Here is a 56245-nt window from a genome sequence, read left to right as displayed (position 1 = left end):
GGGCCGGCCGACACCGACGACCCCGCGCCGTTCGTCGGGGAGGCCGAGGGGCGGGTGGCGGTGGCGGTGCCGCTCGATGACGGGGTGCGGTCTGCCTGCTACGAGCCGCTGACGCGCTATGTACTCAATCGGGCGTGTCTGTCACCGTAGGAGCCCGGCAGGGGCTCCTCTTCCCCACTCGCATCACCCGCCCCTACATTGGGGAGTGAGCGCACAGAGACGAGGAGTCACCGGAGGGGAAGCCGGTGCCCGTCATGTGCGGAAGGTTCAGGTGTGACATGGCTGCTGCTGACCGGCCTCTCAACGAGGTCCAGTTTCTGACCGTGGCGGAAGTCGCCTCGGTGATGCGCGTGTCCAAGATGACCGTGTACCGCCTGGTGCACAGCGGTCATCTGCCCGCCATCCGGGTCGGAAGGTCCTTCCGCGTCCCGGAACAGGCGGTTCACGAGTACCTTCGCGACTCCTACGTGGGGGTGGAGACGGCCTGACGGCGCGGTCCGCGGGACCTCGATTACAGGCTCGGGCTCGGGACGGGTAGGCTAAGCCGACGTAGGTCGTGTGGGCCCATGCAGCCCCGCACCAATGACCCCCGGTGAACACGGGGGTTGTCCGAGAAGTGAGCGAGGGTAGTCGTGGGCTCTGTTATCAAGAAGCGGCGTAAGCGGATGGCCAAGAAGAAGCACCGCAAGCTGCTGAAGCGGACGCGTGTGCAGCGTCGCAACAAGAAGTAAGCGCCTAGCGGCGTGTTTTACGAGGCCCTTCCGCCTGTTGGCGGGAGGGCCTCGGTCTTTTGCGGACCGGGCCGCCGGCCCCGGGTCCCGGCCGGCCGGGAGGCTGCCGTTGGGCGGCCCGGTGCCATCCTGGGGCGGCGCCGAGCCGTTACCGTGAGGTGGCAGGGGTTGGCAGGGGCACAGCCGAGTGGGGAAGGCAGGCGCTGACTTGGGCAGGGTCGTGCTCGTCACGGGGGTCGCGCGTCCGCTGAGCGGGCGCTTCGTGCGGCGGGTTCAGCGGGAGGAGGGGGTCGACAAGGTCGTCGCCGTCGACTCGGTGGCGCCCGCGCACCAACTGGGGGACGCCGAGTTCGTGCGGGCCGACATCGGCAGGCCGGGTATCGCGCGGCTGCTCGCCGAGCACCGCGTCGACACCGTCGTCCACCTCGACGTCTCCGGGACGCCGCTCGGCAGCGGGGGGCGGACCTCCGTCAAGGAGGCCAACGTCATCGGGACGCTCCAACTGCTCGGGGCCTGCCAGAAGGCGCCGAGCGTGCGGCGGCTCGTCGTGAAGTCCTCCACCAACGTCTACGGTTCGGCCTCCCGCGACCCGGCCGTCTTCACCGAGACCACCCCCGCCAAGGCGCTGCCCAGCGGCGGCTTCGCCAAGGACGCCGTCGAGGTGGAGGGGTACGTACGCGGGTTCGCGCGGCGGCGGCCGGACGTGGCCGTCTGCGTGCTGCGGTTCGCCAACATCCTCGGGCCCGGCGCCGGCACCCCGCTCGCCGAGTACTTCTCGCTGCCGGTGCTGCCGACCGTCCTCGGTTACGACCCGCGCCTTCAGTTCGTCCACGAGGAGGACTGCCTGGAGGTGCTGCGCGTCGCCGCCGGGGAACCCGCCCGCGGGACGCTCAACAGCGGCACCTTCAACATCGCCGGGGACGGCGTGGTCCTGCTCTCCCAGTGCGCCCGGCGGCTCGGCAGCCCCACCGTGCCCGTGCTGCTGCCAGCGGTCACCTGGGTCGGGGTGGCGCTGCGGGCGGTCGGCGTGACCGACTTCTCCCGCGAGCAGATCCGGCTGCTCACCCACGGCCGGGTCGTCTCCACCGTCCAGATGCGGGAGACCCTCGGCTTCCACCCCGCCTGGACCACCGCGCAGACCTTCGCCGACTTCGCCCGTGCCCGGGGCCAAGGACCCCTCCCGCCGCAGGCCGTGGCCCACGCCGTGGACAAGGTCGCCGAGGCCGTCCGCGCACCCGGCACCGCGCACCCCGTACCGAGCGCTGACTAAGGAGCAGAGCACCATGGCGGACGCCAAGGTCATCCCCTTCGACGACGACCGGCCCCGCCGTCGCCGCCCCCTCACCCCGGCCCCCGTACGGCCGCTGCCGGAGCAGCCGCGGCCCGAGCCGGCCGGGGTGCCGCAGTCCGGGCCCGCCGGGGGCGAGGGCGGCTGGGAGCGGCGGATCGCGGGCGGCCTCGCCTTCCTGCGGCGCCGGCTCACCGGCGAGTACGAGGTCGACGAGTTCGGGTACGACGAGGAACTCACCGACCAGGTCCTGATGTCGCTGCTGCGCCCGGTGTACGAGAAGTACTTCCGGGTCGAGGTGAAGGGCATCGAGAACATCCCCGCCGAGGGCGGCGCCCTGATCGTCGCCAACCACTCCGGGACGCTGCCCCTGGACGGGCTGATGCTCCAGGTCGCCGTGCACGACCTGCACCCCGCCGAACGCCGCCTGCGGCTGCTCGCCGCCGACCTCGTCTTCCGGCTGCCGGTCGTCAACGAGGTGGCCCGCAAGGCCGGTCACACCCTCGCCTGCGCCGAGGACGCCGAACGGCTGCTGGGGGCGGGCGAGATCGTCGGGGTGATGCCGGAGGGGTTCAAGGGGATCGGCAAGCCGTTCGGCGAGCGGTACAAGCTCCAGCGGTTCGGGCGGGGCGGCTTCGTCTCGACGGCGCTGCGCGCGGGCGTGCCCATCGTGCCCTGCTCCATCGTGGGCGCCGAGGAGATCTACCCGATGGTCGGCAACGCACGCACCCTCGCCCGGGTGCTGGGGCTGCCGTACTTCCCGCTGACGCCGACCTTCCCGTGGCTCGGGCCGCTCGGCGCGCTGCCGCTGCCGACCAAGTGGACCATCCAGTTCGGCGAGCCGATCCCCACCGACGGGTACCCGCCGGAGGCGGCCGAGGACCCCATGCTCATGTTCAACCTCACCGACCAGGTGCGGGAACAGATCCAGCACACGCTCTACAAGCTGCTGGTGCGGCGGCGGTCGGTCTTCTTCTGAGTCCAGGTTCGCCCGCCGCCCTCAGGAGCGGTCCGGGCACCCGGGCTCGGCGGGAAGTTCGCAAGAGGGCGTCCGCGAGCCGGGCCGCGCCCGGGGCCAGCCCGGACGCCGCCGGCCTGCTCGCCGCCGAGGTGGAGCGAGGCGAGGGTGGCCGGGCCAGGGGCAGGGCGGCCGGGGTGACCTCGGCCGAGACGTCGTCGCCGGTACGCGGCAGCCACACCCCGTCGACGTGACCGGCCGGGTCGGCCACCCGCAGCGTCAGCGCAGTCCGGGCGGTTAGGCGGGCGGTCAGCGCGGCGGGCGGGTCGAGCAGGCGCAGCCAGAGTCGGTCGGCCGGGTGCGGGTGCGGGTGCGGGGTAGGGGCAAGGGGCTCGGGGACGTCGGTGGTGAGCGGGGCCCGTCGGTCGTCCGGGGAGACCAAGGGCGGGGCTGTTCCCCGCCTCGTGGGGTCCGGGAGCACGCCGAAGGGCCCCACCGCGGTGGGGCCCTTCGGGCGCACGGAGCCCGGTCGGTCAGTCCCGGTCGCCGGCGTCGATACCCAGGCCGGGGAGGAGGCCGGGGAGGAGGGGCGGGAGGGTGACGTCCGGGTCGGCACCGGGCTCGCGCTGCTCCTGCGAGGGGGCGGGGGTGTCCTGACCGCTCCGGGGCGGGTCGAGCAGGCCGCCCGTCGAGCCGCCGAGGAGGCCCTCGCCCTGCTCGTCGCCGGCCGACGGCTTCGGGCTGCCCTTCTCTCCGGTGCCGCCCTGGCCGCCGCCCTCGCGCTCCGCCGAGCCGGACGGGTCCGGCTCGCCGGGGTCCGCCGAGCCGGACCCGGCGGGCGGGGCCGAGCCGGGAGCGGGGGAGCCGCCCGGCCGGTCGTCCTGGGCGGGAGCGCCGGGCAGCAGCGAGCGCAGCGGCTCGACCGCTGCCTCCATGGCGTCGAAGACCTCGCTCACCTGGTCGCTCACGTCGAACAGGGTCGGCGGGAGCTGGTCGCGCAGCGAGGTCCAGGTGGCCCGGTGCGAACGGGAGAACGAGGAGAGCTGCTGGATCGGCTGGAGCGAACCGCCCTCCTGGTACGCGTCGCTGAGCAGCCGGTGGCCCTGGCCGGCGTCGTGGTGCACGGCGCTCAGGGCCCGGCGGATCTCGGCGAGCGATTCGTGGTCCAGGGAGCCCGAGCGGCCGCGCTCCATCAGTCGGCGGACCTCACTCAGCCGGGTCGAGGCGTGGTCGAGGTAGATCACGCCTCGGTCGGCCGCGTCACCGGCCATGCCGAGCTTGATGTCCTCCATGCCGCGCTTCAGCCCGTAGAGGGAGTCACCGGGGAGGGCGTCGGAGCTGGCCGCGGCCACGCCGCCGAAGGCTCCCGCGGCGACGCCCACCGTGAGCCCGCCCGCGGCGAGGCCCTTGGTGAGGCGGGAACGGGGGCGGAGTTTCCGCAGGGGGCTGGCCCGGTGCGCGCGGCGGCCGGAACGCTGCTCGGGCACCGAAGGGTCCGGGGCGGAGCCGGCCATCGCCTCCATCGCGGCGACCAGCTGCGCGCGCTGGACGGTTCTCACCTCGGGGTCCAGTTGGGGTCTGGGCACTTCGCCGAGCTCGGCTGCCAGTGAGAGCATCCTGCTCTCCTCGACGCGCTCCGTGGGAGCCGCGCCGGGCTGCTCCCCGGACGCCGCCGGTGGCCGGGCCTCGGCCGCCTGGCCCGGGGGCGTCTGCTCCTCCAGGGCCTGGGCGAAGGCGTTCGCCCGCCGGTGTGCCGATACATTCGCGATCACGGGCGGCACCTCCTCTCGTCATGACGGTCGACTTCCCGCGCGATCCGGGAGTTCCGCACCGCGGCGCCGTCCACCCGATCGAGTGAGGGCGGGGCTGCTGAAGCGCATCCGGGGGAAGTCTGCAATCCCCCCAACGACTGGCCCGGCCCGGTGGTTACGGAACTGCCGCGATCGGTCCGCGGAACCCAGCGAACAGCCACGCACGGCCAGTTGACGGGCACGGTGCGTGGCGGTCGGCGGACGGCGAACCTGGGCGCGGGACGGGCGGGACGGTGGTGCGGGAACGGTCAGCGGGCGTCGTCCGGGAGCAGGCGGGCCAGGGTGCGGACCGCCCGGTACTGGAGGGTTTTGATCGCGCCCTCGTTCTTCCCCATGACGCGTGCGGTCTCGGCGACCGACAGGCCCTGGAGGAATCGGAGCGTGACGCATTCCTGCTGCTGGGGGTTGAGGCGTCGGACGGCGTCGAGGAGGGCGGCGTTGGAGAGGGACTCCAGGACGGAGTCCTCCGGACTGCGTTCGACCTCGTTGGCGTCGAGCATCTCGCCGGTGGTGACTTCGAGGCGGAAGCGGCTCGACTTGAAGTGGTCGGCGACCAGGTTGCGGGCGATGGTGACCAGCCAGGCGCCGAAGTCGCGGCCCTGCCAGGTGAAGGTGCCGATCCTGCGCAGGGCGCGCAGGAAGGTCTCGCTGGTCAGGTCCTCGGCGGTGGCCTTCCCGCCCACCCGGTAGTAGATGTAGCGGTAGACGGTGTCGCTGTACTGGTCGTACAGCTTGCCGAACGCCTCGGCCTCCCCGTCCTGGGCGCGTTCGACCAGCTCCATCATGCGGGCGCTGTCGCTGTCGGCCGCGGGACGGCGGGCCGTGGTGGTGCCTCCGCCGCGGCGGGCGGAGCCGGTGCGGCCCCGTCTGCCGACGGCGGCGCCGCTTTCGGCGAGGGCGTAGGCGGAACCGGCGGACCCGGGCGAGGGGAGCGCGGGGGCGGCGAGGGCGGGGACGGCGTAAACGGTGGGGACGAAGCTGCGCAGGCGGTCTACGACCGTCGCGCGCAGCGTAGCCAGGCCCGAGGCGTCAACCCCGACGTGTGGGTACACGGGACTCCCAGAGGCAGAGCTTCCATCACGTACGGTGCGTCGCCGTTCACTCGATGTGGCGGTGTGAGGCACCGGAATTGCGTCTGAGGAGAATAACGCTTCGTATAGGCGGCGCTACACCGAGTTGCTCAAATCACCGATTGCGACGGTTCCGTGGCCCTTATCGGTCTGTTCGCTTGGCACAGAGTGATCGCCAGCTGATCGGAAGAGTCCGTATTTCGGCCGTGCGAGGGACGTGTTGTGGTCGTCTCGGGTGAATGTGCGTGCCGTGGGGCGCGGCGGGGTAAGAACGCCGTCTTGTCGGGTAGTCGGTCCGGCCGGGGCGTGCGGTGGCGCGAAGGGCGCGCGGACGGGGCGTGTACGCCGAAGGGCCGCCCCCGAAGTTCCGGAAGGGCGGCCCTGTGCGCGCCTCGGTCAGGAGCGGCGGCGGTGGATGGCGACGGCGGCGGCGGTGCCGCCGGCCAGCGCGCCGACCCCTGCGGCGGCCGGGATGCCGATCTTGGCGGCCTTGCGCCCGGTCCGGTAGTCCCGCAGCCGCCAGTCGTGCTCGCGGGCGTGCTTGCGGAGCTTGGCGTCGGGGTTGATGGCGTAGGGGTGGCCGACCAGCGAGAGCATCGGGATGTCGTTGTGCGAGTCGCTGTACGCGGCACAGCGGTCGAGGTCCAGGTCCTCGGCGGCGGCCAGTGCCCGGACCGCCTCGGCCTTGGCCGGGCCGTGCAGCGGCTCGCCGACCAGGCGTCCGGTGTAGACCCCGCCGACCGACTCGGCGACGGTGCCCAGCGCCCCGGTCAGGCCGAGCCTGCGGGCGATGATGGTCGCGGTCTCCACCGGCGCCGCCGTCACCAGCCAGACCCGCTGGCCCGCGTCGAGGTGGGCCTGGGCCAGGGCGCGGGTGCCGGACCAGATGCGGCCGGCGAGGTACTCGTCGTAGATCTCCTCGCCGATCGACATGAGTTCGGCGACCCGGTGGCCCTTGACGATGGAGAGGGCGGACTCGCGGGCGTCCTGCATGTGCGCCGGGTCCTCGGTGCCCGCGATCCGGAAGTACGCCTGCTGCCAGGCGAAGCGGGTCAGCTCGCGGCGCTCGAAGAACTTCCGCTTGTACAGGCCGCGGCCGAAGTGGAAGAGGGCGGCGCCCTGCATCACCGTGTTGTCCAGGTCGAAGAAGGCGGCGGCGCGTTCGTCCCCGGCGACCGGGAACTCCGGCTCGGCCGGCTTCTCCCCGGCGGGGGCGGTGACTTCGGTGGCCCCGGCCTCCAGTGCCGCCTCCGGCGCCCGGGAGGTCTTGCGGGCCGCCTCGGCGCTCGCCTCACCCGCCAGCACGCTGCGCGCGGTGGCTTGGCGTCTGCGGGGGGTCAGCCATTCCCAGGAGAGGCGCATCCTCAGCGGGTTCCGGCCGGACTTGCCGTCGGGCGTGGGAAGGGGCATGTCGAGAGCATAGTCAGTCCCGGGTGCGCGCCCGGACCCCGGAGGGTGCCCGGTCGTGAACGCCTTCCGGCCGGGCGCGTGGCGGCCCCCCCGGCGCGCGGGGCGCGGAGGGGGGCGGGCCACAATGGGCGGCATGAGTCCGGTGTTCCGTCGTGCGAAGAAGGCTCCCGCCGAGCGGGTCGTCACCCTGGTGGGCAAGCCCGGGTGTCATCTCTGCGATGACGCCCGCGAGGTGGTGGCGGCGGTCTGCGCCGAGGTGGGCGCGGCGTGGGAGGAGAAGGACATCCTCCAGGACCAGGCGCTCCACGACGCCTACGAGGAGCAGATCCCCGTGGTCCTCGTCGACGGGGAGCAGCACGACTTCTGGCGCGTCAGCCCGGACCGGCTGCGGAAGGCGCTGAGCTGACCGCGTGCCCGGCCGCGCAGGCGGGGTGTTTCGGCCGGGCGGCGGTGCGGCGGGCGGGCGGTGGTCGGGGGGTGAACGGCTGGGTTTCCGCGTAGGCGCAGGTCCGGAGCGGTTTTTCAGTGACGTGCGGTGCGGGTCGGACGGTTCCCGTACCGGCTGGTAAGTGTGCGTGACACCGGTCACTTTGGGTGGACAAATAGGACACCATCTTTGTGCACGCGTTCACAAAGGCATAGCCTGCACGGGACGGGGCGGTCTGCGCAGGCGCGACCGCCCACAGCCTCGCTCTACCCGCAGGAGCACCGTGGCAACTGGCCGAACTCACCGACCGGCGACCCGCAGCCGAGGAATCCCCGAGGCCACGGTCGCCAGGCTTCCGCTCTACCTGCGAGCCCTCACCGCGCTGTCGGAGCGCTCCGTCCCCACGGTCTCCTCCGAGGAGCTGGCGACGGCGGCGGGCGTCAACTCGGCGAAGCTGCGCAAGGACTTCTCGTACCTCGGCTCCTACGGGACGCGTGGGGTCGGCTACGACGTCGAGTACCTCGTGTACCAGATCTCCCGCGAACTCGGGCTGACCCAGGACTGGCCCGTCGTCATCGTCGGCGTCGGCAACCTCGGCGCGGCCCTCGCCAACTACGGCGGCTTCGCCTCGCGCGGCTTCCGGGTCGCCGCCCTGCTCGACCAGGACCCGGGGCTGACCGGCCGCATCGTCGCCGGCGTGCCCGTCTCGCACACCGACGACCTGGAGCGGATCGTCACCGAGAACGGTGTCTCCATCGGCGTCATCACCATCCCCGCCGGCGGCGCCCAGCAGGTCTGCGACCGGCTCGTGGCCGCCGGGGTCACCTCCATCCTGAACTTCGCGCCGACCGTCCTCTCCGTGCCCGAGGGCGTCGACGTGCGCAAGGTCGACCTCTCGATCGAGCTCCAGATCCTCGCCTTCCACGAGCAGCGCAAGGCCGGCGAGGACACCACCGTGCCCGCCGCCGACCTGCCCGCGGAGCCGCGGACCAGCCCGCGCAAGGGACCCGACGGGGACGTTCCCGCCGTGATGCCGGCATGAGTCTTCTCGTCGTGGGGCTGAGCCACCGCAGCGCGCCGGTGAGCATCCTGGAACGCGCCGCGCTCAGCGCCGACGCACAGGCCAAGCTCCTCCAGGACGTGCTCGCGGTCGAGCCCGTCGTCGAGGCGTCCGTCCTCGCCACCTGCAACCGCATCGAGCTCTACGCCGACGTGGACAAGTTCCACGCCGGCGTCGCCGAGGTCTCCACCCTGCTCGCCCGGCGCAGCGGGGTCGGCCTGGACGAACTCACGCCGTACCTCTACGTGCACTACGAGGACCGCGCCGTCCACCACCTGTTCTCGGTGGCCTGCGGACTGGACTCGATGGTGGTCGGCGAGGGGCAGATCCTCGGGCAGATCAAGGACGCCCTCGCCACCGCGCAGCGGCTGCACACCGCCGGACGGCTGCTGAACGACCTGTTCCAGCAGTCCCTGCGGGTCGGCAAGCGCGCGCACAGCGAGACCGGCATCGACCGCGCCGGCCAGTCCCTGGTCACCTTCGGCCTGGAGCAGTTGGCCGGGGGTGAGCAGGTCGCCGACTGGGCCGCCAAGAAGCGCGCCCTGATCATCGGCGCCGGCTCGATGTCCTCGCTGGCCGCCGCCACCCTGGCTCGCGCCGGGGTCCAGGAGGTCGTGGTCGCCAACCGCACCCTGGAGCGCGCCGAGCGGCTCGCCGAGATCCTCGCCCAGCCCGGCGGGGCCGGCGGCGCCGAGGGCTTCACCGCCCGCGCCGTGCCGATGGCCTCGGTCAGCGGTGAGCTGGCCCGCGCCGACATCGCCGTCTCCTGCACCGGCGCGACCGGCCTGGTCCTCACCGCCGACGCGGTCGCCGCCGCCGTCGCCTCCCGTACCGAGGGCGACCCGCTGAACCTGCTCGACCTGGCCATGCCGCGCGATGTGGACGCCGCCGTGCACCGCGTGCCCGGCGCCCGCCTGGTCGACATCGAATCGCTCGCCGAGGCGTCCGCCGACGCCCCGATGGCCGCCGACGTGGACGCGGTGCGCACCCTCGTCTCCGAGGAGGTCGCCGCCTTCGGCGCGGCCCAGCGCGCCGCCCACATCACGCCGACCGTGGTCGCCCTGCGCACCATGGCCGCGGACGTGGTGGCCGGCGAGATGGGGCGGCTCCGCGGCCGTCTCCCCGACCTCGGCGAACGCGAGCAGGCGGAGATCACCCAGACCGTCCGCCGCGTCGTCGACAAGCTCCTGCACGCTCCGACCGTGCGGGTCAAGCAGCTGGCCCAAGAGCCCGGGGGTGCCGGATACGCCGACGCCCTGCGGACCCTCTTCGACCTGGACCCGCAGACGGTCGCGGCCGTCAGCCGGGCCGACCACGGGGCGCGCGGCGACAGTGCCGCACCCGCCCGCACCAACACGGACGACCTGAATCGAGACCGGTCATGACCGAGAAGGCATTGCGACTCGGGACCAGGCGCAGCAAGCTCGCCATGGCCCAGTCCGGACAGGTGGCCGACGCCGTCCACCAGTTGACGGGGCGGCCCGTCGAGCTGGTGGAGATCACGACGTTCGGCGACACCTCCCGCGAGCACCTGGCGCAGATCGGGGGCACCGGCGTCTTCGTCGCCACCCTGCGCGAGGCGCTGGTGCGCGGGGAGGTGGACTTCGCGGTGCACTCGCTCAAGGACCTGCCGACGGCCCAGCCGGACGAGCTGGTGCTGGCCGCCGTGCCGACCCGCGAGGACCCCCGCGACGTGCTGATCGCCCGCGACGGGCTCCGCTTCGAGGAGCTGCCCGAGGGGGCGCGGATCGGCACCGGTTCGCCCCGCCGCATGGCGCAGCTCAACGCGTACGCCCGGGGGCGCCGGAAGGCGATCGAGACCGTGCCGATCCGGGGGAACATCGACACCCGGATCGGTTTCGTCCGCAGCGGTGAACTGGACGCGGTGGTACTCGCCGCGGCCGGAATGCACCGTGTCGGCAGGAGCGACGAGGTGACCGAGTACCTCTCGGTCGACATGATTCTGCCCGCCCCCGGTCAGGGGGCCCTGGCGATCGAGTGCGCCGCCGGCCATGAGGCCGACGGGCTGCAGATCGCCGCCGTGCTCGCGGAGCTCGACGACCCGGTCACCCGGGCCGCCGTCACCGCCGAGCGCTCTCTGCTCGCTGCCCTGGAGGCCGGTTGCAGCGCACCTGTGGGTGGGCTGGCCGACCTTCTGGCCGACGGGCAGGTTGTCAAGGAAATGCGCCTGCGGGGCGTCGTCGGGGCGCCCGACGGCTCCGCGCTGGTGCAGCTGTCCACCACCGGTCCCGTGCCCACGACGCATGACGAGGCGGCCGCGCTCGGCACCGAACTCGCTGCCGAGATGCTGGCCAAGGGTGCGGCCGGTCTGATGGGGGAGCGAGCACTTTGAGCCCCACCACCGCTGTAAATTCAATGTTCTCCGACCATGGGCACGTCACCTTCCTCGGTGCCGGTCCCGGCGACCCGGGGCTTCTCACTCTGCGCGCCGTCGAGGCGCTGGCCGCGGCCGACGTCCTGGTCGCGGAGGAGCAGGTGCTCGACGTCGTCAGGGCGCATGCCAGGGCGGGCGCGGACATGCCGCAACTCTCCGCTGACGAGGCGTCAACTTCCGCGGAGGCCCGCCGATTCGGCGACGCCGTCAATCTTGTCATGGGGGCCGCGCGCGGCGGAAAGCGGGTCGTGCGGGCCTTCCAGGGCGACCCGGGGCTCGACTCGGAGGCCGTCCGCGAGATGCTCGCCTGCGCCGCCGAGGGCGTCACCTTCGAGGTGATCCCCGGCATCGCGGAGGCGGTCGGCGTGCCCGCGTACGCGGGTATCCCGCTGCGCGACGAGTCCGGCGCCGACGTGCGGTTCGTCGACGCGCGCACCGCGACCGAGCGCTGCTGGACCGAGCTGGGCGCGAGCGACGGCACCGTCGTCGTCTCCACCAGCCTCGACCAGGCCGCGGCCACCGCGGGTGAACTGGTGGCGGCCGGGCGCAAGCCCGACACCCCGATGACGCTCACCGTCGCCGGGACCACCACCCGCCAGCGGACCTGGGAGGCGACGCTCGGCACCGTCGCGCAGGTCCTCAAGCAGGCCAAGGTGCTGCCTTCGCCGGATGGCGGCCGTCCGGTCATAGCCGTGGTCGGTGAGCACTGCGCGCCGGCCCGCCGCGACCAGCTCTCCTGGTTCGAGTCCAAGCCGCTGTTCGGCTGGAAGGTCCTGGTGCCGCGCACCAAGGAGCAGGCCGCGTCGCTCTCCGACCAACTGCGCTCCTACGGTGCGGTGCCGCACGAGGTGCCGACCATCGCCGTCGAACCGCCGCGTACCCCGCAGCAGATGGAGCGGGCCGTCAAGGGCCTGGTCACCGGACGCTACGAGTGGATCGCGTTCACCAGCGTCAACGCGGTGAAGGCGGTCCGGGAGAAGTTCGAGGAGTACGGGCTCGACGCGCGGGCCTTCGCCGGCATCAAGGTCGCGGCCGTCGGCGAGCAGACCGCGAACGCGCTGATCGCCTTCGGCGTCAAGCCGGACCTCGTCCCTTCGGGCGAGCAGTCGGCGGCCGGGCTGCTGGAGGACTGGCCGCCGTACGACCCGGTCTTCGACCCGATCGACCGGGTGTTCCTGCCGCGTGCCGACATCGCCACCGAGACCCTGGTGGCGGGGCTGATCGAGCTGGGCTGGGAGGTGGACGACGTCACCGCCTACCGGACGGTGCGCGCCTCGCCGCCGCCGGCCGACACCCGCGAGGCGATCAAGGGCGGCGGTTTCGACGCGGTCCTGTTCACCTCGTCCTCGACCGTCCGCAACCTGGTCGGCATCGCGGGCAAGCCGCACAACGTCACGGTCATCGCGTGTATCGGGCCCGCCACCGCCAAGACGGCGGAGGAGCACGGACTGCGAGTCGACGTGATGGCGCCCGAGCCGTCGGTGCACAAGCTCGCCGAGGCGCTCGCCGCCTTCGGCGCGGAGCGCCGGGTGGCCGCGCTGGAGGCCGGGGAGAGCGTGGCCCGGCCCAGTGAGCGGCGGCCGGGTGCCCGGCGCCGCAGGGCCGCCTCCTCCTCGTGAGGCGGGGGCGCTGAACCAGGACGTACCGGAGCGGGCCTACCCTTTGGGGTGGGCCCGCTCCCGCGTTCCGCGCCCGGCGCGCCCGTCCCGTTCTCGGTTCGTCGGAGTAGGTGTTGTGGTCGTGAGTGCGTACGGATCGTTCCCCGGTAGCCGTCCCCGCAGGCTGCGGAGCAGTGCGGTGATGCGCCGGATGGTCGCCGAGACCCGGCTCCATCCGGCCGACCTGGTGCTGCCGGCCTTCGTCCGCGAGGACATCCGCGAGCCGGTGGAGATCGGCTCCATGCCCGGCGTGTACCAGCACACCCGCGACAGCCTCCGCAGGGCCGCCGCCGACGCCGTCGCCGCCGGGATCTCCGGGATCATGCTCTTCGGCGTGCCCGAGGAGGCCAAGAAGGACGCCCTCGGCACGGCCGGCACCGACCCCGACGGCATCCTCCAGCAGGCCCTGCGCGACGTCCGCGCCGAGGTCGGCGACGACCTGCTGGTCATGTCCGACCTCTGCCTCGACGAGTTCACCGACCACGGCCACTGCGGCGTCCTCACCGCCGACGGCCGTGTCGACAACGACGCCACCCTGGAGCGGTACGCCGAGATGGCCCAGGTGCAGGCCGACGCCGGCGCCCACGTGGTCGGCCCCAGCGGCATGATGGACGGCCAGGTCGGCGTCATCCGCGACGCCCTCGACCAGACCGGCCACGAGGACGTCGCGATCCTCGCCTACACCGCCAAGTACTCCTCGGCCTTCTACGGCCCCTTCCGCGAGGCCGTCGGCTCCTCCCTCAAGGGCGACCGCAAGACCTACCAGCAGGACGCCGCCAACGTCCGCGAGTCCCTGCGCGAACTCGCCCTCGACCTGGAGGAGGGTGCCGACATGGTCATGGTCAAGCCGGCCGGCCCCTACCTGGACATCCTCGCCAAGGTCGCCGAAGCCTCCGACGTCCCCGTCGCCGCGTACCAGATCAGCGGCGAGTACGCCATGATCGAGGCCGCCGCCCAGCGCGGGTGGATCGACCGCGACGCGGCCGTCCTGGAGTCGCTGACGGGGATCAAGCGGGCCGGGGCGCAGATCATCCTCACGTACTGGGCCACGGAGGTGGCACGGAGGCTGGGGTGACCGCACCCGGCTGACCTGGGACGGCTCCGGCGCCCGCCTTCGGGTGGGGCCGGGGCCGTTCTCGTGGGGCGAGGACGTCCACCAAGGGGCCTGAGAGGTGATTGCCGGGGACGGCCGGGGCGGATTCGGGCCTCATGGCTGAGGCTCGCCGCGTGCGGCGGCCCCGGCTCCCCCTCCGCAGGGGCCGGGGCCGTTCGCGTGGCGCGGTGGGGCGGTGTCACCAGGCCAGGGCGTCCGCTGCGGTGCTCTGCCAGTAGGTGACGGCGTTGCTGCTGTTGACGCGGACCGAGTCGCCGGGGAGGGCGGGGTGGGCCGGGGCGCCGGTGGAGCCCTCGCCGGAGCGGGCGGCGAAGTGGAGGGCGAGGGAGGTGACGTCCCGGGGGTGGGCGCCGTCGGGGGTGGAGGTGAGGACGCCGGCGTAGCCGGACTCGCCGGGGGCGAGGGTGATGACGGCCTGGGGCTTGCTGTCCTCGATGCGGGGCACGGCGGCCTGGGCCTGGTCGAAGCGGAGGTAGGGGGCGTAGTAGAGGTCGCAGGAGGTGTCGCCGGTGTTGGTGGCGGTGATCAGGAGGTGGTTGATCGGGCGGGGGGCCTCGGCGACGGTCACCTCGGTGTCCTCGGCCGTGCAGGAGTCGGTCTTGGCCACCCTGCGGTCGGCGGCCTTGGTGGCTTCCTTGCCGGAGGTGCCCGTGGCGGCCGAGGTCCCGGAGGCGTCCGCCTCCATCCCGGCTGCGGGCTGCTGCTTCCCGGCGGACTCGTCCGACGCGGACCCGCCGTCCTGTGCGCCGGTGGCCGACGCCTGGGTGGAGTCGACCACCCCGGCCGCGTCGGCGGCGCCGGTCTGGCAGGCCGTGAGGGAGAGGGCGGCGGTGGCGACGAGGGTGGCGGCGAGGGTGCGCAGGCGGCGGGAGCGGGGCGTGGCGGTCATGGGGACGTCCTTTCAGCGGTGCGGCGTGCTTGGATGACCACAGCCTGCGGCGCGCTTCGTCCCGGCCGCCAGCCAAAGCGGGGGAACAGGGACGCTGGAATGGTGAAACGGGGTCTGACCTGCGCGAACGCGGGTGCCCTGGAACGGCTGCATGGGATGGGGAACGGGTGGGGACCGCGGATTCCACGGAGGCGGCGGCACAGCTCGCCGCACTGTTGAGCACGCTCAAGGGACGTTCGGGGCTCAGTTACGGGGCGCTTGCCAAGCGGCTGCACATGTCGACCTCGACGCTGCACCGCTACTGCAACGGGGACGCGGTGCCGACCGACTTCGCACCCCTCAACCGCTTCGCCCGCCTGTGCCGGGCGAACCCGGAGGAACTGGTCGAGGTGCACCGGCGGTGGATTCTCGCGGATGCCGCCCGGGAGCAGCAGCGGGGGAAGAGCGGCGGCGGAAGCGCCGACGCCGTCCCGGCCGCGGGCTCCGACGCGGGTGCCGGGGGTTCCGGTGCGGGGGCGGCGGGCCCCGACGCGGGTGCCGCGAGTTCCGGTGCGGGGGACCCGGACTTGGGCGAGGGGGCCATGGATTCCGCAGTGGGTGCCGCGGGCTTCGACGAGGGGGCCGCCGACTCCGGTGCGCGGGCCGCCGACCCCGGTCCTCCCGGTACTCCCGGTGTCCAGGCCCCCGCCCCTGCGGCGGAGGGCCCCCGCCCCCGCCGCCGTCTGGTCCTCGCCGCCACCGTCGGCGTGGTCGCGGTGGCCGTCACGGGGGCCGTGCTCGTCGGCCGGCTCGGTGGCGAGGGCGCCGGGGCGGGGCAGGCGGCGGGTGCGGGGCGCGGGCCGGTGGCCTCCGCCGGGGCCGCCGGGACCGGCAGCCCGAGTCCGTCCGGTCCGGCGTCGGGGGAGCCGTCGGCCTCGGCGTCCGGGTCGGAGAAACCGAGTGCCTCCCCCACGAGTTCGGCGGACGGCAAGCCCGCGGCTCCCGCGCCGACCGGTGCCCCCTTCAACGCGTCCATCCGGGCGCACGCCTGGCAGGACCAGTGCAGTCAGCGGTACCTGGTGGACCGGGAGCCCGACGTGATGGGGCCGCCGCCCGTCGAGCAGGACGCGCCCGGCTGGGTGGCCGCGACGGGGGCGGTGTCGGCGGACAAGCAGGTGGTGGAGGTGACGCTCCAGGGCAAGGGGAGCGAGACGGTCGTCCTCCAGGCACTGCACGTGCGGGTGGTACGGACCGGGGAACCGCTGCCGTGGACCGACTACGGGACGGGGGTCGGCTGCGGCGGCGGGGTCTCGCTGCGCGCCTTCGACGTCGACCTCGACCAGGGCCGGCCCGCCGCCCGCGCTGCCGACGGGCAGCGCCCGTTCCCGTACAAGATCAGTGAGAGCGATCCGGAGATGTTCCGGGTGACGGCGCACACCGGGGGGCGGGACGTGAGCTGGTACCTGGAGGTGGAGTGGTCGAGCGGGGAGCGGCGGGGGGTGTTCCGGGTGGACGACCAGGGGCGGCCGTTCCGGACCAGCGCATCGGCCGGACGCCCGGCGTACGACTATCCGCTGGGCGCGTCGGAGTGGAGCGAGCACCAGTCCGGGTAGCCGGGGGCGGCCGGGTGTCCGCATACCGGGCTCCTAAAGTGGAAGAAGGCCGCCCCGTGCGGGCGGCGTCGCAGAACGAGGAGTACCGCCATGCCGCTGAGCCCTGCCGCATCCGCCCCTACGCCCCCGCTCGCCGGGCGGGCCGTAGGCGGCGGGGGGTCGCCGGTGGGGGAGATCCTCGCGGTCACGGCGCGGCCCGAGGTGATCAACTTCGCGGGCGGGCTCCCGGCGCGGGAGCTGTTCGACGCCGAGGGGATCGCCGAGGCGTTCCGGGCGGTCCTGGCGGAGCAGGCGCCGCGCGCGCTCCAGTACGCGACGACCGAGGGCGAGCCCGCGCTGCGCGGGGCGCTCGCCGAGCGGATGACGGTGCGCGGGCTGGCCACCGGACCGGACGACGTGCTGGTCACCACCGGGTCGCAGCAGGGCCTGTCGCTGGTCGCGCAGGCGCTGATCGAGCCGGGCGACACGGTGCTGGTGGAGAGCCCCTGCTACCTGGCCGCGCTCCAGGTCTTCGCCTTCGCCGGGGCCCGGATCGTGCCGGTGGCCTGCGACGACGACGGGATCGACACCGCCGCCCTGGAGGAGCTGGTGGTCCGCGAGCGCCCCAAGTTCCTCTACACCGTGCCGACCTTCCAGAACCCGACCGGCCGCACCATGAGCGCCGGCCGGCGCCGCGAGGTCGCCCGGATCGCGGCGCAGCGCGGACTGTGGATCGTGGAGGACGACCCGTACGGCGAGCTGCGGTTCGCCGGCGAGCGGCTGCCGTGGATCGCCTCGCTGCCCGAGGCGGCCGACCGGACGGTGCTGCTGGGCAGCTTCTCCAAGGTGATGGCCCCGGGGCTCCGGCTCGGCTGGCTCCGTGCGCCCCGGGCGCTGCGCGCCGCCTGCGCCCTGGTCAAGGAGGGCACCGACCTGCACACCCCGACCGTCAACCAGCTGGCCGCCGCCCGCTACCTCGCCGACAACGACCTCGACGCCCACGTGGTCCGCGTGGCGGGCGTCTACGGCACCCGCCGCGACGCCCTGCTGGCGGGCCTGCCCGACGCCCTGCCCGCCGGCTCGACGTGGACCACGCCGGAGGGCGGCATGTTCGTCTGGGCGCGGCTGCCCGAGGGATACGACACCGCCGAGCTGCTGCGGACCGTGGTGAGCTTCGACGTGGCGTACGTGCCGGGCGCGCCGTTCTTCGCGGAGGCGCCCGACCACGGCACGCTGCGGCTCTGCTTCGTGACGCAGACCCCGGACGAGATCGCCGAGGGCCTGCGGCGCCTGGAGAAGGGGTTCGCGGCGGCCCGCTGAGGCGCCGGGGAACGCCACAGGGGCCGGCCGGTACGCGCGTACCGGCCGGCCCCTGTGGCTGCCGTCGAGTGCCGTCCTACAGCTGCTCGGGCGTGCGGATGCCCAGCAGCGCCATGCCCTGGTGGAGGGTGCGGCCGGTGAGGTCGCAGAGGAAGAGGCGGTTCTCCACGACCTCGGGCGGGTTGTCGGCGGAGAGCACGTGGCACTGGTCGTAGAAGGTCGTGTACAGCGACGCCGTCTGGTAGAGGTACGCGGCCAGCTTGTGCGGGGCGTACTCGGCGGCGGCGTCCGAGACGACCTCGCCGAACTGGTCCAGGTGCAGCCCGAGCGCCCGCTCGGCCGGGGCCAGCGCCAGCTCCGGGTGGGCCACCGGGCGCGCCTGGCCCGCCCGGCGCAGGATCGACCGGATACGGGCGTAGGCGTACTGGAGGTAGACGGAGGTGTCGCCGTGGAGCGAGACCATCTGGTCGAGGTCGAACTTGTAGTCGCGGGCGGCCGACGTCGACAGGTCGGCGTACTTGACCGCGCCGATGCCGACCTCGGCACCGCGCTCGGCGATCTGCTCCTCGGTGAGCTGCTCCTTGACGTCCTTCTCGCGGACCACGGTGGTGGCGCGCTGCACGGCCTCGTCGAGCAGGTCGACCAGCCGGACCGTCTCGCCCTCGCGGGTCTTGAAGGGCTTGCCGTCCTTGCCGAGGACCGTGCCGAAGGCCAGCTGCACGGCCTTCACGTCCTCGCCCAGCCAGCCGGCGCGGCGGGCCGTCTCGAAGACCATCTTGAAGTGCAGCGACTGCCGGGCGTCCACCACGTACAGCAGGGTGTCGGCCTTCAGCTGGAAGACGCGGTCGCGGATGGCGGAGAGGTCGGTGGCCGCGTAGCCGAAGCCCCCGTCGGACTTCTGGACGATCAGCGGGACCGGCTGGCCGTCGGGGCCCTTGACGTCGTCGAAGAAGACGCAGAGGGCACCCTCGGAGCGGACCGCGACGCCGGACTCCTCCAGCAGGCGGCAGGTCTGGGCGAGCATGGCGTTGTACCCGGACTCGCCGACCACGTCGGCGTCGTGGATCTCCATGTCGAGCTTGTTGAAGACGGAGTAGAAGTAGACCTTCGACTCGTCCACGAACCGCTGCCACATGGCGAGGGTCTCCGGGTCGCCCGCCTGGAGGTCGACCACCCGGCGCCGGGCGCGGGTCTTGAACTCCTCGTCGGAGTCGAAGAGGGCGCGGCTGGCCTTGTAGAGCCGGTTGAGGCTCGACATGGCCTGCTCGCCGGCCTCCTCGCTGGCCTGCCCGGCCTCGACGGCCGCGGTCTCGGCGGTGGCCGCCAGCTCGTCCGGGTGCTCGGTCAGGTACTGGATGAGCATGCCGAACTGGGTGCCCCAGTCGCCGATGTGGTGGCGGCGGACCACCTGCTCGCCGGTGAACTCCAGCATCCGCACCACCGCGTCGCCGATCACGGCCGACCGCAGGTGGCCGACGTGCATCTCCTTGGCGACGTTCGGCTGGGCGTAGTCGATCACCGTGGTGCCGGGCGCCTCGGCGAGCGGCACGCCGAGGCGGGCCGGGTCGGCGGCGCGGGCCGCGAGGTTCCGGGTGATGGCGGCGTCGGAGAGGGTGAGGTTGAGGAAGCCGGGGCCGGAGACCTCGATGTCCTGGATCACCTCGTCGGACCCGATGCCCTCGACGACCTTCGCGGCCAGCTCGCGGGGATTGCCCTTGAGCTTCTTGGCGAGGGCCAGGATGCCGTTGGCCTGGTAGTCGGCCCGGTCGCTACGTCGCAGCAGCGGGTCGGCGGCGCCGGCCTCCGGCAGGGCAGCCGCGAGGGCGTCCGCGAGACGCTGGTGGACCGAGGCGGTGAGCGAGGTGACCGAGGCCATGAGGTGGGGTGCCGTTCTCCTTGGGATGCTGATGGTCCAGAAAAGTATCCCACCCGTCCCGGCCCCCGTGAAAAGCGGTTTTCGTGGTAGGGCGGCGAGCTGGGACAATGGGCGGTGGGCCGTGACCGAAGTCCCGGGCGGCCACCGAAGGTGAATGAGGAAGAAGGACGTGCCGATCGTGGCTCAGAGCACAGAGACCGCCGACTGGGTCTCCCGTTACGCGGACGAGGTCATCGCCGAGGCGGAGCGACGAGCCGGTGCGAAAAAGGCCGACGGCACGGCGGACGAGGCACCCGGCGAGGACGGCCTGACCGTGGTCGTGGCCTCCGGACTCTCCCCTTCCGGCCCCATCCACCTGGGCAACCTCCGCGAGGTCATGACCCCGCACCTGGTCGCCGACGAGGTCCGCCGCCGTGGCCACACCGTGCGCCACCTCATCTCCTGGGACGACTACGACCGGTACCGCAAGGTCCCCGCCGGCGTCGCGGGCATCGACGAGAGCTGGGCCGAGCACATCGGCAAGCCGCTCACCGCCGTCCCCGCCCCGGCCGGCTCGGCGTACCCGAACTGGGCCGAGCACTTCAAGGCCGCCATGACCGAGGCGCTGGCCGCGCTCGGCGTGGAGTACGACGGGATCAGCCAGACCGCGCAGTACACCTCGGGCGCCTACCGCGAGCAGATCCTGCACGCCATGCGCCACCGGGGCGACATCGACGCGATCCTCGCCCAGTACCGCACCAAGAAGGCCCCCGGCAAGAAGTCGCAGAAGCCGGTGGACGAGGCCGAGCTGGAGGCCGCCGAGGGCTCCGGCGCCGCCGCCGAGGACGACGGCTCCAGCGCCGCCGGCGGGTACTACCCGTACAAGCCGTACTGCACCGTCTGCAACAAGGACCTCACCACCGTCACCTCGTACGACGACGAGACGACGGAGCTGGCCTACACCTGCGCCTGCGGCCACGGCGAAACGGTCAAGCTGAGCACCTTCGACCACGGCAAGCTGGTCTGGAAGGTCGACTGGCCGATGCGCTGGGCCCACGAGGGCGTCGTCTTCGAGCCGTCCGGCGTCGACCACTCCTCGCCCGGCTCCTCCTTCCAGGTCGGCGGCCAGATCGTGGAGATCTTCGACGGCGTCCAGCCGATCGGCCCGATGTACGCCTTCGTCGGCATCTCCGGCATGGCGAAGATGTCCTCCTCCAAGGGCGGCGTGCCGACCCCGGCCGACGCCCTGAAGATCATGGAGCCCCAGCTCCTGCGCTGGCTCTACGCCCGCCGCCGCCCCAACCAGTCCTTCAAGATCGCCTTCGACCAGGAGATCCAGCGGCTCTACGACGAGTGGGACAAGCTGGAGGCCAAGGTCGCCGACGGCACCGCGCTGCCCGCCGACGCCGCCGCCCACAGCCGCGCCGCCGCCACCGCCGCCGGTGAGCTGCCGCGCACCCCGCGCCCGCTGCCGTACCGCACCCTCGCCTCGGTCGCCGACATCACCGCCGGTGCCGAGGACCAGACCCTGCGCATCCTCAGCGAACTGGACCCGGCTCGGCCGATCACCTCGCTGGACGAGGTCCGCCCCCGGCTCGACCGCGCCGAGGCGTGGATCAACACCTACGTCGACGCCGAGGCCCGCACCGTCGTCCGCGCCGAGCCCGACACCGAGGCGCTGGCCGCCCTCGGCGACGAGGCGCGCGAGTCGCTGCGGCTGCTCCTCGACGGCCTCGACAGCCACTGGTCGCTCGACGGGCTGACCACCCTGGTCTACGGAGTGCCGAAGACGCGGGCCGGTTTCCCCGCCGACGCCAAGCCGACCCCCGAGCTGAAGGTGGCCCAGCGGAGCTTCTTCGCCCTGCTGTACCAGCTCCTCGTCGGCCGCGACACCGGTCCGCGCCTGCCCACCCTGCTGCTCGCCGTCGGCGAGGACCGGGTCCGCCGCCTGCTCGGCGCCTGACCGCAGGGACCGCGTTACGGCGAAGGCCGCCTGCCCCACTCGGGGGAGGCGGCCTTCGCTGAAGTAACCCCTCAGGTCCCGACACTTCCGTTTTATGCCGCGAGGTCCAGTCGTTGATGGCAGCGGATCCTCGCCTGGTATGGCGTGATGTAGCCGATGGTCGAGTGGAGCCGCTCCCGGTTGTAATGTTCCGCGATCCACTGGAAAACGTCCTGCCGAGCCTGCGCCCGGGTTTCCCAGACGGTCGTCCCGATCTCTGCTTTCAGGACGGCGAAAAAGCTCTCCGCGGCAGCGTTGTCGAAGCACGAACCGGTGCGCCCGGCGCTCTGTCGGATGTCCAACTCGCCGAGTAGCGAGCGGAATTGATGGGACGTGTATTGGGATCCGCGATCGGAGTGAAAGATCGCGTTTCCTGCAGTGTGTCCACCCGCATGGGCCATCCGGATGGCGTCCGCAACCAGTTCGATGCGCATGTGGTCGGCCATCGACCAGCCCGCGACCTCCCGCGTGCACAGATCGATCACCGTCGACAGATACAGCCATCCCTCGGCCGTCGGCAGGCAGGTGATGTCCCCGGCGAATTTCAGACCCGGCAGCGGCGCGGTGAAGTCCCGCAGGATCAGATCCGGCGCCGGCGGCGCCGTGTGGTCCTGTCGCGTCAGCGACCGCGACTTCCGTCGCGTTATCCCGACGATTTCACGCTCCCGCATGATCCGGGCGACGCGCTTGCGGTTCACCATGTGACCCTGGTCCCGGAGTGTCCGGGTGATCCGCAGGGCCCCGTAAGCTCCCCGGGAATCGGTGTGGATCTCCCGGATTCGGCAGGCCAGGACCTCTTCCTCATCGGCCTTCTCCTGCCGCGCCTCCTTGTTCTGGTGCCAGGCGTAGTAGCCGGAGCGGTCCCATCCGAGAACATCACACATCCGCTTCACCCTGTGGGCGCCTCTGTGCTCGTCGACGAAACGGAAGCGGATCACCGTGTCGTCTCCCGCGCGAAATAGGCGGCGGCTTTCCGGAGGATCTCGTTGTCCTCCTTCAGCCGGGCGTTCTCCCGCCGCAGGCGCTTGAGCTCTTCCTTCGCGTCAGGGGTCACGCCGGCGTCACCCCCGCCGTCCGCCGTCTGGACACGGGTCCGGTCCTCCCGGACCCACTTGCGCAGGGTCTCCAGATGGATGCCCAGGCCGTGAGCGATGTCGGTGAGGGAACGGTCCGGCGAGGAACGCACCAGGTCCACCGCGTCCCGCTTGAACTCTTCGGGATAGTTCTTCCGCTTTGCCACCTTGGATCACTTCCCCTGGATGACGAAACATCCGGCGTCCAGGTGTCGGAATTTCGGGGGTCACTGAGCCTCTTTCATCCTGAATAGTTGCAGGTCAGTAGGGTGTGGACGGCCTGGACGATGGTGCCGATGCGGCGGGTGGAGCATCTGGCCCGGCGGAGCAGTCGCCAGGACTTCAGCAAGGCGAAGGCGCGTTCGCCGGGTGCTCTGAGTCGGGCGTGGTCGCGGTTGAACTGCTGGTAGTGCTCGGGCTGTTCACGGTGGCGGTAGTACGGGGTTCGGAAGGTGGCGCCGGCGCCCTGATAGGCACGGTCGGCGAGGACGAGGACCTGCCGGGTCAGGCAGGCCTGGATGATGCCATGGGCACGGGCCGCGGTCAGGTCATGGGTGCGGCCCGGCGTCGCGCGGGAGAACCACAGGGGCGTGCCGTCGGGCCGGGCGATGACCTGCACGTTCATGCCGTGCTTGCGGTGCTTCTGCGAGTAGTACGGCTCGTCCGCACCGATGCGGTCGATGGGGATCAGGGTGCCGTCAACGATGACGTGGTCGCCTTCACCGAGGCCGGTGAGGGCTTCGTGGAGGCCGGGTGCCCAGGAGGCCAGGACGTCCAGGGTCTCGTCGACATACCGCCAGGCAGTGGCCTGAGATATCCCGAAACCGGCTCCGAGCTGCGAGAACGTCTCGTTCTTCCGCAGATGCACCAGCGTGAGCAGCGCCTGTTTGAAGCAGCCGAGCTTGCGCCAGCGGGTGTTGCGGGCCTGGCGATGCTCGTACAGCAACCAGGCCACATGCTCGACGAGCTCATGCGGGACGTCGAGCATGGCAGGATACGGAACCAACAGGGCCCCTTTCGGTCGCCGGTGTGATGAGTGGAATCACCACGCCAACGACGAGGGGCCCTGCCTCGTCACCACCCCTGCTGACCAGCCCATCTCACCCTCCAGCACAGGATGAAAGAGGCTCACTCCATGAATCAGCAACACCCTGACGAGCGCAGCCGTATTCGGGCGGCCATGGACCGCCTCCTGACTGGGCAGGCCACCGTCTCCAACGGCAGTCTCACCGTCGCCGCTCTCGCTGTCGAGGCCGGCGTTCACCGCATGGCCCTGATGAAGCGCCACGCCGACCTGAAGAACGAGTTCTATTGATCAGAAACTCATTGGGTTCTCGTCCAGGACGTAGCGGACGTGCGGGCCGCCGAAGTAGCCGCGGACGATGTGCGGCTGGCGCTGGCGTCGGCGGAAGAAGCGGCGGGTCTCCGCGGCGAGTTCGGCCTGGTCGCGGGCTCGGTGCTGCTTGGGCAGGCTGTGTTTGAGGTCGGCGTTGACCAGCTCGTCGGGGTTCAGCTCGGGCGAGTACGGGGGCAGGAAGTGCAGCTCGACAGCCTCGGGGTGGGCGGCGAGCCAGTCCCGGACCATCTTCGAGCGGTGCGCGGAGTGCCCGTCGACCACGAGATGGACCTTGTGGTCGAAGTGGCCGGCCAGCCGGTCCAGGAAGCGGCACATCACCTTGGCGGTGAAGGACTCGGTGAAGACCATGAAGTGCATCCGGCCCTTGGTGCTGATCGCCGACATCGCATTCACGGAGAACCGGTTCCCGCTCCGCCGCACGACGGGCGTCTTCCCTTTCTCGCCCCAGGTGCGGCCGGTGACCTGGTCGGATCGGATGCCGACCTGGTCGGCGAAGAGGATCTCACCGCCCTCCGCCTTCGCCTTCGCGTGGATCTTCGGCCAGGTCTCCTGGTGCCAGCGGCGCACGGCCTCGGGGTTCTGTTCGACGGCCCGTTTGTCCGGGCGCTGGAAGGACAGCCCCCACCGCTTCAAGTACTTGCCCACCCCCGGTTCGGTCAGCCGCACCCGGTACAGCTTCGCGATCAGGTCACCGATCAGCCGCCGCGTCCACAGCTGACCGCTCAGGCCCACGTCACAGGGCCGGTGATCGAGGACCGCCTGCCGGACAGCGCCCTGCTCGGCCTCACCAAGCACCTGATGCACCCCGACCGGCTTGCCCCTCGGCCGCATGACCAGCGCCTCACGGCCACCGGCCAGCCACTTCGCCCACCAGCCGTCCACCGCCTTCAGTGACACCCCGAAGAGCTCCGCCACATCCTCACGGTCCCGCCCCGCCACCAACGCGGCCACCGCCCGCAGCCGAAGGGCCTCCTGCGCCGACGGCGACAGATGCCGCGCGTCCCTCACCAGATCGCTCACACTCCACCAACGACCCGGAACCCAAACCGTTTCGGAACAATAGGACACCATCCGCCGCCTCGGCTCCACCCGCCCGAAGCGCCCCGCGAACCGCGCCACGAAGTCACCAAACAGACCTGACCAGCCATCAGCTACCTCGTCCACCACGAAGTGAACAACGACGACGACCACTTCGAGTCACGAAGTGTCGTTGCAGTATTAGAGGATGTCTCACGTGGTGGGCCTCGCGAGTTTCTTGTAGCAGGTCAGGGCTGCGGCGAGACCGAGGAAGGCAAGGAAGTGACTGCCTTTTCGTTCGTACCGGACGGTGAGACGGCGGTAGCCGAAGAGCCAGGAGATCGACCGCTCGATCTTCCAGCGGTGCCGACCGAGCCGCTCGCCGGACTCGATACCGGGACGGGCGATCCGCGCGATGAGGTTCCGGCTGCGGAGCCAGCGGAGGTGCTCTGCGGAGTAGTACGCCTTGTCCGCGCGGACCTTCACCGGCTTCCTCCGGCGTGGTCCGCGCCGGGAGCGGACGGCGGGAATGCCGAGAATCAACGGCTTGAACGCCTGACTGTCGTGCAGGTTGGCGCCGGACACCGCGACGGCCAGCGGCAGACCCTGGGCCTCGGACAGCACGTGCAGTTTGCTGCCCTTCTTGCCGCGATCGACCGGATTCGGCCCGGTCAGCGAGCCCCCCTTTTCGCCCGCACAGACGCGGCATCGACGATCGCGGACGTCCAGTCCAGCTCGCCCCTGACGCCAAGCTCGTCCAGTACCGCCCGGTGCAGCCTGCGCCATAGCCCAGCCTCGGTCCACGCGGTGAACCGACGGTGCGCGGTGGCCGGCGAGACGCCGAACGACTCCGGCAGATACCGCCACGCGCACCCGCTCGTCAGCACGTACACCACGGCCGTGAACACCGCCCGCTCATCCACCGGGGCGGTACCCCCACCCTGCGGACGGGAGGCGAATCTCGGCACCAACGGAGCTGCCAGCTCCCACAGTTCATCCGGAACCAGCCGACGCGACAGATCAACCCTCACGACTCAACATCATGCCGCACCAGCAAAGCACCACGTGAGACAACCTCTTACTCTCGCAAGCGCAGTCCTCACTCGGCAGCAGGAGGACCCCTCAGCACCGCTGAAATCGAAGCCCGGCAACGTCATTCCGTTCCGTTAATGGAACACTGACGACCTCACCAGCATGGGCTCCCTCTCGCCGCGGCTTCGTGAAGCCCACCTTCTGGGCGAGCAGGTTTCACGGATGGCATAGCGACAAGCTTCGGGTCGGTTACCGAAACGGTGGCGGGCGAACCAGGGGATCTTGCTGGCTCGCCGACCGTGGAACCTACTGTTTCGGCTGGAGATTCCGCTGCTCGGCCAGCGTGAGGCTATCCGCAAGGTCTGGCCAGTCCATCTCCTTCATCAGGAGGCGTGCCGTGGCGACGAAAAGCTTGTGGCGAGCCGGGTCGTCCTCCAGCCTCTCGACCACTTGGGCAAGGACATGAGCAGTGCGCATGGCGTTTGTCTGTGCGTCCCCAGCGCGGCCGACGAAAGGCAGGATGTGCGTGTTGAACTCATCCCACACGATCGACTGGTGCCCGTCGCGATGACGTTCGAGCCACCAGGCACGTGCTGTATCCGCGTCGCCGAGCACCTTGTCTCGCATGTATGCCACACGAGTCTCGTGCAGATCATGTTGGAGCTGCTGATCACGCAAGGCGTCTTCGTACGCCTGGGCACGAGCTGCTGCTTCGGCTTCCAGGCGGAGGACGAGGTGTGCTTTGATCTCTATCGGCCACCTCGCATCCACCTGCCGCCAATCGGACAGCTCCAGTGCGAGCGCGCTCTCCGCCTCGTCAAGTTGCCCAGGCAGATATCTGCGGGTGATCTGCGAAGCCTTCTCCTCTAGCGCCATCCGTGCAGCCGAACGTACCAGGGCGCGTTTTTGACGGGGCTCGCCTGGAGCGAGGCGGCAGTGCAGCACACCGCTGACCGTATAGGCCACGCCCCAGAGCTTCGTTGGCCACGTAGTCGAAACGCGGTGACGAAGCCGTCGGCGCAGCCCGAAGTACGCCATCATCAGCTTGATGCCTTCTCGCGTTCATGAGTCCTGATGATTACTCGTTCAAGGACTTCGCCCCAGAAGGAATCCTGGAAGTCCCGGTCCTGTGCAAAGAATCGCTGCAGACCGCTTCGATAGATCTTGGGTTCGTACACATCGGCCATGAGGTCGACTAGCAGCGCTGACGGCAGCAGCCCGCTCTCGGCTTCGACTCCCCACCTGCCTAGCTGCTCATCTGCTGAGCTCTGGGACTCATCGTCCTGGAGTAGTTGCTGCCAGGCCCGAACAAAGCGCTGCCTGCCCGCAGCATCATCCGTCATGCTCAGAAGAAGTCGTGTCCCTTCACCGGTGGCAGCCAGGGAGAGGAAAGCGACCAAAGCGTGCCTTTTGGCGGGTTCCTCCGTCAGCCACGTCTCGAGAGCCTTGGCCACTTCACCCGCATTGATCTGGGTAAGCCGCCGGAACGCATCAACCATGGCGGAGGATGGGAACGGAGCGTGGACGGCTGCCCTGGCCAGTCGCGTCATTGCGATTGATGGCTGGCGGACGGCAAGTTCCCCTCCACAAATCTGCGTCACCAGATCGACCATCGCCGGCGACGGTTTACCGAGCACCCACCGGTACAGGCGTCCCCGGACGTATTTGCCCAGAGTGGGGTCGAGCGCCGCAGATGTGAGAGCTTCCACTGCTAGCGGAAGGCGGCGCCCATTCACCTCCTTGGCGACGCTGTCGATAATGCTGGTGTCGTGCACTTCCTTCGACAATTCGAGGAGTGCGGAAAGAGCGATGCGCGCGTCGTCCTCGGGCACGGCCTGCTGCGCGACGACCGACACAGCCCAGGAACGCAACAGATCTCGTTGGGTCGGGAACTCATCCCAGAGATGCCTGAGGATGGCCGGTGCCAGATCGTGCTTGTCCAACTCGTGGAACGCCCGATCTCCATGCGGCCTGAGCGCGGCGGCCTTCAAACGGTGACTGGACGTGGCATCTGCCAGAATGTCCAGGGGTTTGCGCCCGAATTCGAGTTTTTCGAGAAGTGCATCGGCGGCATGAAGCACTGACCGCTTTCGGCCGCCGTTGATCAGCGCCCCCGCCCAGACGGTGGCACGGGTGGATACGAGCTCTGGCTCACCAGGTCCTTGCCTGGTCGGGGTGAGGAGTTTGTTGATGTGTGTGTGCCATCCCTGGAATTCCTCGACGACGGTGTTGTCGTTCTCTTTCGCCTCATAGGCGATGCGAGCGAGTCGTCGCGCTTCCTGGGCAGGTGGATTGGAACGCCAGATGTCGTTGTACGCATCCTGATCGAGCCAGGAGACTCGATCTTCTGCACCCATCTGTCGAAGTTCTTGGCGTACCAGAGGCTTAGCATTCGGTGAAGAATGCTTGACAGTGATGTGGCGCGTCTCTTCAGACCATTCATTCGTCCACTCGTCAGGGGTGGTGAGAACGACGAGATAGCAAGACTTCTTTACGCCGTCGATGCCGTAATTGATCAGACCCTGACCGAATCGAGGTCCAGGCTGCTGCGGCATGCCTGAGAGGTCGAGAACGTAGCCGTGACCAGTTGCGGCTGGCAGCCTCGTAGCGTCGGGTTTCGACCACTCCGGCTCGAGGTCCACGAGGGTCAGCGGTAGCGATCCCACGGTTGTCAGGAGACGCAGCGCGGTGCTGCGCCGGCCAGTGCCCGGTGGCGCGCAGAGAATGACGACTCCGTACTCCTTGATCAGGAACTGTGCCTGTTCCCAGCAGTCGGCGTCACGTGGCGGGATGAAACGATCATCGGTGCACGCAGCGAGATCCACTTGATGCACTGGCTGCTGCCGCACAAAATCGCCGCCGTAAAAGTACTGGCTCTCTGCCTGGAATCCGGTGGCGTAGGGGGCCACGTTCTGCACATGAGAGCCCATGGCAGGCATGACCTGCGGGGGAGTAGCTGGTCCAGGAGTACCCCCCTCGATGCCCGGCTCTTCTGCTGGTGCCGCAGGTACTGGCAGCTCGTCGATCCTCTCGCTGTCCTCGCTGACGCGTGTGGGCGCAGGCGCAGGGGCACCGTGAGCGGCTGGCGGAGAAAGCGTGCCTCCGTCGGTTGAAAGCATGCCTTCCTGCCCAGGCATGAGCTGGCTTTCGGGCCTTGCGTGGGGGACGGCCCACTCCCCGGATTCGCCGGCTGGCGCCGGGGCGGGGTTCCCCGGATACAGGACGCTGGTTGCCTCCGATTCCTCTTCTGGAGGGGAGGCGTTGCCTGAACGGCCCGTGAGGTTGAGCCGGTCGGCCCAGCGCCAGCGCGGTGTGGCAGTGGAGGATGGGTCGTCCTGAGCCAGTTCAGGCTGGCGCCCGAACCCATCGGCAGACGGCTTCGGGGGAGTACCAGGTGAGTTGTCAGGCTCACCAGCAGTGAATGGGTTGTCGGTCATCGCAGGCCTCCCACGCCGCCGTTGAAGTACTGGTGCTGGCCCTGGAAGTTCCCGTTGCCGTTCTGAACGAAGGATGGCGCGGAGGCAGGTTGTGAGTCCTCACGGCGTGTTCCCTGTGAGGGCGGGGCCGTACTGCTCTGATCTGGGACTTCGAAAAGCGAACGATCGGCAAGTCCCCAATCGAGGCCGGGAACGTGCAGCCAGGCAGGCTGGGCGAACTTCTTGGCCTTGGCGATGTTCTGCGCGAAGTCCTCGGCGACAGTGCTGCCTGTCTCGAGCCCGCTCTGAAAAACGTCCTCGTACACACGTTGCGAGATGATCACCACCGTGTTTGCGCGCTTGGCCTTCGCGAGGAGATCCCGGAGGGTCTGGTCGTCGAGAAGGCGGTGAGTCTCGACCATGGGAACGCCCAGCCCGGAAGGGGGCAGCGGACCTACATGGACGCTGACGCGCAGTTGCAGCGGGCTCTTGCCGGGGTTCTGCCTTCTGTACTCGTGTAGAACATCACTGAGGGCTCCGGGGAAGCATCCCACCAGGGCCGGCAGCACCTCGGGGTCCAGACCTGCGACATACCCGTCACCCGTGTGCTGCGGGAAGGCCCGCTGTTCCCAGTACGCGCTAAGGCCGGTGGCCGACAGGGCCTGCGCGAGCACTTGCTGGATGTCTGCGTTGATCTCCTGCATGCGTTTGCTGGTATGAGAGCTGAAGTCTCTGGCATCAACCGCAAGTACAGCCCGGTAGGGCCACAGGCGCTCCCATGAAGGTGCCATTGATGTGTCCTCCTCTTGTCGGGGTGGTAGAAGCCACTGTGGCGGTGAACGCGGCGGGGTACCGTCCAGCATTGGACGGTACGAAGGTGACGTGGGTCACGGTGAAGCTGGTGGGTGCTGTCACCCCTCGGACAGCTCGGTGAGGGCTGCGCTGTCCCTGACAACCAGACGCTCCCGGCCCAGCTCGAGGACACGGGCATCGTGAAGCTCTCGTAACACGGCCATCGCCGACGAGCGGCTCATCGAAGCCATCGAGGCCAACTCGTCTCTGGACATCCCGAGCCGGAGGACGACTGTTCCGTCATCCGCTCTCTCGCCGACTTCCGTAGCCAGGTACTCAATCACCCGGGTCACCCGGGCTTGCGGCGACAGCCTCGTCAACGCAGTGCGCAGCTGCTCGTTCTCGTGCATGCGCTGAACAGTGAGCCGATACACGGTCGGGTTGAGGCCGTGGCGGTCGATGTATCCCCGAAACGCGTGCGCGGGAAGAACGTACCCGACGCATTCGGAGACCGCCTTTACGGAGGCTGATCGAGGCTTGTCGAGGAGTGCGCCGATCTCGCCCAAGACCTCACCCTGGCCGCGCAGCGCTAGAGGTGTCTCCGTCCCGCCTTCCGTCAACTGGACGATCTTGACGATTCCGTCAGCCAGGGCGATGACGAAGTCAGGCGACTCTCCCTGGTGAAACAGCCATGTGGCTCGCGCATAGCTGCGCCTCTGTCCTCGGTGCAGCAAGTCATTCCAGGCCGCATCCGATACCAGGTGACGGAAGTTCATTTTTCTACCCCCGAGGTGCCTCTCACCCGATTGCGGCCGAGACGCCAAGCGTGGTGCAGCCCAACACCGCCAGCAGAAGGGAGAGCTGGACTCGACGGTGCTTGGTCCAAGCGATCTCGCTCATGACGATGATCTGGCGTGACAACGCGGACAGTGCGGAGCCCGAACGCAGGGCAGTCTCCAGTGCCTCCGGCTCGAAGTGGCGGAGATGTCCGAAGAACAGATAGTCGTCATCTGGGCCGACTCCTCTGCGCTCCAACCGCAGGTTGGGGCTTACCGCAGCGGCGGCAAGAAGTGCTCCGCAAAGAAGGACGCACCCGCCTACCCACAACAGCGCCTGACTGGTAGCTGATCGTGCGTCCATCCCATGACCGGAGGTGGCCAATACGCCGAGCAGGGCGAGTACCGTCGACTGGAGGCTGAGGGCGATGGACGCCTTGGTGTCCGCCTTGCCCGTCGAATCGGCCAATGTCGCCTGGATCTTCCAGGCCGTTTCCAGCGGGTCGGCGGCCAACCTGACTCCTTCTGGTTCGTGTTGCTGATCTACCCTAAGGATCCGGTACGGATCCGCTCAGCCCGTCCGTCGCTGGGTGACTTGGCTGAAAATGGCCGTACCCCTCGCGTTCTAGCCAATGAGCTCTGAAGGATCGCCGAGAGGTCATTCTGTCGCGGTACCTGTGCGGCGCCATGTCTGTCGTTGCGGCCCCTGCTTGTTCGTGAGTCTCGAGGTGGCTGAACAGAAGGACTTGACAGGGAAGAGGGCGAGCAGTACGCAGATCCCCGCGTCGATGCCGATCGGGAAGAAGTACGAGAAGTTGCCGAAGCCCTTCTGGAGGGCGAGTTCGCGCACCGCCGTGTACGAACCGGCGAAGCCGATGGCCGCGATGACCACCGCACCGGCCACGACCACCCCGATGAGTATGCGGTGAGTCCGTGTCAGCTCTGTCGCCGCCACTGGCGCTGCCTCTCCGTCGTTCTGCGGGTCCGCGGGGGCCCGGCGGATTGCGTCCTGTTGCGTCCAACAGACTGGCACACGTGTGCGGACGCCTGTGCCGGGGCATGGCGGGAGCCCGGCCCCCGAAGGGTGGCCGGGCTCCGTGGAGCGGGTGGGGCGGGAGCCCTGTCAGGACTTGCCGGGGTCCGCGCCCTGGCCGGAGTTCTCGTCGGTGTCCTTTGCGGGCTTCTTGTCGGCGTCCTTCTCCGAGTCCTCGGCGGAGTCGCCCGAGGAGCCCTTCGCGTCCTTGCCGTTGGCCTTGGTGACCGCCGCGACGGCCTCCTTGCCGGCCTTGGTGGCGTCCTCGACCAGGCCCGCGGTCTTCGGGGAGCTCTGTCCGGCGAGGCCGGCACCGTTGTAGTCGACGGTCACCACGACGTTCTCGACGCGGGTCACCAGCGACTGCTGCTTGAAGGTGCCTTCCTTCTTCTTCAGCTCGTACGAGACCATCGTCGCGGCGTCGCCCGTCCCGGCGACCGGCTCGGCGGCGATCTCCTTGGCGTCCTCGGTCGCCTTGGCGTCGGCGATCTGCTTCGCGTAGTACTTCTCGGCGCGCTGCCGGCCCGAGCCGAGCGCCTCGTCCGAGTCGAACCGCATCAGGGAGACGTGCAGCCAGCGGAACTGCGAGCCGTCGACGCCCTTGGTGTCCAGGCTGTTCCACGAGCAGGTGGCGCGCGAGGCGGTGTCGTCGGACTTGCCGGTCTTCCCCTTGAGGCTCTCCGCCTCGGGGACCAGGTCTCCCAGCGTCTTCTTGGAGAGCGCGGCGCACGCCTCCGGAAGGGTGGCGTACGCGGCCTTCTCCATGGCCGGCGCGGAGGACGCGGGCGAGGCGGCCGGCTTGTCCTTCTGCGCGTCGTCGGTGCCCGAGGAGTCGTCCGAGGAGCAGCCGGAGGCGGCGAGGATCACCGGGACGGCGGCGCAGGCGAGTATGCGGGTCAGTCGCTGTGCTGGCATGGTTCCTTCGCTCAAGTCGTGCGGTCGGGCCGAACCGGACGGATCGGGTGGTCCGAGGGGTCACCGTACGCCGTAGGGGCGGGGCGACCCACCCGCTCGGGAGGGGGGCGCGGAGGCGCGCGGGGTCACACGTCGCTCAGCCGCTCGGCCAGCAGGGCCGCCAACTCGCGCGTCTTTTCCTGCATGGACGCGCTGTCGGGGACCTCGGCGACCTGCTTCGGCTGGGTCTCGTACTCCACGGTGACGATCACGTTGGACGTGCGGAACACCACAGTGACGGTGCGCTGGCCGGAGCCCGAGGAGGAGGTCGCGAGCTGGTCGTCGATGAAGGCGTCGTCGGCCAGCTCCGCCAGGAGGCGCGGCTCCAGGCCGTCGGCCGGGGCGGAGGGGTCGGCCGCCTCGCCGGTGGGCTCCTCGCTCTTCCCCTTCTCCTTCGCGTCGCCCTCGCCCGGCTTCTCCGGCGCCTTCGGGGAGTCGCCCTGGTCCGTCTCGTCGTCGGCCGGCCCGGTGGCCCGGGCGTCGGCCCGGCCGGCCTTCGGCGACTGGTCGGTGCGCCGGTCCGGTTGCTCCGTGCGGGGGTCGGAGGGCAGCGGCAGCTCGGCCTCCTTCATCCGGTCCCCGTAGACCGCCTGCGCGCGGGCGTCGTCGCTGACCGAGGCGGAGTACGAGACGACCCGCTCGAAGTCGATCCGCAGCAGGTGCCCGGCGTCCGCCGAGTCCACCTTCCAGCGGCAGCCGGTGCGCCGGTCCGAGTCGTAGGTGACCGAGGAGGTCCCCTCGTACGCCTTCTGCCGCTGCTCCGCGTCGAGCGCGGCGAGCCCGGGGAGCAGCGCGTCGAGGGTGGCGGTCTCCACCGCGCGGCACGGCTGCGGCAGGGTCTGGTACTTGCCGGGCTCGGCCTGGGCGGTGGTGGCCTCGCCCACCGGCTTGGCGTCGGGGGACTCCTCGGTGGCCGGGTCGCCGGTGCAGCCCGCCGCACCGAGGGCCACCAGCAGCAGCAGTGCGCCGGTCACCCGTGCCCTGCGGGGATACGCCTTACGCGCCACGGTCGGGGCTCCTCTCGTACGGCCTCGTCGCCCGGCGCCGCGCCGGAAATCCAGTTGCCGCGCCGCGGCGGCCGATGGACACAATGTGTACCGCACGCGCCGCCGGGGTCGCCGGTCGCCCGCCCCGTATGCGGGAGTTGGTCACGATATTCGGCCAGGGATTGGCGCGTGACGTCCAGCGGCCCCGCCCTCTGCGAGCAGCGTGAGGCCGACGTACCGGGGGAACGAGGCAATCATGGCTTACCAGGAGATTCCGGGCGCGCGGGTGCCCATCCGCATGTGGGCCGACCCGGCGGGGGTCGAGGAGGCGGCGATGCGCCAGCTCCAGAACGTCGCCACCCTGCCGTGGATCAAGGGCCTCGCCGTCATGCCCGACGTGCACTACGGCAAGGGCGCCACCGTCGGCTCCGTCATCGCGATGCGTGACGCGGTCTGCCCGGCCGCCGTCGGCGTCGACATCGGCTGCGGTATGTCGGCGGTGCGCACCTCGCTCACCGCGAACGACCTGCCCGGGGACCTCTCCCGGCTGCGTTCCAGGATCGAGGAGGCCATCCCGGTCGGCCGCGGGATGCACGAGCGGCCCGTCGACCCGACCCGTACCCACGGCTTCGGCACCAACCGCTGGGACGCCTTCTGGGACCGCTTCGACACCGTCGCCGAGTCCGTCCACTTCCGGCGCGAGCGGGCGGCGCACCAGATGGGCACGCTCGGCTCCGGCAACCACTTCGTCGAGGTCTGCACCGACACCGAGGGCGCCGTCTGGCTGATGCTGCACTCCGGCTCGCGCAACATCGGCAAGGAACTGGCCGACCACCACATCGGCGTCGCCCGCGACCTGCCGCACAACCAGGGCCTCGTCGACCGCGACCTCGCCGTCTTCGTCGCGGACACCCCGCAGATGACGGCGTACCGGAACGACCTGTTCTGGGCGCAGGAGTACGCCAGATACAACCGGACGCTGATGATGGGCCTGCTCAAGCGGGTGGTCTCCCGGGAGTTCAAGAAGGCGCGGGTCGCCTTCGAGCCCGAGATCTCCTGCCACCACAACTACGTGAGCGAGGAGCGGTACGACGGGATGGATCTGCTCGTCACGCGGAAGGGGGCGATCCGGGCGGGCAGCGGGGACTACGGGATCATCCCCGGCTCCATGGGCACCGGGTCGTACATCGTGAAGGGGCTCGGGAACGACGCCTCCTTCAACTCCGCCTCGCACGGGGCCGGGCGCCGGATGAGCCGGAACGCCGCCAAGCGGAGGTTCTCCGTCCAGGACCTGGCCGAGCAGACGCGGGGGGTGGAGTGCCGGAAGGACTCCGGGGTCGTGGACGAGATTCCCGGGGCCTACAAGCCCATCGAGCAGGTCATCGATCAGCAGCGGGATCTGGTCGCCGTGGTGGCTCAGCTGAAGCAGGTCGTCTGCGTCAAGGGGTGACGCCTGCGGCTGGGCTTACGAGAGGGCTCGGCCTGGCCGGCCGGGGGGATGGCCTCAAGCGCCGGCCGGGCTGCGATGGGCTGGGGTTCGGTGTGTGTGCGTACGGGACGGGGGTTGGTCTCGGGCGGGGGGTGTTCGTGGGGGGATCGGTAGAGTCGGGTGGGTGCCCGGGCGTGTGTGCGGGGGTGCTGTTCCGTGTCGCGTGCCGGTTGTGTGGTGCGCCCCTAGTACGACAGGTCTTGCGTTTCCCTTGTCTCTTTCGTCTGCCTCGCCGCTGTCTCCTGCTCCCGTGCCGCCGTCCGGTGCCGGGGGTGTTCCGGGTCGGTTCCGGATGTCGCCGCGGCGGCTGCGGACCGAGGTGCTGGCGGGGCTGGTCGTCGCACTGGCGCTGATCCCGGAGGTGATCAGCTTCTCGGTGATCGCGGGGGTCGAGCCGGCCGTCGGACTCTTCGCCTCGTTCACCACGGCCGTGGTGATCTCCGTGGTCGGCGGGCGGCCGGCGATGATCTCGGCCGCCGCCGGGGCCGTCGCGCTGGTCATCGCGCCGCTCAACCGCGAGCACGGGCTCGGGTACCTGATCGCGGCCGTCATCCTCGGCGGGGTGATCCAGATCGTGCTGGGGGCGCTCGGGGTGGCGCGGCTCATGCGGTTCGTGCCGCGGGCGGTCATGGTCGGCTTCGTCAACGCGCTCGCCGTGCTGATCTTCCTCGCGCAGGTCCCGGAGATGAAGCAGGTGCCGTGGGTGGTCGGTCCGCTGATCCTCGGCGGGCTGGCGCTCATGGTGGTCTTCCCGAAGGTGACCACCGTGGTGCCGGCGCCGCTCGTGTCCATCGTGGTGCTCACCCTGATCACGGTCGGCGCGGGGCTCGCCGTGCCGACCGTCGGCGACCGGGGCGCCCTGCCCACCTCGCTGCCCACCCCCGGCCTGCCCGACGTCCCGTTCACCCTCGACACCCTGGCGCTGATCGCTCCGTACGCCTTCGCGCTGGCGCTGGTCGGGCTGATGGAGTCGCTGCTCACCGCGCAGCTCGTCGACGACCTCACCGACAGCCGCTCCGACAAGCGGCGCGAGTCGATCGGGCAGGGCGTCGCCAATGTCGTCACCGGGTTCTTCGGCGGCCTCGGCGGCTGCGCCATGATCGGCCAGACCATGGTCAACGTGAAGACGGCCGGGGCCCGTACCCGCCTCTCCACCTTCCTCGCCGGGGTCTTCCTGCTGCTGCTCTGCCTCACTCTCGGCCCGGCCGTCTCCGCGATCCCGATGGCGGCACTGGTCGCGGTGATGGTGATGGTCTCCCTCACCACCTTCGACTGGCGCTCGGTCGCGCCGGCGGCCCTGCGGCGGATGCCGGTGGGGGAGACCGCCGTCATGGCGGTCACCGTCGTCTTCGTGGTCGCCACCCACAACCTGGCCGTCGGCGTGATCGCCGGGTGCCTCACGGCGCTCGGGGTCTTCGCGCACCGGGTCGCGGGCCGCGCGGAGCTGGCCGTCACCCGCGCCCCGGACGGCTCCACCGTGCGGTACGCGGTCACCGGCGACCTCTTCTTCGCCTCCGCCAACGGCCTCGCCGACCGCTTCGACTACGCCGGGGACCCGGACCGGGTCGTGGTCGACCTCGGCGCGGCCCGGCTCTGGGACGCCTCGGCCGTCGCCGTGCTGGACACGGTCGCCGCCAAGTACGCGCAGCGCGGCAAGCACGCCGAGGTGACCGGGCTGGCCGGTCCGGGCGCCGAGTTGCACACCCGGCTCAGCGAGCGCGGGTGACCCCCTTCGCGGGTCCGGTCAGCGCGCGTGGGTGACGGCGTAGATCATCACGAAGGCGACGATGTGGATGCCGAAGAAGAAGTAGCCCAGCGACCACCAGACGTACTTCTCGGTCCGCTTCTCCTCCGCCAGCCGACGGCGCTCCTGAGGGGTGGCGACGGGGCGCTCGGGCGGTCCGGAGGCGGGGTCGGGCCCGGGCTCCGGGGCGTTCGGCTCGGCGGATGAGGCGGTCATGGGCGGATCACAGCTCCCGGTGGACCTTGGTGTTGGACGCCTGCGCGCGGGGACGGAGCACCAGCAGGTCGACGTTGACGTGGCTGGGGCGGGTCACCGCCCACGCGACGGTGTCGGCGACGTCGTCGGCGGTCAGCGGCTCGGCGACGCCCGCGTAGACCTTCGCGGCCTTCTCGGTGTCGCCCCGGAAGCGGGTCAGGGCGAACTCGTCGGTCTTCACCATGCCGGGGGCGATCTCGATCACCCGCACCGGGGTCCCGACGATCTCCAGCCGCAGCGTCTCGGCGAGGACGTGCTCGCCGTGCTTGGCCGCGACGTACCCGGCGCCGCCTTCGTAGGTGGCGAGGCCCGCCGTGGAGGAGATGACCACGACGGTGCCGTCGCCGCTCGCGGTGAGGGCGGGCAGCAGGGCCTGGGTGATGTTGAGGGTGCCGATGACGTTGGTCTCGTACATCCGGCGCCAGTCGTCCGGCGCGCTGGAGGCCACCGGGTCCGCGCCGAGCGCGCCGCCGGCGTTGTTCACCAGTACCGCGATCTTCTGGAAGGCGGTGGCGAACTCGTCCACGGCGGCCCGGTCGGTGACGTCCAGCGGATACGCGGTGACGCTGTGCCCCGCCTCGGTCAGCTCGGCCGCGAGCGCCTCGATCCGGTCCTTGCGCCGGGCGGTGAGCACCACGCGGTACCCGGCCTCGGCCAGCTTGCGCGCGCTGGCGGCTCCGATGCCGCTGCTCGCACCGGTGACGACGGCGATCCGGTTGCCGGGGGTGGGCGCGGCGCTCATGACGGTGCTCCTCGAAGAAGGTCGGCGGGACGACTCCCGAGGCCGACGACCCCCGGGACCCTGCCAGCATAGGCACCGCTCCCGCCCGGTCCGCGTCCGAGCCGACCGTCAGCGCAGCGGCTTGCTGAAGTGGAAGGCGCGGATCGAGAAGCGCTCGCGCAGGTAGAAGCGGTGGGCGTCGGTGCGCTGCGTGCCCGCGGCACACTGGGGCGAGGGCCGTTCTGTGGGGATATGGGCGCGATGCCCCCCCTGTCGGCGGCGGGGAATACTCCGGAGGCGAGCCCTGTTGGACGGGTATAGTTGAACAATCAACAACCCTGCGGAAGGTGAGCCAGCCATGCAGTTCGGGATCTTCAGCGTCGGCGATGTCACGCCGGACCCCACCACCGGCCGGACCCCGACGGAGGCGGAGCGGATCAAGGCGATCCTGCGGATCGCGGAGAAGGCGGAAGAGGTCGGCCTCGACGTCTTCGCCACCGGCGAGCACCACAACCCGCCGTTCGTCCCGTCCTCGCCCACCACCATGCTCGGCTGGGTCGCCGCCCGCACCGAGAACCTCGTCCTCTCCACCGCGACCACCCTCATCACCACCAACGACCCGGTGAAGATCGCCGAGGACTTCGCGATGCTCCAGCACCTCGCGGACGGCCGGGTGGACCTGATGATGGGCCGGGGCAACACCGGCCCGGTCTACCCCTGGTTCGGCAAGGACATCCGCGAGGGCATCCCGCTGGCCATCGAGAACTACGCCCTGCTGCACAAGCTGTGGCGCGAGGACGTGGTCGACTGGGAGGGCAGGTTCCGTACGCCGCTCCAGTCCTTCACCGCCACCCCGCGCCCGCTCGACGGCGTGCCCCCGTTCGTCTGGCACGGCTCGATCCGCTCCCCGGAGATCGCCGAACAGGCCGCTTACTACGGCGACGGCTTCTTCCACAACAACATCTTCTGGCCCATGGAGCACACCAAGCGCATGGTCCGCCTCTACCGCGACCGGTACGCGCACTACGGCCACGGCACCCCCGAGCAGGCCATCGTCGGCCTCGGCGGCCAGGTGTTCATGCGGAAGAACTCCCAGGACGCCGTCCGCGAGTTCCGCCCGTACTTCGACAACGCGCCGGTCTACGGGCACGGGCCCAGCCTGGAGGAGTTCACCAGCCAGACCCCGCTGACCGTCGGCTCGCCCCAGCAGGTGATCGAGCGGACCCTCAGCTTCCGTAAGGATGTCGGCGACTACCAGCGCCAGTTGTTCCTGATGGACCACGCCGGGCTCCCGCTCAGGACGGTCCTGGAACAGCTCGACCTCCTCGGCGAGGAGGTCGTCCCGGTCCTGCGTGAGGAGTTCGCCAAGGGCCGCCCGGCCGACGTCCCCGACGCCCCCACCCACGCCTCCCTGCGCGCCCGCGCCGAGGAGAGCGCCGACCCCGAGGCGGTGGCCAAGTGACCGAGTTCCCCGTCCGCTCCGGCGAACGCCCCGCCGCCGAGGCCCCCGACGGCCTCGCCGGCGACCCGCGTCGCCGTGCCGACGAGCCTGTCCCGCCCTCCGGCCCCCTGAGGGTCGTCGTGGTCTCGGCCGGGCTGAGCGTGCCCTCGTCCACCCGGCTGCTCGCCGACCGTCTCGGCGAGGCCGTCGCCCGCGCCCTGGGGGCGGCCGAACTCCCGGTGCGGGTCGACACGGTCGAACTGCGCGACCTGGCCACCGAGATCGCGCAGAACTTCACCGCCGGATTCCCGGGCGCGCGGCTGAGCGCGGCGCTCGACCAGGTCACCGGCGCCGACGCGGTCATCGCCGTCACGCCGATCTTCACCGCCTCCTACAGCGGCCTGTTCAAGTCGTTCTTCGACGTGATCGACCAGGAGGCGCTGACCGGCAAGCCGGTGCTGATCGCCGCCACCGGCGGCACCGCCCGCCACTCCCTCGCCCTCGAACACGCCCTGCGCCCGCTCTTCGCCTACCTGCGGGCCGTGGTCGTCCCGACCGCCGTCTACGCGGCCTCCGAGGACTGGGGCAACACCGACGGGCTCAACCGCCGCATCGACCGGGCCGCCGCCGAACTGGCCGCCCTGCTCACCGGGGCCGGCCCCCGCCGGGCGGCCCCCGCCGCCGACCCGCTGGAGGAGGTCGTCCCCTTCGCCGAGCAACTGGCCGCTCTGCGCGTCCAGGAGTGAGGAGCGGTCGCCGGTGACGGCGAGCGACACGGCGGTGCCCCAGACCGGGCGAGGTCCGAGGCACCGCCGTGTGCGGGGTCAGGTCACGTCAGGCCGGGCGGGAGCCCGGGTTCCGCGGGTCCGGCCGGCCCTGCTGCCCGTCCGCCCGCGGCTGCTGCTCGGGGAGCGGCTCGGTGGCGTAGTACACCGCCTGGCCCGGACGGTCCTGGCCGTCCACGCCCTGGCGGGACTCCTCCTTCATGGCCTTGGCCTCGCTCTTGAGGATGCGGGCCGCCTTGCCCGAGGAGCGGGCCAGGTCCGGCAGTCGCTTCACGGCGAGAACGGCGGCGATCACGAGCAGGATGACGGCGAGTTCGCTGATGCCGAGCATGGGTGTCCTGTCTGTTCCTCGGGCAGCCGCACCCGCTCGGGCCGGCCGGTACTACGGCACTGTAGAAGGTGCGGCGCCGCCGCGACAGGGGCCCCAGCCGGGACCGGCCACGGGGGCGCCCGGCGAGGGTCAGCCCTCGTCGCCGTCGTCCCCCTCGTCGTCGCCCTCGAAGAAGTCCCCGACCTCGTCGACGACCTCGGCCGCGATCAGGCCGCCGGCGACCCCGACCGCCAGACCGGCCGCGCCGGCGGCGATCGCCGTCCCCACCCCGGGGCCGGACCGGTGCCCGTCGTGGTGACCGGGGTGGCCGTGGTGCCCGCCCGCGTACGGGTCGTGGTGGCCGTACGAGGCGTGCGTGCCGTAGGCCGCGCGGTGCTCCACCAATTGGCGGACCCAGCCGTCGACCTCGGCGGCCCAGTCGCGCGTGGCCACGTCCTGGTGGGAGACGGTGAAGCGGGTCAGGGCGTCGTGGCCCGGGGTGAACATCCCGCCGCGCTTGTCGGCCTCCAGGACGACCTCCAGGCCGCCGGGGTGGGCGAGGAAGGTCACCTCGATCTCGTTGATCGCGTGGGCGTACTGGGGCGCCGGGGAGAGCTCGATCTCCTGGTAGAAGGGGAGCTGCTGGCCGGTGCCGCCGATCCGGCCGTACTCCAGGTCGGCCGTGCGGAAGCCGAAGCCCAGCTGCCCCAGCGCCTCCAGGACCGCCTCCTGGACCGGGAGCGGGCCGACCGCCAGCGCGTCCAGGTCGCCCTTGTCCTTGGCGCCGGCCACCGCCAGCTCGGTGCGGACGCCGAGGACGATGCCGAGCGGCTGCCCGTACAGCTCGCTCACCGGGGTCTCCCACGGCAGGACCACCGAGAACGGCACCACCTGCTCCGTCTCGGCCGCGAGCCGGAACCCGCCACCGACCACGTACCGCTCGAAGGCGACCGTGCCGTGCTGCTCGCCCCCGTCCGTCTCGGCCTCGACCCGCGCGATCAGCTCCAGGGCGATCTCGGAGATGTCGAAGTCCGACGACCCGCCCTTGAGATGCACCCGCCCGGTCAGCGCGCCGCCGGGCACGGCCGCGTGGCCGGAGCCGGGCGCGGCGTCGAGGACGGTGTCGACGGTGGGGCCGCCCACGCCGAGGGAACCGAGGAGTCGTTTGAACACCATGTCGGGCGTTCTCCTTCACGATCTGCTGTACAGCCCTGCCTGCGGGAACTGCTTCTACAGTCCCGTCGAAGCATAGGACTTCCCCGATCGCTGACGGATCATCACTGCCCGTTCGGGGAAGCCGAATACGGCTGGAAAGCGCCCCTCTTCTACGGCCACACCAGGCAGTACGGCTGGTGCCCCGCCTCGTGGAGGCGGTGGGAGAAGTCCTGCCATTCGTGGAGCAGCCGGTAGACGTTGAAGGCGTCGCTCGGGCCGCCGCGGTCGGGGACCGTGGACCAGATGAAGGCCGCCGCGCCGACCGACTCCTCGCCGATGCCGCGCAGGGGGTCCACCACCGTCATCGGGAGCTTGACGACGGCGTAGTCCGGGTGGAGGACGACCAGTTCGAGGGGTGGGACGCGGTGCAGCGGTATGCCCTCGATGCCGGTCAGCACCATGGCCGAGACCGTCTCGGGCTTGATGCGGGTGAACATGCCGCCCATGCCCAGCTCGTCGCCGCCCAGTTCCTCGGGGCGCATCGACAGCGGCACCCGGGCCGCGGTGGCGCCGTTCGGCGCGCCGAAGTACTTGTAGGTCACCCCCACCCGGCCCCCACTCCTGATCTCGCCCTGCCCGATCTCCCCCCGGCCGGCCCCCTCGTGCACCGGCTCGCCGCCACCGCGTGCCGGTGTCTGGTCCTGAGCCCGAGATGCGGCGTCGCGCCGGTGCTTTCCCCTCCGGGCACGCCGGGGCCCGAGGTCACCGGTCCCCTCGCCCAGTTCGCCACCGCGATGCATATCTCCACCCGAGTGCTTTTCCGCGCCGCACAGCCCGCCGCGCAACCCGATCATCGTGTCATTGGCCTCCCCCGCCGACGTGGAGCGAAACGTCCGCCGAACACCGGTCCGCAGGAACTTCGAGGGCTCTGACACCATGGCTTGTGTGACCTATCAGTACGAAGCCCCAGTTTCGCAGACGCTCTTCCACCGTGCGGCCTCCGTGACGCCCGGCGGCGTGAACTCCCCCGTGCGCGCTTTCGGCGCGGTGGGCGGTACGCCCCGGTTCATGGTGTCCGGTACGGGTCCGTACCTCACCGACGCCGACGGCCGCGAGTACGTCGACCTCGTCTGCTCGTGGGGGCCGATGATCCTCGGCCATGCCCACCCCGAGGTCGTCGCCGCCGTCCAGGAGGCCGTGGCCCGAGGCACCTCCTTCGGTACGCCCGGGGAGGGCGAGGTGGCGCTCGCCGAGGAGATCGTCGCCCGGGTCGAGCCGGTCGAGCAGGTCCGCCTGGTCTCCTCCGGGACCGAGGCGACCATGTCCGCGATCCGACTCGCCCGGGGCTTCACCGGCCGCGCCAAGGTGATCAAGTTCGCCGGGTGCTACCACGGCCACGTCGACGCGCTGCTCGCCTCGGCCGGCTCCGGGCTCGCCACCTTCGCGCTGCCCGACACCCCGGGCGTCACCGGCGCCCAGGCCGGCGACACCGTCGTGCTGCCGTACAACGACCTCGACGCCGTCGCCGCCGCCTTCGCCGCCCACCCGGGCGAGATCGCCTGCGTCATCACCGAGGCCGCCCCCGGCAACATGGGCGTCGTCCCGCCCGGTGAGGGGTTCAACGCCTCCCTCGCCCGGCTCTGCCGCGAGAACGGCGCGCTCTTCGTCTCCGACGAGGTCATGACCGGCTTCCGCACCTCGCGGGCCGGCTGGTACGGCGTCGAGGGCGTCCGGCCCGACCTGATGACCTTCGGCAAGGTCATGGGCGGCGGCTTCCCGGCGGCGGCCTTCGGCGGCCGTGCCGACGTGATGGCCTTCCTCGCCCCGGCCGGCCCCGTCTACCAGGCCGGCACCCTCTCCGGGAACCCGGTCGCCACCGCCGCCGGGCTCGCCCAGTTCCGCCTGCTCGACCAGGGCGCGTACGACCGGATCGACGCGGTCGCCGCCGAGCTGCGCGGGCTGGTGTCGGCGGCGCTGGCCAAGGAGGGCGTCGCCCACCGGGTGCAGAACGCCTCCAACATGTTCTCGGTGTTCTTCACCGCCGACGAGGTCCGCGACTACGACGACGCGAAGCGGCAGGAGAGTTTCCGCTTCACCGCGTTCTTCCACTCGATGCTGGCCCAGGGGGTCTACCTGCCCCCGTCCTCCTTCGAGTCCTGGTTCGTCTCGACGGCGCACGACGACCGCGCCGTCGAGCGGATCGCCGCCGCCCTGCCGGCCGCGGCCCGCGCGGCGGCCGAGGCCACGGCGTGAGCCGGGACCGGGATACCAGTCAACGAGCCAACCGGAAGGGAACGCGATGAGCGCCGACGAGACCACCGTCGTCCACCTGATGCGGCACGGCGAGGTGGAGAACCCCTCGGGGATTCTGTACGGGCGGCTGCCCGGCTACCACCTCTCCGAGCTGGGCCGGAAGATGGCCGACCGGGTGGCCGAGCACCTCGCGGGGCGGGACATCACCCACGTCGCCGCCTCCCCGCTGGAGCGGGCGCAGGAGACCGCCACGCCCATCGCGCGGGCGCACGGGCTGGAGCTCGGGTCGGACGCGCGGCTCATCGAGGCCGCGAACGTCTTCCAGGGGAAGACGTTCGGGGTCGGGGACGGGGCGCTGCGCAAGCCCGCCAACTGGCGGCATCTGACCAATCCCTTCCGGCCTTCGTGGGGCGAGCCGTACATCGACCAGGTCGTGCGGATGACCAAGGCGCTCGACGCGGCTGCCGCCGCCGCCCGGGGGCACGAGGCCGTGCTGGTCAGCCACCAGTTGCCGATCTGGACCGTGCGCAGCTACGTGGAGCGGCGGCGGCTGTGGCACGACCCCCGGCGGCGGCAGTGCTCGCTCGCCTCCCTCACCTCGTTCACCTACCGGGGCGACCGGATCGTCTCCGTCGGCTACTCCGAGCCCGCCCGGGACCTCGTGCCCGAGCACCTGCTTCCCCGACGCTGAGCTTCCCTTCGAGGGGGCCGGGCCCGATGGGCCCGGCCCCCTTTTTCGCGCCTCGACCGCCGGCCGGGCCAGGGGCTTCGTCACCGCTTGTGATCTTCGGGGGTGAGGTGTGAAGGTCTGGCAGACGGGTGGTCGAGTAGGGAACCTCTGTGTGGGTCTCGGCCTCTCAGTCCTTGTCGGCGTTGTATGGGGGCAGCGCAGAAAGGGGATATCATGCGACAAATCACCCGTCGGGGCCTGCTGGCTCTGAGTGCGGGAGCGGGCGCCGCTCCCCTTCTGGCCGCTTGCGGGATGGGGGACGGGGGCAGTGGGGGACCGGGGCAGAGCGCGGGCGGCGGCGAGCGGGGCGGGGGGAAGCCCGACAAGCCGAAGGCGGAGCTGATCGGGGACGGTTCGACCTCGTACACCGGGAAGCAGCCGCACCAACCCGAGGCGCCGAGGCCGCTGGAGCCCGGTGAGAAACCACCGCAGTTCGTGGTCTTCTCCTGGGACGGGGCGGGGGAGGTGGGGAACGGGCTGTTCACCCGGTTCCTGGACCTCGCCGAGCAGCACGACGCCCACATGACCTTCTTCCTCTCGGGGCTCTACCTGCTGCCGGAGTCGAAGAAGCGGCTGTACAGCCCGCCGAACAACGCCGTCGGCGCCTCCGACATCGGGTACCTGACCGACGCCCACATCAAGGACACCCTCGCGGGCGTCCGCCGGGCCTGGCTCGACGGCCACGAGATCGGCACCCACTTCAACGGCCACTTCTGCGCCGGCTCCGGCTCGGTGGCCCACTGGACCCCGGCCCAGTGGGGCGCCGAGATCGAGCAGGCCAAGGCGTTCGTCCAGCAGTGGCGCACCCACACCGGGTGGAAGGACGAGGAGCCGCTGCCGTTCGACTACGACAAGGAGCTGGTCGGCGGCCGGGCCCCCTGCCTGCTCGGCCAGGACAACCTGCTGCCCAAGGCCCGCGAGCTGGGCTGGCGGTACGACGCCTCCTCGCCCGGCGGCCGGCAGACCTGGCCGGTCAGGCGCGAGGGCCTGTGGGACCTGCCGCTCCAGGCCGTACCGTTCCCCGGCCGTTCCTTCGAGACGCTCTCGATGGACTACAACTTCATGTACAACCAGTCCCAGAACTCCACCAAGGGCCCGCCCGGCAACTACCCGGCCTGGCGCCGGCAGGCGACCGGCGCGTACCTGGCCGGGTTCCGCCGGGCGTACGAGTCGAACCGCGCGCCCCTGTTCATCGGCAACCACTTCGAGGAGTGGAACGGCGGTATCTACATGGACGCCGTCGAGGAGTCGCTCAAGCAGATGGCGGAGAAGAAGGACGTCCGGCTGGTCTCCTTCCGCCAGCTCGTCGACTGGCTCGACGTGCAGAAGCCCGAGGTGCTGGCCAAGCTCCGCGCGCTGGGCGTCGGCGAGGTCCCGCCCGGCGGCTGGAAGGCGTACCTGAAGGCGGACGGGGCGGAGCGGACGGGTGAGGCCGGTAGGAAGGGCCCCGGCGCCTGACGTAGAAGGAACGATTCCGCTCGGGGCGGGGCCTCCGGCGCCGTACGCGTCCCGGCCGGGACGGGTGCCCGGGGCCGAGGGCGGAAGGCGGCCCGATCGTGCGGGTGGCGCCGGGCCGTCTGGGGCCAGCGCCTGGGGGCCTCGGGCGAACGGGTGGGCGTAGGCGGCGACCTGCTCGCGGACACCGCATAGAGGGGGGGGTGCCCAAGATCCCCGGGACCGGCATGGGAAACTTTTCACATGAGTGTCGCCCTTCGCGTCCCCCGCGCTCGCCGTGTCCTCGTCCGGCGCCTCTCGCTGACCACCTCGGCCGCCGTCGCCGCCCTGCTGCTGACGGCCTGCGGTGCGGGGGACGCCGGAAGTGCGCAGAGCGGTTCCGGCGCCAACTACGTGGCGGGCAAGGACGGTGTCTCCAAGGTCGCCAAGGGGGAGCGCAAGGACGCCCCCGAGATCAAGGGCGAGACCCTCGACGGCGGCACCTTCGACCTCGCCGACCACAAGGGCAAGGTCGTCGTCGTCAACGTCTGGGGCTCCTGGTGCGCCCCCTGCCGCGCCGAGGCACCCAACCTCGTCAAGGTCGCCGCGGACACCGCCGACCAGGGCGTCCAGTTCGTCGGCATCAACACCCGCGACCCCAACAAGGGCCCGGCCGTCGCCTTCGAGAAGGACTACGAGGTCGCGTACCCGAGCCTCTACGACCCGCAGGGCAAGCAGATCCTGCGCTTCCCGCGCGGCAGCCTCTCGCCGCAGGCCATCCCCTCCACGGTCGTCATCGACCGGGACGGGAAGATCGCGGCCCGCACCCTCCAGGCGGTGAGCGAGAAGCAGTTGCGGGCGATGATCGACCCGATCCTCGCGGAGAAGTGACCCCCGTGACCGCCTCGGCCCCCGAGGCCGCCGCCCTCCTCGCGGCGCTGCCGAACAGCACGGTGCAGAACGGCGCCCTGCTGCTGGCCCTGCCGATCGCGCTGCTCGCCGGGCTCGTCTCCTTCTTCTCGCCGTGCGTGCTGCCGCTCGTCCCCGGCTACCTCTCCTACGTCACCGGCATCAGCGGCACCGACCTCGGCCAGGCCCGCCGGGGCCGGATGGCGCTCGGGGCCTCGCTCTTCGTGTTCGGCTTCACCGTGGTCTTCGTCTCCGGCGGCGCCCTCTTCGGCGGCATCGGGACGACCCTCCAGGAGCACCGCGAGATCATCTCCCGGGTGCTGGGCGGGCTGACGATCCTGCTCGGCCTCTTCTTCATGGGCGGCATGTCCTGGCTGACCCGCCGGGAGTTCCGCTTCCACACCAAGCCGGAACGCGGCCTGTGGGGCGCGCCGATGCTCGGCGTCCTCTTCGGCCTCGGCTGGACGCCCTGCATGGGCCCGACCCTGGCCGCCGTCAACAACCTCGCCCTCGTCGACGGCAGCGCCGGACGCGGAGCGCTGCTGATGGTGGTCTACTGCCTGGGCCTGGGCGTCCCCTTCATACTGGCCGCCGTGGCGTTCCGGAAGGCGCTCGGCGCCTTCGGCTGGGTCAAGCGGCACTACGCCTGGGTGACGCGGATCGGCGGCCTCATGCTGATCGCCACCGGCCTGCTCCTGGTCACCGGCGCCTGGGACCACCTGGTCCAGGAGATGCAGGTGTGGACCAGCGGCTTCGAGGTGGGGATCTGACCGTGCCCGAACGATCCGCCCCGGGTGGCCCCTCAGGCCGCCCGCCCGTACCCGACCATGCCGACGACCCCGAAGAGAAGCGCGAAGGCCCCCTGGTGACGAACAGCCCCGATCCGGCGAAGGCGGACACCGCCCTCGCGGACGACCGCGAGCTGAGCGAGGCAGGCTCCCAGCTCTCGACCACGCCCCTGGAGGCACCGGAGGAGAGCGGACAGGCCGTCCCCGGCTCCTTCGGCGGCCTGCGCAAGCCGGGTCTGGGCGGTGCGCTCGCCTGGACCTGGCGCGAGTGCGCCGGGTGGGCCCGCTGGTTCTGGCGGCAGCTGACCTCGATGCGGGTCGCGCTGATCCTGCTCTTCCTGCTCTCCTTCGGCGCGATCCCCGGCTCGCTCATCCCGCAGACCGGCATCGACGAGCTGAAGGTGCAGGAGTTCCGCGACGCGCACGAGACCCTGTCGCCGGTCTACGACAAGCTCGGCCTCTTCAACGTCTACAGCTCGGTGTGGTTCTCCGCGATCTACATCCTGCTCTTCGTCTCGCTCATCGGCTGCATCGTCCCGCGCACCTGGCAGTTCGTCGGCCAGCTCCGCGGCCGTCCGCCGCGCGCCCCGCGCCGCCTGGACCGGCTTCCGGCGTACGCGACCTGGCGCACCGGGGCCGACCCCGAGGAGGTGCGCGAGGCCGCGCTCGGGCTGCTGCGGAAGCGCCGCTTCCGGGCCGACCGGGCCGGCGACGCCGTCTCCGCGGAGAAGGGCTTCCTGAGGGAGGCGGGGAACCTGATCTTCCACGTCTCCCTGATCATCATCCTGGTGGCCTTCGGCGTCGGCCAGCTCTACAAGTACGAGGGCGGCAAGCTCATCGTGCAGGGCGACGGCTTCTCCAACACGCTGACCCAGTTCGACGACTTCAAGCCCGGCAGCCTCTTCGACACCGAGGACCTGCCGCCGTTCAGCTTCACCCTGGACAAGTTCAGCGGCACGTACGAGCAGAGCGGGCCGCAGCGCGGCACCCCGCGCACCTTCGAGGCGGACGTCACCTACACCGGGTCGCCCGACGCCGAGCCGAAGAAGCAGACCATCGAGGTCAACCGGCCGCTGCAGCTCGACGGCTCGAAGGTCTACCTGATCAGCCACGGCTACGCGCCGGTCGTCACCGTCCGCGACGCGCGCGGCGAGGTCGCCTTCAGCGGCCCGGTCCCGCTGCTGCCCAGGGACGCCAACCTGACCTCCACCGGTGCCATCAAGGTCCTCGACGGCTACCGCGACACGGACGGGAAGAAGACCCAGCTCGGCTTCCAGGCGTTCTTCGTGCCGACCTTCGCCGGGGAGGGCAAGGGCGACATGTTCTCGCAGTTCCCCGCCCTGAACTTCCCCGTGCTGGCGCTCTCGGCCTACCACGGCAGCCTCGGCGTGGACTCCGGACTGCCGCAGAACGTCTACCAGCTCGACACCAGCAAGATGACCGAGTTCAAGGACGCGAACGGGGAGCTGCTCAAGAAGCGCATGCTGCCCGGGGAGACCATGGAACTCCCCGACGGCATGGGCTCCATCACCTTCGAGAAGAAGGTCGAGGAATGGGCCAGCTTCCAGGTGTCGCACCAGCCCGGCAGCGGACTCGCGCTCACCGGCGCCGTCGCGGCCATCGCGGGCCTGGCCGGCTCCCTGTTCATCCAGCGGCGCCGGGTGTGGGTCCGGGCCGTGCGGGGCGAGGACGGCGTGACCGTCGTCGAGATGGCCGGACTCGGCCGTAGTGAATCCGCGAAGCTTCCCGAGGAACTGGCCGCACTGGCCGGAGACCTCCACGACCGGGCGCCCAGCGCGGCAGAGCCCGCAGCCGAATCCGCCGCCGAATTCGAAGCCGTACCTTCCGAAGGGGCAGAGCAGTGAATCTCGCCGCCGCCGCCAACGAGAACCTGGCCCAGTACAGCAACTGGCTGGTCTACTCCTCGATGGCCGTCTACACCCTGGCCTTCTTCGCCCACATCGCCGAGTGGGTGCTCGGCGGGCGCAGCAAGGTCGGCCGTACCGCCGCCGCGCTCAGCGCCGGGCAGGAGGAGAAGACCGCCGCTCCGGCCGTGACCGTCCGCCAGAAGAACGGCTCGACCGCCGTCCTGGACCGGCCCAAGGTCGTCACCCGCTCGGCAGCGGGCACCCGCGACGTCCCCGACGGCCCCGGCGCCGCCGGCACCGACGCGCAGGGCGACGTCTACGGCCGGATCGCGATCTCGCTGACGGTCCTCGCCTTCGTCCTGGAGGCGGCGGGCGTCGTCGCCCGCGCCCTGTCGGTGCAGCGCGCGCCGTGGGGCAACATGTACGAGTTCTCGATCACCTTCACCACGGTGGCGGTCGGCACGTACCTCGGCTTCCTCTTCGCGGGCAAGAAGGTCCGCTGGGTCGGCCTGCCGCTGGTCACCACGGTCCTGCTCGACCTGGGCCTGGCCACCACGGTCCTCTACACCAACAGCGACCAGCTGGCCCCCGCCCTCGACTCGTACTGGCTGTGGATTCACGTCTCCACCGCCATCTTCTGCGGCTCCGTCTTCTACCTCGGCGCCGTCGGCACCCTCGGCTACCTGCTGAAGGACTTCTACGAGGCGAAGGTCGCCCGGGGCGAGAAGACCAGCGCCCTGCGCTCCTCGATCATGGAGCGGCTGCCCGCGGCCTCGACCCTCGACAAGTTCGCCTACCGGGTCAACGCGGCGGTCTTCCCGCTGTGGACCTTCACGATCATCGCGGGCGCCATCTGGGCCGGCGACGCCTGGGGCCGGTACTGGGGCTGGGACCCCAAGGAGGTCTGGTCCTTCATCACCTGGGTCGCCTACGCCTGCTACCTGCACGCCCGTGCCACCGCCGGCTGGAAGGGCCGCAAGGCCGCCACCCTGGCGCTGGTCGCCTTCGGCTGCTGGCTCTTCAACTACTACGGCGTCAACATCTTCGTCACCGGCAAGCACTCCTACGCCGGGATCTGACCGGCCGCACGCCGTACGCCAGGAGGGACCGGCCCCACGGGGCCGGTCCCTCCTGGCGTACGGCGCCGCGTGTCACAGGGAGCGGCCCGGCGCGTCGCGGCCGATCCTTGGAGTCATGACCGACAGCACCGTCCGCCCCGGCGCGGGCCACGCCTGGGGCCACTACCAGACTCTCCGCTTCCTGCTGACCCTGCCGCACCCCGTGGACCGTGTCTGGCAGGCGGTCGCCACACCGGAGGGACTGCCGGGCTGGCTGGCCGCCGCCGAGGTCCTGGAGCCACGGCTCGGCGGGGCCGTCACCCTGCGCTGCCTGAGCGGGGGCGCCACCCCGGAGGAGGCCGCCGTGGTCACCGGCCGGGTCACCGCCTGGGACGTCTGGCGGGTCGCCGAGTACACCGTCGCCCCCTACCACGGCCGGGTCCGCTTCCACCTGGAGCCCGGCGGACCCGAGTCCACCGCCCTGCGCTTCACCAACGAGTTCAAGGGCGGCGCCGCGATGCGCCTGGACGCCCTGGCCGGCTGGCACCAGCACTTCGAGTACCTGCGCGAAGCCCTCGACGGCCGCGCCCCCGACTGGTCCACCTGGACCCTGGACCGCTGGCGGCAGCTGCGCGACGCCTACGCGGCGGGCTGAGCCACCCGGACGGGCCCAGGGCCTGTCCGGCGGATCTTCTGGGCCTACGACGCCTGGCACGCACTCCCGCCGTACCAGACGCCGCAGGCTGTTCCACGAAGATCCGCCGGACAGGCCCTAACGCTCCTCGTCCGGGTCCTTCGGCTGCTCGCCCTTGGCCTCGCGCCGCTTCAGCTCCTCCTCGCGGCGGCGCAGGTCCTCCTCCCAGCTCGTGCGGAAGGCGGTGTCGTCCTGGGCGGCGCCGGGGCTCTTCGCCTCGTCCTTCAGGGAGTTGAGGAAGTCCGGGTTGTCGTCCGGGGCGACCCAGCCGCCACCCGAGCGGCGCCCGGCCAGCGGGCCGGGGCCCGCGGTGGCGCGGTTCTTGCCGACGATCAGCCAGGAGATGGAGCCCACCAGGGGGAAGAGCAGCACGAGGATGGCCCACAGGGGCTTCGGAATGTGCCTGATGTCCTTCTCGTCGGTGGTGATGCAGTCGATGAACGCGTAGATGCTCAGTGCCAGAGGCACAAGGATCATCAGCACCCGGAGCATGAGGCGTCCCCCTGTGTGTGGCGGCAGGAGACCCGATCAGGGCCCCATTACCGGCCAAGGTTAGCCGGTGCCGGATACTGGACGGCATGGCTTACGACGATCTTCGCTCGCTGCTCCGCGCGCTGGAGCGCGATGGCGACCTCAAGCGCATCAAGGCCGAAGTCGATCCGCACCTGGAGATCGGGGAGATCGTCGACCGCGTCAACAAGGCCGGCGGCCCCGCGCTGCTCTTCGAGAACGTCAAGGGCTCGGACATGCCGCTGGCGATGAACGTCTTCGGCACCGACCGGCGGCTGCTGAAGTCGCTGGGGCTGAAGTCCTACGACCAGATCACCGAGAAGATCGGTGCGCTGCTCAAGCCGGAGCTGCCGCAGGGCTTCATGGGGATGCGGGACGCCCTCGGCAAACTCGGGTCGGTGGCGCACATCCCGCCGAGGAAGGTGAAGGACGCGCCCGTCCAGGAGGTCGTGCTCCAGGGCGACCAGGTCGACCTGGACCGGCTGCCGGCGCTCTTCACCTGGCCCGAGGACGGCGGCTCCTTCTTCAACCTGGGGCTGACCCACACCAAGAGCCCCGTCAACGGCATGCGCAACCTCGGGCTCTACCGCCTCCAGCGCCACGACAAGCGCACCATCGGCATGCACTGGCAGATCCACAAGAACAGCCACAACCACTACCAGCTCGCCGCCCAGCGCGGTGAGCGGCTGCCGGTCGCCATCGCCTTCGGCTGCCCGCCCGCCGTCACCTACGCCTCCACCGCGCCGCTCCCCGGCGACATGGACGAGTACCTGTTCGCCGGGTTCCTCCAGGGCAAGCGGGTCGAGATGGTCGACTGCAAGACGGTGCCGCTCCAGGTCCCGGCTCAGGCCGAGGTGGTCCTGGAGGGCTGGCTGGAGCCGGGCGAGATGCTGCCCGAGGGGCCGTTCGGCGACCACACCGGCTTCTACACGCCGCAGGAGCCGTTCCCGGCGCTGACCATCGACTGCGTGACGATGCGCCGCCGCCCGCTGCTCCAGTCGATCGTGGTCGGCCGGCCGCCGACCGAGGACGGGCCGCTGGGCCGCGCCACCGAGCGGTTCTTCCTGCCGCTGCTCAAGATCATCATCCCGGACATCGTCGACTACCACCTGCCCGAGGCCGGCGGCTTCCACAACTGCGCGATCGTCTCGATCGACAAGAAGTACCCGAAGCACGCGCAGAAGGTCATGCACGCCGTCTGGGGCGCCCACATGATGTCGCTGACCAAGCTGATCATCGTGGTCGACGCCGACTGCGACGTGCACGACCTGCACGAGGTCGCCTGGCGGGCGCTGGGCAACACCGACTACGCCCGCGACCTGACCGTCGTCGAGGGCCCGGTCGACCACCTGGACCACGCCTCGTACCAGCAGTTCTGGGGCGGCAAGGCCGGGATCGACGCGACGAGGAAGCTCCCCGAGGAGGGGTACACCCGCGACGGCGGCTGGCCCGAGATGGTCGTCTCCGACCCGGACACCGCCGCCCTGGTCGACCAGCGCTGGAAGGAGTACGGGCTGTGAGCGCCTCCGCCGCCTCCGAGGCCGTCGGGCCCGAGCCCGTGCGGTCGGGGAAGGTCAAGAGCTTCCTCAGGCTGGTGATGATCGAGCACTCGGTCTTCGCGCTGCCCTTCGCCTACATCGCTGCCTTCACCGCGGGCTTCCTGATGGACGGCCGGGTCCACTGGCTCGACCTGCTGCTCGTGACGATCGCCATGGTCGGCCTGCGCACCTTCGCGATGGCCGCCAACCGGATCATCGACCGCGAGATCGACGCCCGCAACCCGCGCACCGCCACCCGCGAACTGGTCACCGGCGCCGTCTCGGTGCGCTCGGCCTGGACCGGCGCCCTGGTCGCCCTCGCCGTCTTCCTGGCCGCCGCCGCCGCGCTCAACCCGCTCTGCCTGGCGCTGGCCCCCGTCGCCGTGGTGCCGATGGTGGTCTACCCGTACGGCAAGCGGTTCACCGACTACCCGCACGCCATCCTCGGCCTCGCCCAGGCGATGGGCCCGGTCGGCGCCTGGCTCGCCATCACCGGTGCCTGGTCCTGGGAGGCCGTGGTGCTGGGGCTGGCGGTCGGCGTCTGGATCGGCGGCTTCGACCTGATCTTCGCCTGCCAGGACGTGGCGGCCGACCGCGCCCACGGCGTCAAGTCGGTCCCGGCCCGCTTCGGCATCCCCGCCGCCCTGTGGGGCGCCCGCGTCAGCCACGCCGTGGTGACCGGGCTCTTCGTCTGGTACGGGCTGCTCACCGGGGCCGGGGTGCTGTTCTGGATCGGGCTCGTGGTGGTCGCGGTCGCCTTCGTCTACGAGCACTCCATCGTGCGCCCGCACGACCTATCCCGGCTCGACCGGGCCTTCTTCACCACCAACGGCTTCATCGGCATCAGCCTGTTCGTCTTCGCCTTCGCCGACCTGCTGGTCCGCGGGCTGAGCCTCGGCTGAGCCCGACCGCCGCACCCCGTACACGAGAGGAAGCCCCTCCATGACCGCCGACCGGCGCCGTCCCTGGATCGTCGGTGTCTCGGGCGCCTCGGGCACCCCGTTCGCCGCGGCCGTGCTGCGCGGCCTGCTGGCGGCGGGCGAGGACGTCGACCTGATCGTCAGCCGGGCCGCGCGGCTGACCCTGCTGGACGAGACCGGCATCTCCTTCCGCGACGCCCACTGGCGCGAGGACCTCGCCGCCTGGCTGGCCCGGGGCGCCGACGGCGAGCCCCACACCTTCGACGCGGCCGGGGCGGTCGCGGGGGAGCGGGTGCGGTACTGGTCCGCCGGGGACCTCGCGGCGGGACCGTCCTCCGGGTCTTACCCGGCGCGCGGGATGCTGGTGGTGCCGGCCTCCACGGCGAGCGTCGCGGGGATCGCGCTGGGGCTCTCCAAGGACCTGCTCCAGCGGACGGCGAGCGTCACCCTCAAGGAGCGCAGGCCGCTGGTGGTGACGGTGCGCGAGACCCCGCTGAACCGGGCCACGCTCCAGCAGATGGTCGCGCTGGACGAGGCGGGCGCCGTCGTGCTGCCCGCCTCCCCGGCCTTCTACGCGGGCGCCACCCACATCCAGGACCTGGTGGACTTCGTCGCCGGGCGGGTCCTGGACGCGGCGGGCGTCGGACACGGCCTGTACCGGCGCTGGCGCGGGGAGCTGGGCGGGGGGCGTCCCGCGTGAGCGGGGCGGGGTACGACAACCGGCGCGGACCCTGTCGGGTGCCGCGCCGGGACGGTACGCGGACGGGCCCGGGGCCCGTCCTGGTCAGCGCTGTTCTTCGGTGTCAGCGCTTGGGTCGCGCTCGGTCAGCGCTTCTTCGTGGTGCGCCGCGGGCCCCTGGTCCGGTCGACCTTGTGGGCGGCTGCGGGCTGGTCGGAACGCGAACGGTTGGCCAGCTCCTGGAGGGAGCGCATATGCGCGTAGGCCATCTCGATCGTGTACACGGTGCAGTCACTCCTGATGATCGTCTTTGATCGTGCCTCTGGTTGAGCGGTCGGTGGCGGTCGATGGTGAATCGCTCCGATCGGGAAAGATTCTCAGGACCTTGACCCTGCTCGCCTTTGATTCTATACATAGTTTCGCGATAACGCTAAACAATGGAAGGCTTCAGGTATGGATGCGGTGGACAGGCAGCTCATTCAGGCGCTCCGGGAGAACGGCCGGGCCTCCTACGCCGAGCTGGGCCGGCTCGTCGGGCTCTCAGGGCCGAGCGTCACGGACCGCATCAACCGGCTGGAGGCGGCCGGGGTCATCACCGGCTACCGCGCCACCGTCGCCTCGGAGGCCCTCGGTCTCGGCGTCACCGCGCTGATCGGCATCTCGCTCTCCGACGCCGCCGACCACGAGGACGTCGCCCAGCGCCTGCGCGACCTGAGCGAGATCGAGGACTGCTGGTTCATCGCGGGCGACGACTCGTACATGCTCAAGGTCCGGGTCAGCAACGTCGACGGTCTCGAGCGCACCATCCGCCGCCTGTCGGGGACCCGGGGGGTCTCGCGCACCCGGACCACCGTCATCCTCTCCACCAAGTGGGAGAACCGCGTCGGGGAGCTGCCCGAGAGCGAGTGAGCCCGCCGCACGGGTCCCCGCCGGGTGGCTTCGGCCCGGCGGGGGCCTAGGCGTAGGCTC

At 71.0% G+C, this 56245-nt stretch carries 54 protein-coding genes and 2 pseudogenes (1 of these 56 only partly in view); 31 read left to right on the top strand and 25 right to left on the bottom strand.

All coding sequences use genetic code 11. The annotated features are described in order from the left end of the window. The 5 genes from ACSLIC_RS10705 to ACSLIC_RS10685 form a co-directional block, all read left to right on the top strand. Window positions 1-150 carry the final stretch of a phosphatase gene (locus ACSLIC_RS10705; RefSeq protein ID WP_436737442.1) on the top strand. 702 nt of this gene lie to the left of the window's left edge, so 150 of the gene's 852 nt are visible here — the last part of the coding sequence; the start codon falls outside the window, past its left edge; its stop codon occupies window positions 148-150. Window positions 151-278: 128 nt separating this feature from the next. Further along, entirely contained in the window at window positions 279-488 is a 210-nt protein-coding gene (locus ACSLIC_RS10700) for a helix-turn-helix domain-containing protein (protein WP_003948846.1), read from the top strand. A 144-nt stretch (window positions 489-632) separates the two neighbouring features. Further along, entirely contained in the window at window positions 633-731 is a 99-nt protein-coding gene (locus ACSLIC_RS10695) for a 30S ribosomal protein bS22 (RefSeq protein WP_003948845.1), read from the top strand. A 208-nt stretch (window positions 732-939) separates the two neighbouring features. Next, window positions 940-2001, top strand: coding sequence for an NAD-dependent epimerase/dehydratase family protein (locus ACSLIC_RS10690; protein WP_436737441.1), 1062 nt, complete (start codon window positions 940-942; stop codon window positions 1999-2001). 13 nt (window positions 2002-2014) lie between these two features. Further along, window positions 2015-2998 (top strand): lysophospholipid acyltransferase family protein, encoded by a 984-nt coding sequence (locus tag ACSLIC_RS10685; RefSeq protein WP_436737440.1) that lies wholly within the window; start codon window positions 2015-2017, stop codon window positions 2996-2998. Between the two features lie 512 nt (window positions 2999-3510). Here ACSLIC_RS10685 and ACSLIC_RS10680 read toward each other — a convergent pair. From ACSLIC_RS10680 to ACSLIC_RS10670, 3 genes are all read right to left on the bottom strand, one after another. Continuing rightward, window positions 3511-4749 carry a DUF5667 domain-containing protein gene (locus tag ACSLIC_RS10680; RefSeq protein WP_436737439.1) on the bottom strand — a complete coding sequence of 413 codons (1239 nt, stop codon included), beginning with the start codon at window positions 4747-4749 and terminating at the stop codon, window positions 3511-3513. Between the two features lie 287 nt (window positions 4750-5036). Beyond that, window positions 5037-5840 carry an ECF subfamily RNA polymerase sigma factor, BldN family gene (locus ACSLIC_RS10675; protein WP_436737438.1) on the bottom strand — a complete coding sequence of 268 codons (804 nt, stop codon included), beginning with the start codon at window positions 5838-5840 and terminating at the stop codon, window positions 5037-5039. A 414-nt stretch (window positions 5841-6254) separates the two neighbouring features. Continuing rightward, window positions 6255-7220, bottom strand: coding sequence for an HAD family hydrolase (locus ACSLIC_RS10670; RefSeq protein WP_436740337.1), 966 nt, complete (start codon window positions 7218-7220; stop codon window positions 6255-6257). A gap of 172 nt (window positions 7221-7392) precedes the next feature. On the opposite strand from ACSLIC_RS10670, the gene ACSLIC_RS10665 reads away from it, so the two are divergent. The 6 genes from ACSLIC_RS10665 to hemB all read left to right on the top strand — a co-directional run bounded on the left by ACSLIC_RS10665 (window position 7393) and on the right by hemB (window position 13883). Continuing rightward, on the top strand, window positions 7393-7674 hold the full coding sequence (locus ACSLIC_RS10665; RefSeq protein WP_436737437.1) for a glutaredoxin family protein: 282 nt from the start codon (window positions 7393-7395) through the stop codon (window positions 7672-7674). A 304-nt stretch (window positions 7675-7978) separates the two neighbouring features. Next, window positions 7979-8737: a redox-sensing transcriptional repressor Rex gene (locus ACSLIC_RS10660; RefSeq protein ID WP_436737436.1), complete on the top strand. Its 759-nt coding sequence runs from the start codon at window positions 7979-7981 to the stop codon at window positions 8735-8737. Beyond that, window positions 8734-10140: a glutamyl-tRNA reductase gene (locus ACSLIC_RS10655; protein ID WP_436737435.1), complete on the top strand. Its 1407-nt coding sequence runs from the start codon at window positions 8734-8736 to the stop codon at window positions 10138-10140. Before ACSLIC_RS10660 ends, ACSLIC_RS10655 begins: the two co-directional genes overlap by 4 nt. Beyond that, entirely contained in the window at window positions 10137-11108 is a 972-nt protein-coding gene (hemC, locus tag ACSLIC_RS10650) for a hydroxymethylbilane synthase (protein ID WP_436737434.1), read from the top strand. Before ACSLIC_RS10655 ends, hemC begins: the two co-directional genes overlap by 4 nt. A 23-nt stretch (window positions 11109-11131) precedes the next feature. Next, window positions 11132-12769, top strand: a complete 1638-nt coding sequence (locus ACSLIC_RS10645) for a uroporphyrinogen-III synthase (RefSeq protein WP_436740336.1) — start codon at window positions 11132-11134, stop codon at window positions 12767-12769. A gap of 121 nt (window positions 12770-12890) precedes the next feature. Then, on the top strand, window positions 12891-13883 hold the full coding sequence (hemB, locus tag ACSLIC_RS10640) for a porphobilinogen synthase (RefSeq protein ID WP_436737433.1): 993 nt from the start codon (window positions 12891-12893) through the stop codon (window positions 13881-13883). Between the two features lie 217 nt (window positions 13884-14100). Here the strand turns inward: hemB and ACSLIC_RS10635 are convergent, their stop codons facing one another. Continuing rightward, window positions 14101-14811: a DUF4232 domain-containing protein gene (locus tag ACSLIC_RS10635; protein WP_436737432.1), complete on the bottom strand. Its 711-nt coding sequence runs from the start codon at window positions 14809-14811 to the stop codon at window positions 14101-14103. 167 nt (window positions 14812-14978) lie between these two features. On the opposite strand from ACSLIC_RS10635, the gene ACSLIC_RS10630 reads away from it, so the two are divergent. Next, complete coding sequence (locus ACSLIC_RS10630; RefSeq protein ID WP_436737431.1) at window positions 14979-16403, top strand: helix-turn-helix domain-containing protein; 1425 nt, start codon at window positions 14979-14981, stop codon at window positions 16401-16403. 90 nt (window positions 16404-16493) lie between these two features. Further along, window positions 16494-17702 carry a PLP-dependent aminotransferase family protein gene (locus ACSLIC_RS10625; RefSeq protein WP_436737430.1) on the top strand — a complete coding sequence of 403 codons (1209 nt, stop codon included), beginning with the start codon at window positions 16494-16496 and terminating at the stop codon, window positions 17700-17702. Window positions 17703-17778: 76 nt separating this feature from the next. Here ACSLIC_RS10625 and argS read toward each other — a convergent pair whose 3' ends face one another. Then, window positions 17779-19578, bottom strand: coding sequence for an arginine--tRNA ligase (gene argS / locus ACSLIC_RS10620; RefSeq protein ID WP_436737429.1), 1800 nt, complete (start codon window positions 19576-19578; stop codon window positions 17779-17781). A 169-nt stretch (window positions 19579-19747) separates the two neighbouring features. Here argS and lysS point away from each other — a divergent pair, with 169 nt between their 5' ends. Then, a complete protein-coding gene (gene lysS / locus ACSLIC_RS10615; protein WP_436740335.1) occupies window positions 19748-21520 on the top strand; it encodes a lysine--tRNA ligase in 1773 nt (590 codons plus the stop codon). A 92-nt stretch (window positions 21521-21612) separates the two neighbouring features. Here lysS and ACSLIC_RS10610 read toward each other — a convergent pair whose 3' ends face one another. The 3 genes and pseudogenes from ACSLIC_RS10610 to ACSLIC_RS10600 all read right to left on the bottom strand — a co-directional run bounded on the left by ACSLIC_RS10610 (window position 21613) and on the right by ACSLIC_RS10600 (window position 23681). Next, on the bottom strand, window positions 21613-22497 hold the full coding sequence (locus ACSLIC_RS10610; protein WP_436737428.1) for an IS3 family transposase: 885 nt from the start codon (window positions 22495-22497) through the stop codon (window positions 21613-21615). Further along, complete coding sequence (locus tag ACSLIC_RS10605; RefSeq protein WP_436737427.1) at window positions 22494-22799, bottom strand: transposase; 306 nt, start codon at window positions 22797-22799, stop codon at window positions 22494-22496. Before ACSLIC_RS10605 ends, ACSLIC_RS10610 begins: the two co-directional genes overlap by 4 nt. A 74-nt stretch (window positions 22800-22873) precedes the next feature. Further along, window positions 22874-23681: pseudogene (locus tag ACSLIC_RS10600) on the bottom strand (IS5 family transposase). A gap of 86 nt (window positions 23682-23767) precedes the next feature. Here ACSLIC_RS10600 and ACSLIC_RS10595 point away from each other — a divergent pair. Next, window positions 23768-23947 carry a hypothetical protein gene (locus tag ACSLIC_RS10595; RefSeq protein ID WP_436740490.1) on the top strand — a complete coding sequence of 60 codons (180 nt, stop codon included), beginning with the start codon at window positions 23768-23770 and terminating at the stop codon, window positions 23945-23947. Here ACSLIC_RS10595 and ACSLIC_RS10590 read toward each other — a convergent pair whose 3' ends face one another. From ACSLIC_RS10590 to ACSLIC_RS10545, 10 genes and pseudogenes are all read right to left on the bottom strand, one after another. Beyond that, entirely contained in the window at window positions 23948-25009 is a 1062-nt protein-coding gene (locus tag ACSLIC_RS10590; protein ID WP_436740334.1) for an IS630 family transposase, read from the bottom strand. Between the two features lie 210 nt (window positions 25010-25219). After that, window positions 25220-26037, bottom strand: a protein-coding gene (locus ACSLIC_RS10585; RefSeq protein WP_436737426.1) for an IS5 family transposase whose coding sequence is annotated in 2 segments (ribosomal slippage) — window positions 25220-25687 and window positions 25690-26037 — 816 coding nt in all. Because the reading frame shifts where the segments join, the coding sequence is not laid out codon by codon here. 307 nt (window positions 26038-26344) lie between these two features. Continuing rightward, window positions 26345-27004, bottom strand: coding sequence for a hypothetical protein (locus tag ACSLIC_RS10580; RefSeq protein ID WP_436737425.1), 660 nt, complete (start codon window positions 27002-27004; stop codon window positions 26345-26347). Between the two features lie 74 nt (window positions 27005-27078). Further along, on the bottom strand, window positions 27079-28947 hold the full coding sequence (locus ACSLIC_RS10575; protein ID WP_436737424.1) for a hypothetical protein: 1869 nt from the start codon (window positions 28945-28947) through the stop codon (window positions 27079-27081). Between the two features lie 524 nt (window positions 28948-29471). Beyond that, on the bottom strand, window positions 29472-30158 hold the full coding sequence (locus ACSLIC_RS10570) for a hypothetical protein (RefSeq protein ID WP_436737423.1): 687 nt from the start codon (window positions 30156-30158) through the stop codon (window positions 29472-29474). A gap of 207 nt (window positions 30159-30365) precedes the next feature. Continuing rightward, complete coding sequence (locus ACSLIC_RS10565) at window positions 30366-31022, bottom strand: Crp/Fnr family transcriptional regulator (RefSeq protein ID WP_436737422.1); 657 nt, start codon at window positions 31020-31022, stop codon at window positions 30366-30368. 22 nt (window positions 31023-31044) lie between these two features. Then, entirely contained in the window at window positions 31045-31536 is a 492-nt protein-coding gene (locus tag ACSLIC_RS10560) for a Pycsar system effector family protein (protein ID WP_436737421.1), read from the bottom strand. 243 nt (window positions 31537-31779) lie between these two features. After that, a pseudogene (locus ACSLIC_RS10555) lies at window positions 31780-31977 on the bottom strand (DUF2637 domain-containing protein); the annotation flags it as partial. Between the two features lie 168 nt (window positions 31978-32145). Further along, on the bottom strand, window positions 32146-32970 hold the full coding sequence (locus tag ACSLIC_RS10550) for a DUF3558 domain-containing protein (protein ID WP_436737420.1): 825 nt from the start codon (window positions 32968-32970) through the stop codon (window positions 32146-32148). A gap of 125 nt (window positions 32971-33095) precedes the next feature. Continuing rightward, window positions 33096-34016 carry a hypothetical protein gene (locus ACSLIC_RS10545; RefSeq protein ID WP_436737419.1) on the bottom strand — a complete coding sequence of 307 codons (921 nt, stop codon included), beginning with the start codon at window positions 34014-34016 and terminating at the stop codon, window positions 33096-33098. Between the two features lie 235 nt (window positions 34017-34251). Here ACSLIC_RS10545 and ACSLIC_RS10540 point away from each other — a divergent pair, with 235 nt between their 5' ends. Together ACSLIC_RS10540 and ACSLIC_RS10535 are read left to right on the top strand one after the other, a co-directional pair. Continuing rightward, window positions 34252-35445: an RtcB family protein gene (locus ACSLIC_RS10540; protein WP_436737418.1), complete on the top strand. Its 1194-nt coding sequence runs from the start codon at window positions 34252-34254 to the stop codon at window positions 35443-35445. 331 nt (window positions 35446-35776) lie between these two features. Beyond that, window positions 35777-37210 (top strand): SulP family inorganic anion transporter, encoded by a 1434-nt coding sequence (locus ACSLIC_RS10535; RefSeq protein ID WP_436737417.1) that lies wholly within the window; start codon window positions 35777-35779, stop codon window positions 37208-37210. 18 nt (window positions 37211-37228) lie between these two features. On the opposite strand, the gene ACSLIC_RS10530 is transcribed toward ACSLIC_RS10535, so the two are convergent. Together ACSLIC_RS10530 and ACSLIC_RS10525 are read right to left on the bottom strand one after the other, a co-directional pair. Beyond that, entirely contained in the window at window positions 37229-37444 is a 216-nt protein-coding gene (locus ACSLIC_RS10530; protein WP_436737416.1) for a hypothetical protein, read from the bottom strand. Between the two features lie 7 nt (window positions 37445-37451). Beyond that, complete coding sequence (locus tag ACSLIC_RS10525; RefSeq protein WP_436737415.1) at window positions 37452-38225, bottom strand: SDR family NAD(P)-dependent oxidoreductase; 774 nt, start codon at window positions 38223-38225, stop codon at window positions 37452-37454. Window positions 38226-38562: 337 nt separating this feature from the next. Here ACSLIC_RS10525 and ACSLIC_RS10520 point away from each other — a divergent pair, with 337 nt between their 5' ends. After that, window positions 38563-39666, top strand: a complete 1104-nt coding sequence (locus tag ACSLIC_RS10520) for an LLM class flavin-dependent oxidoreductase (protein WP_436737414.1) — start codon at window positions 38563-38565, stop codon at window positions 39664-39666. Then, on the top strand, window positions 39663-40391 hold the full coding sequence (locus ACSLIC_RS10515; protein ID WP_436737413.1) for an FMN reductase: 729 nt from the start codon (window positions 39663-39665) through the stop codon (window positions 40389-40391). Before ACSLIC_RS10520 ends, ACSLIC_RS10515 begins: the two co-directional genes overlap by 4 nt. Window positions 40392-40479: 88 nt before the next feature. Here ACSLIC_RS10515 and ACSLIC_RS10510 read toward each other — a convergent pair whose 3' ends face one another. From ACSLIC_RS10510 to ACSLIC_RS10500, 3 genes are all read right to left on the bottom strand, one after another. Then, window positions 40480-40761 carry a twin-arginine translocase TatA/TatE family subunit gene (locus tag ACSLIC_RS10510; protein WP_436737412.1) on the bottom strand — a complete coding sequence of 94 codons (282 nt, stop codon included), beginning with the start codon at window positions 40759-40761 and terminating at the stop codon, window positions 40480-40482. Between the two features lie 129 nt (window positions 40762-40890). Continuing rightward, window positions 40891-41916, bottom strand: a complete 1026-nt coding sequence (locus ACSLIC_RS10505; protein WP_436737411.1) for a sporulation protein — start codon at window positions 41914-41916, stop codon at window positions 40891-40893. A 149-nt stretch (window positions 41917-42065) separates the two neighbouring features. After that, the gene (locus tag ACSLIC_RS10500) at window positions 42066-42695 is read right to left on the bottom strand and encodes a hypothetical protein (RefSeq protein ID WP_436737410.1); all 630 of its coding nucleotides are present in this window, start codon (window positions 42693-42695) and stop codon (window positions 42066-42068) included. A gap of 136 nt (window positions 42696-42831) precedes the next feature. On the opposite strand from ACSLIC_RS10500, the gene hemL reads away from it, so the two are divergent. From hemL to ACSLIC_RS10460, 8 genes are all read left to right on the top strand, one after another. After that, window positions 42832-44148: a glutamate-1-semialdehyde 2,1-aminomutase gene (gene hemL / locus ACSLIC_RS10495; protein WP_436740333.1), complete on the top strand. Its 1317-nt coding sequence runs from the start codon at window positions 42832-42834 to the stop codon at window positions 44146-44148. Between the two features lie 46 nt (window positions 44149-44194). Then, window positions 44195-44839, top strand: coding sequence for a histidine phosphatase family protein (locus ACSLIC_RS10490; protein ID WP_436737409.1), 645 nt, complete (start codon window positions 44195-44197; stop codon window positions 44837-44839). Between the two features lie 213 nt (window positions 44840-45052). Next, window positions 45053-46336 carry a hypothetical protein gene (locus ACSLIC_RS10485; protein ID WP_436737408.1) on the top strand — a complete coding sequence of 428 codons (1284 nt, stop codon included), beginning with the start codon at window positions 45053-45055 and terminating at the stop codon, window positions 46334-46336. Between the two features lie 240 nt (window positions 46337-46576). After that, window positions 46577-47203, top strand: a complete 627-nt coding sequence (locus tag ACSLIC_RS10480) for a TlpA family protein disulfide reductase (protein ID WP_436737407.1) — start codon at window positions 46577-46579, stop codon at window positions 47201-47203. A 5-nt stretch (window positions 47204-47208) separates the two neighbouring features. Continuing rightward, window positions 47209-47991 carry a cytochrome c biogenesis CcdA family protein gene (locus tag ACSLIC_RS10475; protein ID WP_436737406.1) on the top strand — a complete coding sequence of 261 codons (783 nt, stop codon included), beginning with the start codon at window positions 47209-47211 and terminating at the stop codon, window positions 47989-47991. A gap of 95 nt (window positions 47992-48086) precedes the next feature. Next, on the top strand, window positions 48087-49874 hold the full coding sequence (resB, locus tag ACSLIC_RS10470) for a cytochrome c biogenesis protein ResB (protein ID WP_436740332.1): 1788 nt from the start codon (window positions 48087-48089) through the stop codon (window positions 49872-49874). After that, entirely contained in the window at window positions 49871-50956 is a 1086-nt protein-coding gene (gene ccsB, locus ACSLIC_RS10465; RefSeq protein ID WP_436737405.1) for a c-type cytochrome biogenesis protein CcsB, read from the top strand. The genes resB and ccsB overlap by 4 nt, the downstream gene beginning before the upstream one ends. Window positions 50957-51071: 115 nt before the next feature. Further along, on the top strand, window positions 51072-51590 hold the full coding sequence (locus ACSLIC_RS10460) for an SRPBCC domain-containing protein (RefSeq protein ID WP_436737404.1): 519 nt from the start codon (window positions 51072-51074) through the stop codon (window positions 51588-51590). Between the two features lie 117 nt (window positions 51591-51707). On the opposite strand, the gene ACSLIC_RS10455 is transcribed toward ACSLIC_RS10460, so the two are convergent. Next, window positions 51708-52121, bottom strand: a complete 414-nt coding sequence (locus tag ACSLIC_RS10455; RefSeq protein ID WP_436737403.1) for a PLD nuclease N-terminal domain-containing protein — start codon at window positions 52119-52121, stop codon at window positions 51708-51710. Between the two features lie 86 nt (window positions 52122-52207). Between ACSLIC_RS10455 and ACSLIC_RS10450 the strand changes: the two genes are divergently transcribed. Genes ACSLIC_RS10450 through ACSLIC_RS10440 form a run of 3 tightly spaced genes read left to right on the top strand, consistent with a single transcriptional unit; the run spans window position 52208 to window position 55297 of the window. Then, window positions 52208-53659, top strand: a complete 1452-nt coding sequence (locus tag ACSLIC_RS10450) for a menaquinone biosynthesis decarboxylase (protein ID WP_436737402.1) — start codon at window positions 52208-52210, stop codon at window positions 53657-53659. Next, entirely contained in the window at window positions 53656-54579 is a 924-nt protein-coding gene (gene mqnP, locus ACSLIC_RS10445; RefSeq protein ID WP_436737401.1) for a menaquinone biosynthesis prenyltransferase MqnP, read from the top strand. Before ACSLIC_RS10450 ends, mqnP begins: the two co-directional genes overlap by 4 nt. Before the next feature lie 40 nt (window positions 54580-54619). Continuing rightward, window positions 54620-55297: a UbiX family flavin prenyltransferase gene (locus tag ACSLIC_RS10440; RefSeq protein WP_436737400.1), complete on the top strand. Its 678-nt coding sequence runs from the start codon at window positions 54620-54622 to the stop codon at window positions 55295-55297. 125 nt (window positions 55298-55422) lie between these two features. Here the strand turns inward: ACSLIC_RS10440 and ACSLIC_RS10435 are convergent, their stop codons facing one another. Then, on the bottom strand, window positions 55423-55560 hold the full coding sequence (locus tag ACSLIC_RS10435; RefSeq protein WP_003948798.1) for a hypothetical protein: 138 nt from the start codon (window positions 55558-55560) through the stop codon (window positions 55423-55425). A 169-nt stretch (window positions 55561-55729) separates the two neighbouring features. Here ACSLIC_RS10435 and ACSLIC_RS10430 point away from each other — a divergent pair, with 169 nt between their 5' ends. Beyond that, the gene (locus tag ACSLIC_RS10430; protein WP_436737399.1) at window positions 55730-56185 is read left to right on the top strand and encodes an Lrp/AsnC family transcriptional regulator; all 456 of its coding nucleotides are present in this window, start codon (window positions 55730-55732) and stop codon (window positions 56183-56185) included. The last annotated feature ends 60 nt before the right edge of the window (window positions 56186-56245 follow it).

It is taken from the genome of Streptomyces sp. BBFR102 (assembly GCF_051397025.1).
Classification (GTDB): domain Bacteria; phylum Actinomycetota; class Actinomycetes; order Streptomycetales; family Streptomycetaceae; genus Streptomyces.
This window is presented reverse-complemented; position numbering and strand designations above follow the sequence as displayed.

Bases quoted from the DNA above. Each gene is read 5' to 3' on its own strand.
- ACSLIC_RS10700 (WP_003948846.1), top strand. From the start codon at position 279: ATGGCTGCTGCTGACCGGCCTCTCAACGAGGTCCAGTTTCTGACCGTG.
- ACSLIC_RS10685 (WP_436737440.1), top strand. From the start codon at position 2,015: ATGGCGGACGCCAAGGTCATCCCCTTCGACGACGACCGGCCCCGCCGT.
- ACSLIC_RS10670 (WP_436740337.1), bottom strand. From the start codon at position 7,220: ATGCGCCTCTCCTGGGAATGGCTGACCCCCCGCAGACGCCAAGCCACC.
- ACSLIC_RS10665 (WP_436737437.1), top strand. From the start codon at position 7,393: ATGGGCGGCATGAGTCCGGTGTTCCGTCGTGCGAAGAAGGCTCCCGCC.
- ACSLIC_RS10655 (WP_436737435.1), top strand. From the start codon at position 8,734: ATGAGTCTTCTCGTCGTGGGGCTGAGCCACCGCAGCGCGCCGGTGAGC.
- hemC (WP_436737434.1), top strand. From the start codon at position 10,137: ATGACCGAGAAGGCATTGCGACTCGGGACCAGGCGCAGCAAGCTCGCC.
- ACSLIC_RS10645 (WP_436740336.1), top strand. From the start codon at position 11,132: ATGTTCTCCGACCATGGGCACGTCACCTTCCTCGGTGCCGGTCCCGGC.
- ACSLIC_RS10635 (WP_436737432.1), bottom strand. From the start codon at position 14,811: ATGACCGCCACGCCCCGCTCCCGCCGCCTGCGCACCCTCGCCGCCACC.
- ACSLIC_RS10625 (WP_436737430.1), top strand. From the start codon at position 16,494: ATGCCGCTGAGCCCTGCCGCATCCGCCCCTACGCCCCCGCTCGCCGGG.
- argS (WP_436737429.1), bottom strand. From the start codon at position 19,578: ATGGCCTCGGTCACCTCGCTCACCGCCTCGGTCCACCAGCGTCTCGCG.
- ACSLIC_RS10595 (WP_436740490.1), top strand. From the start codon at position 23,768: ATGAATCAGCAACACCCTGACGAGCGCAGCCGTATTCGGGCGGCCATG.
- ACSLIC_RS10570 (WP_436737423.1), bottom strand. From the start codon at position 30,158: ATGCAGGAGATCAACGCAGACATCCAGCAAGTGCTCGCGCAGGCCCTG.
- ACSLIC_RS10565 (WP_436737422.1), bottom strand. From the start codon at position 31,022: ATGAACTTCCGTCACCTGGTATCGGATGCGGCCTGGAATGACTTGCTG.
- ACSLIC_RS10550 (WP_436737420.1), bottom strand. From the start codon at position 32,970: ATGCCAGCACAGCGACTGACCCGCATACTCGCCTGCGCCGCCGTCCCG.
- ACSLIC_RS10540 (WP_436737418.1), top strand. From the start codon at position 34,252: ATGGCTTACCAGGAGATTCCGGGCGCGCGGGTGCCCATCCGCATGTGG.
- ACSLIC_RS10535 (WP_436737417.1), top strand. From the start codon at position 35,777: ATGTCGCCGCGGCGGCTGCGGACCGAGGTGCTGGCGGGGCTGGTCGTC.
- ACSLIC_RS10530 (WP_436737416.1), bottom strand. From the start codon at position 37,444: ATGACCGCCTCATCCGCCGAGCCGAACGCCCCGGAGCCCGGGCCCGAC.
- ACSLIC_RS10525 (WP_436737415.1), bottom strand. From the start codon at position 38,225: ATGAGCGCCGCGCCCACCCCCGGCAACCGGATCGCCGTCGTCACCGGT.
- ACSLIC_RS10520 (WP_436737414.1), top strand. From the start codon at position 38,563: ATGCAGTTCGGGATCTTCAGCGTCGGCGATGTCACGCCGGACCCCACC.
- ACSLIC_RS10510 (WP_436737412.1), bottom strand. From the start codon at position 40,761: ATGCTCGGCATCAGCGAACTCGCCGTCATCCTGCTCGTGATCGCCGCC.
- ACSLIC_RS10505 (WP_436737411.1), bottom strand. From the start codon at position 41,916: ATGGTGTTCAAACGACTCCTCGGTTCCCTCGGCGTGGGCGGCCCCACC.
- ACSLIC_RS10500 (WP_436737410.1), bottom strand. From the start codon at position 42,695: ATGCATCGCGGTGGCGAACTGGGCGAGGGGACCGGTGACCTCGGGCCC.
- hemL (WP_436740333.1), top strand. From the start codon at position 42,832: ATGGCTTGTGTGACCTATCAGTACGAAGCCCCAGTTTCGCAGACGCTC.
- ACSLIC_RS10490 (WP_436737409.1), top strand. From the start codon at position 44,195: ATGAGCGCCGACGAGACCACCGTCGTCCACCTGATGCGGCACGGCGAG.
- ACSLIC_RS10485 (WP_436737408.1), top strand. From the start codon at position 45,053: ATGCGACAAATCACCCGTCGGGGCCTGCTGGCTCTGAGTGCGGGAGCG.
- ACSLIC_RS10480 (WP_436737407.1), top strand. From the start codon at position 46,577: ATGAGTGTCGCCCTTCGCGTCCCCCGCGCTCGCCGTGTCCTCGTCCGG.
- ACSLIC_RS10460 (WP_436737404.1), top strand. From the start codon at position 51,072: ATGACCGACAGCACCGTCCGCCCCGGCGCGGGCCACGCCTGGGGCCAC.
- ACSLIC_RS10455 (WP_436737403.1), bottom strand. From the start codon at position 52,121: ATGCTCCGGGTGCTGATGATCCTTGTGCCTCTGGCACTGAGCATCTAC.
- ACSLIC_RS10450 (WP_436737402.1), top strand. From the start codon at position 52,208: ATGGCTTACGACGATCTTCGCTCGCTGCTCCGCGCGCTGGAGCGCGAT.
- ACSLIC_RS10440 (WP_436737400.1), top strand. From the start codon at position 54,620: ATGACCGCCGACCGGCGCCGTCCCTGGATCGTCGGTGTCTCGGGCGCC.
- ACSLIC_RS10430 (WP_436737399.1), top strand. From the start codon at position 55,730: ATGGATGCGGTGGACAGGCAGCTCATTCAGGCGCTCCGGGAGAACGGC.